Genomic DNA, 57,671 nt, shown 5'->3' with positions numbered 1-57,671 from the left:
TAAAGCCTGTCCCAGCAACCTGTAGCGTATCTTGAATACCACTCAGCTGCAGACAGATATATGGAATCAGCATAAGAACGCCAACGATGGCGATGAGTGAAGATAATAGCTTAGAGTCAAAACGTTCACGAGCATAGTCTGCTAGAGTCGTTAACTTATGCTCATTTGCCACTTTCCATAACTTCGGAAGGAAAAAATAAGAGATGAAATACGCAAGAACCGAATAGGGAATTGCGAAGAATGCGAGACTACCAGCTGTGTAAGCGGTGCTCGTTAATCCTAGGAACGTGTAAGCTGTGTAAAGATCAGCCCCTACTAGAAACCAGACGAGTAGGCCACCAAAGCGTCTTCCGCCGACAGACCATTCTTCAACAGAACTACGTGTAGCTTTGTCCCTGCCGGCAAGAAAACCAATCAAAACGACCGTTAAGATAATAAAAATAGTGATAGATAGCGCTGTAAGATTACCCTGCTGCATTTAATCCAAGCTCCCTTCTGATTTCTGAAGATGATAGATTCCTAATGTGCAAAAAGGAGTTAAAACAATCCACAAAAACAACCAAAACTGAAGAAACGGAAGGCCGAAAATGATAGGATCAATCCTGTTTACGAACGGTAGAACGACCAGTTGTGCAATAAATGGAGCGGAAATCAAGACAATCAATAATAATTTCTTCATGCTGCATATGTCCCTTCTGTGGTGTTTTAAGAAATATAATGTTCACAATCATAACAGCTTAAAAAGAGTGGGACAAGGGGAATTTTATAAATTTTTAAAATATTTAATATTATTAGATAATGAAAGGGTTTTCATTCTTTTTGAAAATATATACTGTACGACCTAAGCAAAAGTAGGAGACATGCATATTGTAGAAGTAACCGTATAAAGGGAGGTGGGAAACAATGATAGATTCATGTGTTTGTCACACGTTAAGATGTTTAAAATACGGGCAAGCTGTCGTCCTATTAGTAGGGAGTAGGCAGTTTCCATTTATTTTTCAAGGTATCAATGGAAACTGTGTAGTGGGTATTACGAGTGGTAACCAAATGCTTGCTTTAGATTGTGGATGTATTACAGCGGTTATCTGTAGCAGAACGGCTGTAAATATAAATCGGTTTTTTAATCCTAATGTTATTACAATTCCTGATAGTGGAGCTGCAACACCTTATCCCTCGTTCATTAATGTGTCAGGTTTAAGTGGAACAATTACAAATGTGACGGTAACTCTTCGTAACCTCACGCATTCATATTTAGCAGATCTACAGATATTACTAGTAGGTCCTCAAGGACAGAATGTCATCTTAATGTCTACAGTTGGAGGCTTTAGTCCTGGTGTTGTGAATGCTACGTATACGTTCAGTGATGCTGCAGTAAATTCTATGACAGAAGATGCTATTCCTCCATCAGGCATTTATAAACCAAGTACTTTTCCTCCAGTTACAGCATTACCAGGTGCCCCTGGTCTTCCATATGGAACGACGCTTAGCGTTTTTAATGGAACGAATCCGAATGGTGCATGGCGATTATATGTATATGATCAATTTGCTCAAGACCAAGGAGTTATCAATAGGGGTTGGGAGCTGACTATAACAACACGAGAGTCATTTTAACTGTAAGACCTCCAAGTAAAGGAGGTTTTCTTTTTTTACCAATCATTTTGTTGCATATGCTTTCCGTTCTTTCTACCTGTTCCATCTGGATGAGAATAGCCGTTTTGCCTAATGTGGTCTGCATTCTTAACAAAATAGTGATACTTCCAACCTTTTTCGTTATGAAACTCTACTAAAAAGATATAAGGATTGTATTGCCGTCCGATGTTTTGTGTAATCTGCCACTTTTCATTAGGAAATTGCTTCTCTAAATATAGGGTGAGCTGTTCTTTTTTTACGGAGACATGATAGTCAGTCCAAAAGGGACGTATGATGAAAAATAGTAAAACGAGAGCTGAAATGGTGCTGGCTGTATATAAACCGATTTTTCGTTTTGTTTTGGGAATAAAAATAGCAACAATGTAAAGTGCGCTGATTAAAGTTAAGGTGAACATAATTTCGATGACTGTGATTGGATGTAAATCCATGCTTATATGCCTCCTGTTCGGAAAATGGAGTTTAATACTTAATGTATTCTAACAGAGAGCCAAATTTCTTCTTATTTAGGCACTCATTTCCGTGCGAGCCAGACACCAAGCAAATGAATCCACAAAATAGCTTCCGAATCCAGAAAAAAGCACACTGAATCCAAAAGTTTAGTCGTTCAATCCACGAGTTTTAGGCTCCAATCCACATTTTTAGTCTGGCAAGCTAAATTTGTCCACCTCAAAAGGACACCACGTCAAAAAAAGCCGACCCCTCACAACTCAAGAGTCAGCTTCCACAATCATATCAATCAATCTCAAAACCACAAATATGGCTTTCCAACCATAAACCAAAGCATGATCATCAATAACCCGAGGTAAATCCAAACAGCACGCTGTAATTTCAAAGCTAGTCCGACTTTATCATGCACTTCATCATCAAACTTACGAAGCGTCGGTGAAAAGGCGCGGGCTAAAAAGAACAGCGAGCAGAACAAGATGATTAAAGTCATGAGGATCCACGGTGTATCCCACGTCCATGGTCCAGTAAAAACAAGCAAAAAACCTGATAATACCAAGACGTGACCGGCGTGTTTGGCGAGCCAAACGACAAACCGAAACGTGCCAAGGTGGGCGTGCATCTCATCACCTGTTGCTGTTCGCAGCTTTTTAATCAGTGGGAACAAGATAAAGAACGGCCCAACAGAAATGATCACGCTTAAAATATGGATATACAAGAAAATGCGATACAAAATATCCATCAAGTTATGATTTAGCCTTTAGCAGGACTGAATTCGTGAACCCATACTTGCATATGAGGAAGCCACGGCATACCGGGGTGGTAGGAAAGAATAGCGTTCTTGTACTCTTCAACCGTTGCAAAGCCTTCGTCTTGAGCGTGTTGATCGGTTAGTTCACCAAGAGATTGTCGGTATACATTGTTCACTACGAACGAATACCCTTCTAATTCCATGATTTCCCCAATGTCTGCATAGCGTCCGTTTCGGCGAGTTGCCGTTTTCTTGCCTTCTAGAACTTTAGCAACATCAGCAGGCATCGTCACAAGTCTTTCAATTGAACATGTTTTTGGTGGCAAATTGTTGTTTTCATGATTTGTCATATGTAAAAAACTCCTTTTTCATTTCTTTCTCCAATTCCTAATGTATCACATTTTATTAAGTAGTCTGTCTATTTTATCGGAAGAAAACGGTAAGATGTGTCTTTGCTATGTGGAGTCAGTACCTTTATAATCAAGAGATGACTCTACCTGAGGGAGGCTAATTAAGTTTTGATAGAAAAAGCAAAGCAAATGCTGAATTTGCATTACGGTTATTCTTCATTCCGAAATGGACAAGAGCAAGCGATCCAATCGGTTTTAGCAGGTGACGATACCCTTTGTGTTATGCCTACAGGTGGCGGGAAATCGATCTGTTATCAAATACCTGCCCTTGTTTTTGAAGGAACGACAATTGTTATTTCTCCTTTAATTTCTTTAATGAAAGATCAGGTTGATACATTATTGCAGTTAGGTATATCCGCGGCCTTCATCAATAGTTCACTTACAGCGTCAGAGGCGAGAGAACGAATGGATAGGGCAAAAAGCGGTGAGTACAAACTTTTATATATTGCACCAGAACGCCTAGAATCTTATGACTTTATGGATCATTTGAGACAGATTGATATCCCTTTAATTGCCGTAGATGAAGCTCACTGTATCTCGCAATGGGGACACGACTTCAGACCGAGCTATCAACGTATTCAAAGAATGATCGGGAATCTTCCAAATCGTCCGGTGGTACTGGCGTTAACCGCAACTGCTACACCACGTGTTCGTCAGGACATCTGCTGGTCTCTCGATATTGATGAGAACAAGACGGTATTAACAGGATTTGAACGTGAAAATTTATCCTTTTCCGTGATTAAGGGACAAGACCGGCTTTCATATTTAAAAGATTTCCTTAAAAAGAACGAGAAAGAAGCGGGAATCATATACGCTGCAACACGTAAGACGGTTGATCAGCTTTATGAAACCCTGCAAAAAAGCGGCATCAACGTTTCTCGCTATCACGCAGGGATGAATGACAACGAGCGCATGCAGCAGCAGGAGCAGTTTCTTCAAGATGAGTCATCGGTTATGGTGGCTACTTCGGCATTTGGAATGGGTATTGATAAATCGAATATCCGTTATGTTATCCATTTTCAGCTGCCTAAAAACATGGAGAGTTATTATCAAGAAGCTGGGCGTGCTGGACGTGATGGACTTCCAAGTGAATGTATCCTGCTGTATTCTTCTCAAGACGTTCAAGTACAGCGTTTTCTGATCGATCAGTCTAGCGAGCAGGATCGTATGGCGCAAGAGCTGGAGAAGCTTCAACTCATGGTGGACTATTGCTACACCGAAAGCTGTTTGCAGCAATCAATTGTCCGTTATTTTAGTGATGAAGAAATTCCACCATGCGGTCGGTGCGGAAACTGTACCGATAATCGCGATAGTATCGATGTGACAAGAGAGGCGCAGATCGTATTATCCTGTATTGTGCGTATGGGGCAAAAGCGGTTCGGGAAGACATTGATCGCACAGGTTTTGACCGGTTCCAAGAATAAAAAGGTTTTAGAGATGAGATTTAATAAGCTACCGACTTACGGCATGTTGAAAGAAAAAAGCACGAAAGAAATAACAGATCTCATTGAATTTTTTATCTCACAAGAAATCATTGCCGTTGAGCATGGGACGTTCCCAACTCTTTATATAAAAGAAAAAGGGAAAGATATTCTGCTTGGAAAAGAACAAATCATGCGTAAAGAAGCAGTCGTAACCAAACAAGTGGCTGCAGATGATCCGCTATTTGAAGAACTTCGAATCGTGCGGAAGACGATAGCAGAACAGGAGAACGTTCCGCCGTTCGTTATTTTTGCAGATACCGCTTTAAAAGATATGTGCGTGAAACTGCCTGAGTCAAGAACTGAATTTTTGAGTGTGACGGGTGTTGGTCAAAATAAACTAGAGAAATATGGTGAGCGTTTTATCTCTGCTATTTCTAATTATTTGGCTGAGCATCCTGAGCGAAGAGAAAGTGCTGATCAAAGTACGGTTTCAAAAGCACCTGCAAAAAAGGCAACGCCTGATTCTCATCTTGAAACATACACTTTCTATAAAGAGAAAATGTCTGTAGATGAAATTGCTGAACACCGCAATCTGGCCGTGAGTACGGTCGAGAGTCATCTCGTTCAATGCATGCAAGAGGGAATGGACGTTCAGATGGAGGATCTTATTCCAGATGATTATGTCTCAAAAATTGAACATGCCATTCAACAAGCCGGCGGAGAAAAGTTAAAGCCAATCAAAGAATTACTTCCTGAAGAAGTAAGTTACTTTATGATTAAAGTTTACTTGCTGCAAAACGAAAATAAGAAACGGGTGACAAGATGAAGAAGAATGTCCGATTAAAAGTAAAACCTTCTTATGTGAAGGGTTTAAAAACAGGCTACCCTCTAATCACTGAGGATGCTGTACAGAATATTAGCAACGTGAAAGAAGAAGGAACGATCATTGAATTGTTTGACGAAAAAAATGTATTTCTAGGTAAGGGATACTACGGCAAGCAAAATAAAGGTCGTGGTTGGGTACTAACGCAGAATTCACAAGAACTCATCGATCAAGAATTTTTTGAGAAGAAACTGAAAAAAGCGATCAACCATCGACAAGAACTTTTTAACAATTATGAAACCACAGCATTCCGCGTTTTTAACGGTGAGGGAGACGGAATCGGTGGGCTGACGATCGACCACTATAACGGCTACTACGTTCTAACTTGGTATAGTGAAGGCATCTACTCATTTAAGGATGAAGTGATCGCTTCGCTTAAAGAACTTGTTAAGGTAAAAGGCATCTATGAGAAGAAGCGTTTTGCAGTAAAAGGAAAATATATCGATGATAACGATTTTGTTGAAGGTGAACAAGCGCCTAGTCCACTGATCGTAAGAGAGAACGGCATCCACTTTGCCGTTTATCTAAATGATGGTGCAATGGTCGGTGTGTTCTTGGATCAGCGTGATGTGCGAAAGACCATCCGTGATCAATATGCGAAAGGGAAAACCGTTCTGAATACGTTCTCTTATACAGGTGCGTTTTCAGTTGCTGCTGCTCTTGGCGGAGCTGCGAAAACGACAAGCGTTGACTTAGCGAATAGAAGCCGAAGCAAGACGCAAGAACAGTTCAGTGTGAACGGTTTGAACTATGAGGACCACGACATCATTGTAGAAGATGTGTTCAACTACTTTAAATATGCCGTTCGAAAAGAGCTGTCATTCGACCTTGTCATTCTAGATCCGCCGAGCTTTGCGCGTTCTAAGAAACATACGTTCAGTGCTGGGAAAGATTATCCAGATTTATTAGCACAAGCGATTCAGATTACAGAAAGAAACGGTGTAATCGTAGCTTCTTCTAATTGCTCAACGTTTGGAATGAAAAAATTTAAAGAGATGATCGCCTCAGCATTTAAACAAACAGGGAGCACGTATAACATTTTGGAAGAATTTAAGCTTCCACAAGATTTTAAAACACACAAAGAGTTCAAAGAGGGTAACTATTTAAAAGTAGTGTTCATTGAAAAATTAAGCTAACCGGCGAAAGGGGATCTTCATGTCGATGAATAACGAACGCCGTATTTTAATCATGACTTCCGTAGCTGCTGAGAAAGAGGCAATCTTAAGAGGGGTTGGCCAAGCGTCATCTGTTGATGTGGTCTTAGCTGGAGTAGGTCCGATCTCAGCGGGTATCCAAACAACAAAAGCTTTATTAACAAAAGACTATGACCTTGTGATCAATATGGGAATTGCAGGAGGTTTTCAGGGTAAAGCAGATGTTGGAACACTTGTTATTGCAGATGAGATGATTTCAGGAGATCTTGGTGCAGAATCTCCTGATGGATTCATCACATTAGACGAACTTGGTTTTGGGGCTTCTACTCGCATAAAAGCAGATAGCGAACTGGTCATGCATTGTTTAACGTCATTAAAGCTCGCAGGAGTACCTGTTCAGCTTGGTCACGTTCTAACACTGTCTACTGTGACGGGAACTTCTGAAACTACGAAGAGTCTTCAGGATCGAGAGCCTGATGCTGTAGCAGAAGCGATGGAAGGCTATGGGGTAGCGCTAGCGGCACAAGAATTTGGAAAGCCGGTACTTGAGATACGTTCGATATCAAATCCGATCGGTCCGCGAGATCGTTCTGCTTGGCGTATGAAGGAAGCGTTCGATACACTAGAGAGAGCTAGTAAAGTTATCGCGGAGGTTTTGTTATGAGTAAAATGAGTATTGCTTTTTCACCATGTCCCAATGACACGTTTGTTTTTCATGCATTGGTACATGGTCTTGTTTCTGGTGCCCCAGAATTTGATGTTACATATGCAGATATTGATATTACAAACGGATTAGCTGCTGAGTCAGATGAACTTGATATCTTAAAGATCTCATACGCAGCGCTTCCTTATGTCTTGGACAAATATGCTCTACTTCCATGCGGAGGGGCGCTCGGTCGTGGATGTGGTCCGTTAGTTTTGGTGAAGGAGCCAGGTGATGTTACGCCTAACATGCTGTCTGGAGCAAGGGTGGCTGTTCCGAGTGAACGCTCTACCGCTTACATGCTGTTTCGTTTATGGGCGGCTCAAAATGTACCAGGCGGAGTAGGCGAGATCATCGTTATGCCGTTTAATGAAATCATGCCCGCTGTAAAAGACGGCAAGATTGATGCAGGTCTTGTTATCCATGAAGCTCGCTTTACGTATCAAGATTACGGGTTAAATCTGTTGGCTGATATGGGGAGCTGGTGGGAAGAAGATACGGGACTACCCATTCCACTCGGAGCAATCATCGCACGCCGTTCACTAGATTTAGAGTCTATTTCTGAGTGGATTCGTAAATCGGTAGAGTATGCATGGCGTAATCCTGAGGCATCTAGAGATTATGTGATGCAGCACGCGAGCGAGCTCTCAGAGGACGTTGCAAAATCCCATATCGATCTGTATGTGAATGATTTTACCGCTGATCTTGGAGACAAGGGCTTTGAGGCGATTACAACGCTATTGAACCGTGCTGGAGAAGAAGGCATCGTGCCGAAGAAGGATTATACGAATCTATTGAAGATTTAAGAATGGACAAATTAATTCTTAGATTGGATAGATTATTAGGGACATTGGACAGATTATCATGTGAATCGGACAGATTAACGTGAACATTGGACAGATTAACTCCTAGATTGGACAAATTACCTAATAAAACCTGCATAATGTAGAATTAACCACTCTCCACATCGGCGCATACCTTATAACGAGAAGAAAAACTGTTATAAGGAGGCGCAATATGTCTAATACAAATGTATTAACACTCATTGGGGCTTTATTAGCTGGTTATTTTCTACTTGCACTTCCACTAGGCGGCACGTTTTTAGCCGCATTCGGTCCAGCTGTTAAAATTATCGCGATTTTAACGGTTCTTGTTTTTGGAGCCGTATTGATTTATAAAGGGCTCAAGGAAATATTAAGAAAATAGATATGAAGAAACCCGCTGTAACTTAAGCGGGTTTCCTTGTTTTTATTCAGGAAGCAATGCACGAAGCTCCTCAGTCATCTGATTCAGAAGTTCAGGACGTCCATGGAATTGAGCAGGTGTGTTTTGAAAAAGTTTAATGAACCATTTTTCATCATTTTTCACTGCAACCACCGTATGATGCGTATTTAGTTCTTGAGATAGTTCAGTTTTTCCTACCGGCACCATGCCAGCAATAGCGCGAACAATAACAGCATCATCATTTAAGAAGGAAATGTTCTTCACTTTTGCATAATAAGGAGGTGTTGGGAAGCTGCTGAAAATAGGTTCGAGATGAGCATGAATTTCTTCAGGACCAAATGCCTGACTTCCATCATACCCAACCATCTCACCGTCCTTGGTAAAATGATCAGCCATAGCACGTGAATTCCGCTCGTTCCACGCATGTAAGAAGTTAAAATATAGATCTTCAACAGCTTTTGTATTTTCTGTTTCCATCATTAAACATGTCCTCCATATGTAAGATTGTCTTATGCTCATCATAACAAAACAGCCACCATCCTCAAAATAGTGGCTGCATCAATCAATATTTTTGTTGTTGTGCAGAGGTTAACTTTTCGATCTCCTGATCAACCTTCTTGTGAATTTTGTCGATCTTTGAAAAATTCATCGCAGCAATATAGATCTTTTCTAAATCATCGTGCTTACTTTTTGCATCTGCTAGATATCCGATAGCTTCTTTCATCTTTTTTGAATAACGGCCACTGATCTCTTTTAAATTATCAAAGAATTTTTCATCGGTGCCCTTTTTTATCGTCTTTTCGTACATGTCTATGATGTAGTCACCTTCACGTTCAGGGAAATACTCATGAGGTGCTGTACTGTCAAAGATAGCGAAGCCGAGCTCTCTCACGATCACCATATCCAAACTGTTTGGATCGAACCCACAATGGTAAATTTCAACATCATAACCTGATGCTTCGGCATTTGCGGCCAACTTTTTTAACACAGTTGATTTTCCAGACCCTGGTCTTCCCTTGATAAAATATCTCTTTTCTAGACCTTCAGTTAAGTTTGGCACAAAATCGACTGCACCTTTAGGGGTAGCTGCACCTAAAAAACGGTGATAAACATTAGCGGCTTTATTTACTTTCTTAGAAAAGAATTGATGCATCAGTTCATCCGTAATTTCGTTGGCTTTTTCATAATTCATATTCATAATATAAATTTCTTCCCATTCATCATGGATGAGAAGCGCTTCATGAAAAGTCGCATACGCTTTTTGATAATCTGCAGAAATTGAATCTGTAATCTTTAAAATAGCCTCTTTTTTGTTCGTAAGTTTTTTAGAATCCCACGCCTCACCTAAGTTCACGTATTCCTCAACAGCTCCAGGGGCTTTTGGTTCAATAACGTGTGGAGAAGTGCCATCTACTATTCCGATTCCTAGCTCCCGGATGATCACGCCATCAATCGACCCGTTGTCTGAAGCGCAATGAATGTATTCTATATCGTAGCCTTCGTTGTTCCACTTTTCCCCGACCGCTTTCATGAGCGTGGACTTACCAGTACCAGGTCCGCCTTTTAAGATGAAAAGGCGATCAAGACCATTTAGATTTGATGTAAATAAGTTGTGAAAACCTCTAGCCGTATTGCCGCCAGCGTAATAATTTAGAATTTTTCCAGTCAAGGTTCAAAACACTCCTCTTTTTTTGTAGTTGTGTTTCTACATGCATGTTATGTTATGAAGGTTGTATAGGTGATAGCCTAAAAAAACACATTCATTATTTAAATTGTTAAAATATGATGAAATAAAAAGAAATTTTACGAAAGAAGGAGTATGACTCTAAAAAGAGGAATAAATACACCTTAAATCACATAATATTGATTATTCTGAATATTTAAATAAAATTTAGAATGAGTTAATATGTAGTTAACAAAGAACACTACTTCAATTAAAGGAAGGCGTGATTCCAATGAAATAAGTAAGCGAAGCATATCAAATCACATCCAGTTAGAGATCAGCCAGTGAAAACTGATTTCGAGATGTGTGGGTATGTGGGAACGCGCAAATACACATAACGAAAGAGGATGATTCCAATGACGTATGTGAGCGAAGCATGCTAAGATCGTGTTGCAGATGGAAATAGCCGGTGAAAACTATTTTCGCAGCATGTGGGCGTGTGGGAATTTACCAGAAGTAGAGGAAAAATAAGATCTAATGCAAGGCAATTGATTGAACGAACAATTAATTGAAGTCTAGTTAGGGACAATAACTAGCATTTGTGTATTAGGAAGAAAGGAAAGAACGTTTAAGTGAATAAAGTGAGTTTAAGCTAAAGGCGTTGTTTATGTGATGTATGCATATTCAGCGTCTTTGTTTTGTACATATATAATTTGTGAAATGTAAGGTTTTTTCCTTTTGTAAATTCGTTATCGTTTATACTGTTATCTAAAAGCAATACAAGTACATAGAGGTGAGGCAATTGAAATCTGAAAAACAGTTAATGAGTTTGATTAACGCAGCTCAGGTTCTTTCATCTACTCTGGATGTGGATCAAGTTCTAGATAGGTTGATCGATGAAGTAATAAATGTAATCGATGGAGCACATGCGGTTATTCTTTTTATTTATGACCCGAAAAAAAAGAAACTTATCATCAATAAATGCAAAGGGTTTAATCAAACATACATGAAGCATATTGCACTGAATAAGGATGAAGGAATGACAGGCAAAACATTCATGACTCAAAAAGCTCAGATTTTTAGCCACATTCAAGATACGTCAAAAGGAATGGAAAATATTCAGCCAGAAAATCAGAAAAATTTTCATAAAGCCTTGGGAGATTTGCATCAATATCCGATAAGCACTATTTGTGCGCCATTGCTCTCAAAAGAAGGTTGTCTGGGTGTTCTCACAATAGATAGCTTCTCTGAGAATATATTATTCAATCATGAAGACCTCACAATGTTAGAAACGTTTGCCAGTCAGGCATCGATCGCTATAGAAAATGCAAAGCTATTCACTCATCAAGAACGATCAAAACGTATTCATTCAGAACTAGCAAGAGCATCTGTATCTCAACAAGGATTAGAAACTGTAACATTTACTTTAAGTAATTTGATTCAAAGACACGTTTGTTTATTTAATGAGTTTATGGATTTAATCACTGCATCTTCTTTAGAAGCAGAGCAAATCGGGAAAGTAGCAGTAGAATCGTATGAAGACTTATTTGATCAAATTATACTAGGTCATTCAACACAGGTTAATAAACAAATTGAAGCGCGGTCTGTTCACTTATTTCCCATAATTACAGATAAAGTAGCAATTGGTGCGATGGCTATCTTTGGTGAGCCTCATGATGAACTCGATGTTCTGGATGAACTAGCAATTGATTTAGCTAGTAATCTATTTGCAATTGAATTAATGGGTCAGGAAAGAATGTTGTCTGATCTGTATAAATATGAGGGATACCTCCTAGAACAGCTTCTTAATCATAAATTTGAATCATTTACACCGCCGCAACGAAGCATTGTTGGGATTTCTGATCATAACAGAAACTTATGTGTAAATATAAAAATCTCTAATCAGCTCCTTCCTTTTCAGGAACTTAGCAGCCGAAAGCAATTATTTAACCGCTTATTATTTAGAGAACTACAGAAACTGGAGTATAAGATCCTTGTTCTGGATCGCAACATGGAGTATGACATCCTTGTCATTATCCATAATAAAAAGGAAGAAGAAGAGGTTCTATTGCAGCTCTCGGATTTTTTTTCAACCTTAAGAACGTTGCTTTCTTCCAAAACGTCATTCGTGTTTCATGTGGGATTAGGACGAATGTTCACTAAACTTGGTGATATTGACAGTTCATATAGAGATGCTATCAGATGTGCAGAATATGTACAGAAGCATCGTTCGGAAGAGGTTGCCCTTTCTTATAAAGAGCTAGGGATCTATCAATTATTTTTAAAGCATGATCGAGACGAGCTGGCCGATTATATAACAGACTTGCTAGGTCCGCTCATTAAGTACGATCAAGACCATGCCACTGAATTAGTAGAAACACTACACACGTATTTACAATGTAAGCAAAATATGACAAAGACTGCAGCGGAGAGCTTCGTTCACTTAAATACGATTAAATACAGGCTGCAGAAAATCAAAGAGATTCTGAGGGTGGAAAAGTTACAAGGAAAAGAATTATTTGAGTTGCAACTGGCCATTTATCTACAAGAGTTTGTAAAAATAAAATATTAGCTATTAAGGACAAATAGATTGTGATCTATTTGTCCTTTTTTAACATATTAAAAATTGACTGATTATTCTATACTTTTCAATAACTCATTGGATAGATGCACAAATAAAGGGGGAATTACATGCTGAAAAGAGCGGACAATGTATTTCAGTCAAAACTATTGGAAGGCTATGACCGAACGATGAACCACTCTGGGGTCTCAGGTGAAAGATTTAGTGCCCGCCTGGCAGAGCTCTCTAAAATTGGATTGACAGAACAAAATGGTTCATACCGAATTGGTTTCTCCAAAGAGGAAAGAAAAGCGAAAGAACTGGTTAAGAGCTGGATGATAAACGCAGGTCTTGTGGTTACAGAAGACGGTGCAGGCAATATTTTTGGAAAATTAGAAGGAAAGAATAAAGAGCTTGCTTCTGTGATCTCAGGGTCGCATGTAGATAGTGTCCCGAACGGCGGACATTTTGACGGACCTCTAGGCGTACTTGCCGCTTTAGAAGTAGTTGAAGCTTGGAAGGTAACAGGATTTAAACCTGAACGTCCATATGAAATTGTTGTTTTCTCAGATGAGGAAGGTTCTAGGTTTAACGGAGGGTTAAGGGGAAGCCGTGCAATATGCGGAGAACTCGATATGGATGAAGAAATCCAAAAGGTTGATCAACAGGGGAATTCATTTGAAAAGGTTATTGAGGGTGATGGACTTACGCTTCAAGGGTTTAAGGAATCTAAACGAAATCTAGGTATGATTAAAGCATTTGTTGAAGTACATATTGAACAAGGAAGCACACTTGAAAGAGAGAATGCACCTGTAGGAGTTGTCACAGGAATTGCTGGTCCCTCCTGGTTAAAAATATCTTTTCACGGAAAAGCAGGACATGCTGGCAACACCCCGATGGGTGCAAGAAATGATGCGCTTGTTGCAGCTAGTGAGTTTGTTGGACATGTGAGCCAGATTCCTCAAAGTATAAGCAAAACTTCTGTAGCCACAGTAGGTAAGCTTCAGGTCTATCCCAATGGAATCAATGTCATTCCTGCAAAAGTGGAGCTATATGTGGATATTAGAGACATTAACCAAGTGACTCTGAATCAGTTAACAAAAGAGATAGCAAAGAAAGCATTGGAAATTGGTGGGCTGCATGGGGTTTCTGTTGAATATGAACAAACGTTAAATGTAGCCCCTGTTCCCATAAAAGAAGAAATGCAGCATCGATTGATTGAAGCTGTAAAAGCAAATGGAATCAAACCCGTACTCTTACCGAGCGGTGCAGGGCATGATGCCATGGTTTTAGGCAGGCACGTTCTATCCGGCATGATCTTTGTTAGAAGCCTTAATGGAATCAGTCATAACCCAAAAGAATGGACGAGTTTAGGAGACTGTGTTCAAGCCGTTCATGTGTTAAAGACTTCAATTGAATCGTTGACAGCCGAATAACCAAGTGAAAGGGAGAGATAAAAATGTCAGTTACAACAAAAGCCTTTGATCCTCTAGTTGATGCAGTTTCAGAACAAGTTACCCAATGGCGCCGATACTTACATGAAAATCCAGAGTTATCTTTTCAGGAAGAAAACACATCACAATTTATCTACGAAACATTAGAGTCCTTCGGAGGAATCGAACTTTCCCGCCCGACAAAGACGAGTGTGGTTGGAAGGATTCAAGGAAAACAGCCTGGAAAAGTGATTGCCATTCGTGCAGATATGGACGCATTGCCGATCCAGGAGGAGAACACTACAGAATATATCTCAAAGAACCCGGGAGTCATGCATGCATGTGGGCATGATGGTCATACGGCTATGCTTCTAGGTGCAGCAAAAGTATTATCCGAGCGTAAAGATGAGTTACAAGGCGAGATCAGGTTGTTTTTCCAACACGCGGAAGAACTGTTTCCTGGTGGAGCAGAAGAAATGGTTCAGGCTGGTGTTATGGATGGGGTAGATGCAATTATCGGAGCACATCTATGGGCACCTCTTAAAATCGGGAAGATAGGTGTCGTGTATGGCCCGATGATGGCTTCACCTGACACATTCTATATAACGGTAAAAGGGAAAGGGGGACATGCTGCTCTGCCTCATCAAACGGTCGATTCCATAGCGATTGCTTCACAAATCGTTACGAATTTGCAGCATATCGTCTCCAGAAACACAGATCCTCTTGAACAGTTAGTCGTATCGGTTACAAAGTTTACTGGTGGTACAACACATAACGTTATTCCAGGATCTGTTGAAATTTTAGGTACAGTTCGAAGTTTTGATGCAGAAATCCGTCAATCCGTTCCTAAAACCATAGAACGTATTGTTAAAGGGATAACTGAGGCACATGAAGCCGATTATCATTTCGATTATGAATTCGGTTACCGTCCTGTTATCAATGATCATCAAGTGACACAAGTTATTGAAGATACAATCGTTGAGGTTTATGGAGAAAAAACGCTCGACCGAATGAAACCAAATATGGGCGGTGAAGACTTCTCGGCATTTCAGCAGAAAGCTGGCGGCTGTTTCTTCTATATAGGAGCGGGAAATCCCGAAAAAGAAGCGGTCTATCCGCATCACCATGCACGCTTCGAAATTGATGAAGATGCTTTAGAAAAAGGAGTCAGAGTTTTTGTTCACGCAGCATTCAAGTTATTAAAACAATAGGTTGGGGAGGGATCAGGAATGAACACATTTATAAAATTTTTAGCGTTAATACCGTTTGCCGGATTATTAATAGGCATTTATTTTGCTAACAAGGTTACTCCTTACCTTTTTGGAATGCCTTTCTTGCTAGCCTATTGTGTAATTTGGGTTGTTATTACTACCTTTCTTATGATCATCATCTATATGCTTGATCCAAGAAATAAGGAGAGTGAAGTAGAATGAATGCTGCACTAGTCATTATTTTTGCCGTCATGATCATGTCGATTTATTTAGGAATACGTGCAAAAAAAGGAAAAGATATGGACCTTGAGCAGTGGACAGTCGGAGGTCGAGGTTTCGGTACAATCTTTGTATTCTTACTGATGGCAGGAGAAATCTATACAACGTTTACTTTTCTTGGCGGAAGCGGATGGGCATATGGCAAGGGAGGGCCCACGTTCTATATTATCGGTTATGGCTGTCTAGCATATATTATGTCATACTTCTTGCTTCCAAAGATTTGGCGTTATGCAAAAGATAACAATCTCTTATCACAATCTGATTTTTTTGTCAGTAAATACAAGAGTCCTTACCTAGGCATCTTCGTTTCTTTAGTTGGTGTAGTAGCCATGATTCCATATTTCGTTCTTCAGCTAAAGGGTTTAGGAATTATTGTTTCAGAAGCATCATATGGAACAATCTCGCCTACTATTGCGATTTGGATCGGTCTAACGGTTGTTACTGTGTACGTTATGGTTTCTGGTATACATGGTTCCGCTTGGACAGCCGTGGCAAAGGATATTTTAATACTTGTTGTAGTCTTATTTCTAGGAATCTATCTGCCTATTCATTATTATGGCGGTATCCAGCCGATGTTTGAAGCAGTAGAAGCCGCGAAGCCAGGGTTTCTTGCTCTTCCAGAGACTGGCATGAGTCCATCTTGGTTTGCAACGACTATCCTTCTAACAGCATTAGGTTTCTATATGTGGCCTCATACATTTGGTTCAGTTTATTCTGCACAGAATGAAAAGGTCTTTAGAAAGAATGCGATCTTCATGCCGGTCTATCAATTAGTTCTTTTGTTTGTATTCTTTGTTGGATTTGCAGCCATTCTGCAGGTTCCAGGGTTAGAGGGACCTGATGCTGATCTTGCCTTACTAAGAATTTCAATTGAAACATTTGACCCTTGGGTAGTGGGGGTAATCGGTGCAGCTGGTATTCTTACAGCCCTTGTTCCAGGGTCTATGATCTTAATGGCTGCTGCAACTCTCTTAGCAAGAAATGTTTATCAAGTTTTAAATCCAAAAGTAACGGACCAGCAAGTATCAAAAACAGCTCGTTATCTTGTTCCGGTAGTAGCACTGATTGCTGTCTTTTTTACATTTAAAGGGGGTAACACACTTGTAACGTTATTACTGATGGGGTACAGCCTTGTCACACAGCTGTTTCCAACATTGGTGTTTAGTTTAATGAAGAATAATTTTGTAACGAAGCAAGGGGCATTTGCCGGTATTGCAACAGGGGTAGCAACCGTGGCTTATGTAACCATTACAGGTTCAACTGTAGGTTCGCTTCTTCCATTCCTGCCACAGGCGATTCAAGATTTTAACGTAGGCATCATTGCAATGATCCTTAATATCATCGTTTTAACAGCAGTAAGTCTTTTTACAAAATCTATCGCGGTAGCTAGCAGTAAAACAAAAACAGCATAAAAAATTTATAAGGCTGCAGGTGCAGCCTTATTTTTATTGAAAATAATACGCCTCAAGTCTTAGAGCACATTACTTCTTAATGCCATGGTTATTTTAGGAAGGTTTCGATAAGGTAATAATAGAAACATAATATAGATGAACTTTTTTTATTTAAACGAAACTCAGAAACCGTTACATCCGTATGAATAGTAAAGAGTTTATGTCAGGAGTCGATTACAATGAACGGATTTTTAGCTTTTTTTATCCGCATGTTTGTTGCTATCTCAGCTTCAGTAGGGGTATGGCTGGCAAGTATTATTGGATATGACCAGACCTACCTTTTGTCGTCAGGAATCGCAGTAGCTGGAGGAGCTGCCGCATACACAGCAACAGGACTTCTTCAAAAGCAGAGATTCCTCAGTGAACATCACTTATCAAGAAGAGAGTATAAATACATTAGAAAAAACTTAGATGAAGCAAAGCCTAAGATCTATAGACTACAGAAGGCAATGTTTTCAGTGCGTGATCTGCCGAGTTTGAAACAAAGAGCGGACCTTGTACGAGTAGTTAGAAAAATCCAGAGTTTAACCCAAAAAGAACCAAGACGTTTTTATCAAGCAGAACAGTTCTATTTTTCTCATTTAGACTCAGCCGTAGAGCTCACCGAAAAATATATGTTTTTATCCTCGCAGCCTAGAAAATCAAAAGAATTAACGCAATCATTAGTAGAAACGAAAAGAACACTTGATGAACTGATTGATCAGATCGAAAAGGATTTATACCAAGTATTGTCAAATGATATAGATGACCTACATTATGAGATCGATGTAGCAAAGTACTCGATTAAATCCCAGAACGACTCCCAATCCATAAAAAAGGCAGGCGATATAAATGAAAGAAAATAATGCACCCCTTAACCATTCAGATGAACCGACAAATCTAATGGATGACTTGTTGGCAAACCCTTTTGGCGAACAGCAAGAAACTACTGTGCCTTCGAATGAAAACAAACAGGTACGATTAATAGATGTTCTGCCAGAAGAAAATAAAGAAAAAGCGTATCAGCTGGCTAAACAGATCGATCCGACGAATCACCAGACGATGATCACGTACGGAGCACCGGCACAGGCGAAGCTTCATTCATTTTCGAACACGATGCTTGATCATGTGAAAAAGAAAGATACTGGGCAAATCGGTGAGATCATTGGGGATCTAATGAAAAAACTTCAAGATGTGAATCCTGAAGAATTAAAATCAAACAAACCTACGTTGATCGGCCGTATGTTTGGAAAGATTTCAGGTTCTGTTCAAGAGGTACTTTCGAAGTATCAGAAAACGGGAGCACAGATTGATAGAATCTCTGTAAAGCTAGACGGTAGCAAGAATGTTCTTATGTCTGATATCGTCATGCTCGAAAAGTTGTACGAAAACAATAAAGAGTACTTTCAAGCGTTAAATGTATATATAGCGGCGGGAGAACTAAAGCTAGATGAGCTAAACCAGGTTACGATTCCTGAGATGAGAAGAGTGGCTGAACAAACAAACGATCAAATGAAGTTTCAAGAAGTAAATGATATGGTCCAGTTTGCCGATCGACTCGATAAACGGGTACATGACTTAAAACTAAGTCGTGAGATCACGATTCAAAGTGCACCACAAATTCGACTTATTCAAAACACGAACCAAGCGCTTGTAGAAAAAATTCAATCGTCCATCATGACGGCTATTCCGTTGTGGAAGAACCAAGTCGCAATTGCGCTAACGTTGATTAGACAGCGTAATGCGGTAGAAGCTCAAAAACAAGTTTCCAAAACGACAAATGAACTTTTACTAAAAAATGCTGAGATGCTAAAAACCAATACGATCGAAACCGCAAAAGAAAACGAACGCGGTTTGATTGATATTGAGACGTTAAAGAAAACGCAAGAGAATCTTCTTTCAACGCTAGAGGAAACACTGCGTATTCAAGAAGAAGGACGAGTTAAACGACGTCTTGCAGAAGAAGAGCTGGCAACGATGGAGATTGGGTTAAGACAGAAGCTGCTTGAAATTAAAGGTGAATAATGAATGAAGGAGCTAATCACTTTGTAAATTAGCTCCTTTTTTTTGTTATGCAGAATTATGAAGCCTTCACTTCAACCTCATCTAATGGAGAATGAACGCGGCTGAAGCTGCTTAAAAACATTCCGACTGCCGTACCCACCAAAGCTGGAAGAATCCATTGTAATCCCATAGATGAAAGAGGGAGGATATCTTTCACCACTTGAACAGGACCTAGATCTAACCCGAATGCAACCAAACCGTCCATCATGGCAAATACACCAGTAAAGAGCACTGCACTTCCATACACTTTCTTAGGATTTTTGAAGAAGCGGTTAAAAAACGTAAGTACAACCAATACGATTGTTAATGGATAGGCGGTGACTAAAAACGGCACTGAAACTTTAAGAATCTGGTTCAGTCCAAGGTTTGATAGAGTGAAGCTTATTAGTGTAACGAGTAAGACAACTGTTTTATAGCTGATACTTGGCATTAATTTTGAAAAGTATTGTCCACACGCTGTTGTTAAGCCCACAACTGTAGTAAAGCAAGCTAATGTAAAAATAAAACCAAGTAGAGCTGTTCCGTTTTCTCCTAATAAAAGAGTGGAAGCTTCTGCAAGGATGTCTGTTCCATTTTCAAAAGAACCTGTTGCAGCCATCTTACCGCCGATTAATCCTAAGCTTACATAAACGAGTGTTAGTAATGTTCCTGCAATCAGACCTGCTTTTAGTGTGTAGGTTGTTAATTGCTTTCGATCTTGAACGCCTCTTTGTTGAATCGCTGTAAGAATTACGATACCAAAAGCGAGAGCAGCAAGAGCATCCATTGTGTTGTATCCTTCAATGAAACCCTTCGAAAAGGCCCCGGATTGGTAGGTAGCGGATGGTGATTGAAGTGGAGCATCAAGTTTGAAAAATCCTACTGTACAAAGCACAACCATTGATAAGAGCAAGGTTGGAGTAATCCAGCGCCCCATATATTTCTCCATTTTCGATGGATTCAAGCTGACCGCATAAACGAGCGCGAAAAATGTAACGGTAAATAATAAGAGAATGAGTGCAGCGTTTGATTCAGTGCCCAAGAATGGTTTAAGTCCCATCTCATAAGCAACGTTTGCATTTCTCGGAATAGCCAAGAATGGTCCGATACTTAAATAGATAACGACCATAAAGACGGTGCTGAAAACAGGATGGACACGATTACCGATCGTTTGAACGCCTCCTTTTACGAGGGAAACGGCAAATAATACGGCAAAAGGAAGTCCAACTCCAGTCAGTATGAATCCTGCCATCGCAAGCCAGTACGAAGATCCTGCTTCTGCCCCTAAGAATGGAGGGAAAATGAGATTTCCTGCTCCAAAAAACATTGAAAATAACATAAGTCCAATAAAAACGGTGTCCATCTTTCTCATAAGTAATCTCTCCTTTAATTGTTTTGAAAACATAAAAAAACCCGCCCCTATAGAAGGGACGAGTTATAGCTCGCGTTACCACCCTAATTCCACAGCTTATTAAAAGCTTGCGGCACTCAGTCAACGTACAATCATACGTGTTCCCTTGTAACGGCGGACGGCCCGTCAAAGCTTACATTTCAGCTTTGAATCTCGGAGATGATTTTCGGATAAGCACTGAACATCGGCTTTCACCAAGCGCCGATTCTCTGGGGGACAGTAATCAAATCTTACTCTTTCTCGTCATTGACTTTAATATTATTTGTAAGTTTATCTCCCTAAAAGAGTAAAGTCAACAACAAATTCTGAAAACATTGAAAAATTGAACGAGCAGCAGTTCAATTGTTCCAAAATGAAATAAGAATAACAGCTTATAAAAGCAGCCCCATAACAACGGTGTTATGATAATTTCCTTTAATAAAATTATCGTGCTTTAACAAACCTTCCTTCTCAAAACCCAATTTCTTATATAGTTCAATCGCTTTTGAGTTGTTCTCATTCGTTACAAGACTGATCTTTTTCGTAATGCCATTTAAACGTGCCCACTCCAATAGTTCATTCATTAAGATTTTTCCCAATCCCATGCCTGTGTATTTTTCGGAAACGACAATACCAAGTGTTCCAACATGTTTCGTTCTTTCTTTTTGTGGTGAGTTAATGGTTGCGATCCCAATTATCTTTGAATCTATTTCGGCAATCAGCATGATAGAATTCAATTCTTTGGAAGTTGCGGTGATGTAATCTTTATATTCCTGAAGGTCTAGCTTAAATTCACCGGCCCCAAAGGATAAAAAATCACTTTCGCCGCCAACAACATTATAAAAGTTAATCATGTTTTGAGCATCGTCGGTGGTGACTCTTCGTATATTAACATTCGATTGATTTTTTAAGTAAACGTTACGCATCATTCCATCTTCTTTCTGTTCAAATATATAAGACAAATATAACCTACCAGTCTATTCACCGTACAAGCTTAATATTCATGTTTTTTTGATTAAATTTTTAACAAAAGTAGTAATGCATCTCCTATACCCTCGCATAGAATATGAGGATTTGTTATTTCAATAAAGAATAGGAGAGAAGGAATGAAAACGAAAAAAGTACTGATTGCATTACTGATGTTTGGTTTTATGTTCTTACTTGTTCAACCAGCAAAGGCTGCCGCTTCATCATTTATCGTTATAAATAAATCTACAAACCAGCTAGCATATTTTGAGAATAATAAATTATCAAAGGTGTTTAAAGTGGCTACTGGTAAACTGCCGTCCTATACACCAGAGGGTAAGTTTAAAATTGTAAACAAGATCACAAATCGGCCTTATTATACAGGTAACATACCAGGTGGAGATCCGCGTAATCCATTAGGAAATAGATGGCTAGGCTTAAACGCAAAAGGAACATGGGGAACGACGTATGCCATCCATGGAAACAATAATGCTAGTTCCATAGGAAAATATGTGAGTGCAGGCTGTATCCGTATGTACAACAATGAGGTGCAGTGGTTATACGCAAGAATTTCAGTAAATACACCTGTAGTGATAACAACTTCAGGTAAATCATTCCCTGCTCTAGCTGCAGCGAATGGATATAAAGTAACAAACAATTCAACGGTGCCTGTATTCTCAGTCGTTAATCTAAAGAAGGGTAGCCGTGGAGCTGAAGTCATGGAGCTTCAACGTAGGCTTACAAACCTAGGGTATAGCACAAAAGGAATCGATGGTGTATTTGGAGCCAATACTGATGCAGCTGTTCGCAAGTTTCAGAAAGCTAAGAAGCTCACAGTTGATGGTGTAGTAGGTCCAGCGACTAAGAAAGCGTTAGGTATGTTCTAAATAATGTGAGATCAGCCTTGATATACAAAGGCTGATTTTTTTATATTAAAAATTAAATTCCCGTTGACACTCTCCGTGATATCCAATAAAATGAGAACGAGATTGATAATCATTTTCAATTAAGTTCGATATTATAAATATAATTCAAATTACTGTTATAGAAGGAGGGCGAATAAAGTGTCTAGACTGTATGCTGAGCATTTGCAAATCTCATATGGTGAACGAGACATCGTTAAAGATCTTAACATTTCCATTCCAGACGGTAAGATCACGACAATCATTGGACCGAACGGTTGTGGGAAGTCAACGGTTTTGAAAACGTTGTCGCGTATTCTGAGTCCTAAATCCGGAGTGGTTTATTTAGATGGTAAAGCCGTCAGCAAAGAATCTACGAAAAAGATTGCCCAAAAGATGGCGATTCTTCCTCAGTCACCAGATTCACCAGAAGGACTTACGGTTGGTGAGCTTGTTTCTTACGGAAGATTTCCTTATCAAAAAGGCTTCGGAAAGCTCACAAAAAAAGATTATGAAGTGATAGATTGGGCATTAGACGTCACAGGCGTCCTCGAGTTCAAGGATCGATCCGTAGATGCGCTTTCAGGTGGGCAACGCCAGCGTGTATGGATCGCAATGGCATTAGCCCAAGAAACAGATATCATTCTGCTGGATGAACCGACTACATACTTGGATTTGTCTCACCAGTTGGAAGTTCTAGAGTTGTTAAATCATTTAAACCGCTATGAGAAGAGAACGATCGTAATGGTCATTCATGATTTGAACCACGCAGCTCGCTTTGCTCATCATATGGTCGCGATGAAAGACGGTTCTATCTTAAAAGAGGGTATGGCTGAGGAAGTTATGACTCGCACGGTTCTTCGCAATGTATTTAACATTGATGCAGAGATCGGTATCGATCCAAGAACGAGAAAGCCAGTATGTTTAACGTATGATCTGATTAAGAATGTAAAGTTGGTTGAAAACTTGGCGTAAGTATTCGCCTTTCTTTTTTAAAGTTAATTGAGAATGATTTTTATTGTCAAATACAGGGGGATAACAAAAATGAAAAGAACAACAAAACAATTACTCGTTAGTTTTATGACATTGCTTTTAGTGTTTGTACTAGCTGCATGTGGAAATAAATCAGAAGAAGACGCAAGTTCTGGTAAGAAGGAATCGTCGAAAAAAGAAACGAGAATTTATAAAGATGAAAAAGGTAAAGAGATTGAAGTGCCAGCTGAACCGAAACGTGTTGCAATGATGGCAGCTACATACGCTGGTAACTTGCTAGATTTAGGAATTACGCCAGTCGCGGTAAATGAATACCCGAAGCAAAACAAATTTTACGGAAACAAACTAGACAAAGCTGAAGTAGTTACTGCTGATTCTTATGAAAAACTATTAGAATTAGATCCGGATCTTATCATTACGTATTCTGATGACAAAAATATTAAGAAATATGAAGAGATTGCTCCAACTGTTACAATGACATATGACAAATATGATTACATGGAACAGCACGTAGAGATCGGAAAGATGGTTAATAAAGAAAAAGAAGCGAAGGCATGGGTAGAAGAGTGGAAGAAGAAAGCTGCTGATGCTCGTGAAAAAGTAAAATCAGCGATCGGTGAAGACAAGACGTTCATGGTTATGGAGGCATACGGAAAAGACATGTATGTATACGGTAAGAACTGGGGCCGTGGTACAGAAGTGATCTACCAAGCGCTAGAACTTAAAGCTCCTAAGAAGTTAGAAGAAGATGTATTTGGTCCAGGCTGGAAAGCAATTTCTACCGAAGTGATCCCAACATACGCTGGAGATTATATCTTTGTAGGAACTGGAGCAGGAAATCCAGATAACTCATTCATGGAGTCAGATGTGTGGAAAGAGTTGCCGGCTGTGAAAAACGGTAACGCAATCAAGTTTGATTCAGAGTCATTCTATTTCAATGACCCGATCTCGCTAGAAAAAGAACTAGATATGATCGTTGAAGAGTTAACGAAAAAGAAATAACAAGCACTTTATAAAAAGGGACAAACGCTATGTTCAAAACAAAAACCAAGCTTATACAAGAAAATAAAGTGTATTCTAGGCCAGCGGTAGGGACAGCTATTTTACTGTTAGGGTTCGCACTTCTTTTGTTGAGTATCGTTCTTGCGATATCAGTGGGAGCCGCTAAGATTCAGTTTCTGACAGTATGGAACGCTGTGATCAACTATGATCCTACTAGGGAAGCTGACCGTATCATTATGAGTCTACGATTACCGAGAGAGCTTGGTGCAGCAATAGTCGGTGCGGCGTTTGCTGTGAGTGGAGCAATCATGCAAGGGATGACTAGAAACCCGTTAGCAGACCCAGGTCTACTTGGTTTGAATGCGGGAGCAAGCCTCGCTCTAGCTTGTGTGTTCGCTTTTAATACAGAAGCGAACTACCTTACCGTGATGATTCTATCCTTTATTGGTGCAGGAATAGGTGCTGTGTTAGTATTCGGACTCGGCTCCATGAGCAGAGGTGGATTGACTCCAATCCGAATTACGTTAGCAGGTGCAGCTGTTTCTGCACTGCTTTCTTCTTTAGGAGAAGGCATTGCATTATATTTTAAGCTTTCTCAAGATCTTGCGTTTTGGACAGCAGGTGGTGTGTCAGGCACAAACTGGGCTCAACTGAAAATTATCGTACCTGTCGTGTTGGTTGGAATTATTGTAGCTGTTATGTTCTCAAGGCAGTTAACCATTTTAAGCTTTGGTGAAGAAGTAGCGCGAGGCCTTGGTCAACGAACCCTATTTACGAAAATAGTCCTCATGATTGTGGTGTTGATCTTAGCAGGCGCTGCAGTTTCACTCGTTGGTGCCATTGCATTTGTAGGTCTTATGGTTCCGCATATCGTGCGCTTCTTAGTTGGAACAGATTATCGATGGATCATTCCATGTTCCGCGATCTTCGGAAGTGTGCTCATGGTATTGGCAGATACGTTTGCCCGAACGGTAAACGCTCCTTATGAAACACCAGTCGGTGCAGTAGTCGCTATGATCGGGGTACCTTTCTTCCTCTACCTTGCAAGAAAGGGAGGAAGAAAATTGTCATGATGAATGCACGCCAGATTAAGAGAATAAGAGTAACGACGATTGCGGCGATTTTATTGCTGATAGCCGTGTTTATTATAAGTGTGGCAACTGGTTTTGCGTCATTAACACCTTCAGAATTATTTCGAACCATAATGGGGCAAGGAACGCCGAGAGAGAATCTCATTCTTTTTGAGTTCCGTTTACCACGCATTATTGTTGCTATTCTTGCGGGGATGGGGCTCGCTGTGTCTGGTGCCATCCTCCAAAGTATAACGAAGAACCCGCTTTCAGATCCTGGTATTTTAGGAATAAATGCTGGTGCTGGTCTGATGGTTGTGGTGTATATTATGTTTTTTACAGTGGAAACCACAAGCTTTTTATACGTATTGCCGTTGTTTGCATTATTCGGCGGAATGCTAACAGCGTTTGTGATCTACATCATGTCTTACATAAAAGGCGAGGGTGTTGAACCGACCCGGCTCGTCTTAGTCGGTGTGGGTTTAGCCGCCGCTTTGTATGGAGCGACATTAACACTTTCTACAAGATTAGATATGGAAGATTATTCGTTCATGGCGAACTGGATGGCAGGTAGGATTTGGGGCGATGATTGGACGTTTGTTTTATCGTTGCTGCCATGGATCTTGCTGCTGATTCCTTATACGATGTTTAAATCCAATGTATTAAATACGTTGAATCTGCACGAGAACGTATCTGTCGGTGTGGGTGTGAATGTAAGCAGAGAACGAATTTCTTTGATCATGATCTCGGTAGCACTTGCTTCGGCTTCTGTAGCAGTCAGTGGTGGAATTGGTTTTGTAGGATTGATGGCTCCTCACATCGCACGTTCACTAGTAGGTCCGAGACACCAAGTCTTCCTTCCCGTTGCAGCTTTAGTCGGGGGCATCTTACTCCTGGCAGCTGACACGATTGGAAGAGTAGTACTAGATCCTAGTGGAATACCAGCAGGGATCATTGTGACCATCATTGGGGCACCGTACTTTATGTATTTATTGGCACGTAAAAATTAAATAATCTGTGAAGGTGGTCCTTTCTTAGTAGGAGCACCTTTTTGCTTAAATGCCTACAACCCTCTATAATGCTAGTTAAATGAGGTGAACGTGATGAGACTAGATCATACCGGCATTGCCGTGAGACGAATAGACGAAGCGATTGAATTTTATACGAATGTACTAGGCGGAAAGCTGACTGAACGTTATACGAGTGAAAAGCCTGGAGTGGAGACGCACATTGCCGTTATTGAGCTTGAAAATCAGGTGATCGAACTTCTGGAACCTACGAGTAAAACATCTCCGATCGAGCGATTCATCCGACAGAAGGGAAAGGGTGTGCATCACCTGGCTTATGAAGTGGATGATCTTCTTCAAACGATTGATGACTTTGAAGCTAGAGGCTATACCTTTTTAAAAGATACGTATCGAACAAATCCTTTCGGCAGAAGGTTAATTTATATGAACCCCGCACATTCACAAGGACAGATTATTGAGCTGTGTGATTATCCGGACAAGAAGAAGGAGAGCTGACTTGTTAAAAGTTGGTTCTTTCATTTTCTTTCCAAAACCATAGATTTTCCTTACAATTAATTGAAAGAATATTCTGTAAAGGGTGAAGGTATGAAGTGGACAGGTAATCTTGCACATTTTCCTTATCCGTTTAAACATTCAACGTATCGTTATTCCAACAACTCCATCCCCATGAAACTGCCTTTCAGCATAGAGGTTACCCCGAGCTACAAAACAGAGATATTATTAAAACGAAAATTATTAAATGATTACCCAGAACGTTGTTATCAATCGTTGCCACATTCTATTACGGGACAGTGGGAGATTGTTGAGCTCGTGATCGATCATTTAGTTTCACAATACCCACAAGATTTTTCAGTAGAGAAAGAGAATACTAATTGGATTTTTACTAATAAAATATTGGACGAAAAGGTAGAGTTTATTTTTGGAGATGAACACTCTCTTTCTTGTGAGCCGTTGTTCTTTATTAGCCATCATGTGCAAGAAGACCTTATTTACATGAGACAGCGTGACGATAATCTGTATTTAGATGCAGGACAGCTTTGTTTTCCTGCCAACTGGTCTCTCGCCTTTAACATAGGGATGGAATTTAAAAACATTCACCATCCTATCCCAGGGTTTAAGGAAGAAGGATTAGATCAACGAATCCTGCAATTTCTTATGAGGTTAGAGACAGGGACTCCTTGGGAACGTCTGAATTGGTCGCTTATGGCAGGAGATAGACTTGATACATCTCTTGAAACCTTTGATCAGTGGGGAAAGCTGCGCAAACAGGTTACGAAGGAGAACGCAGGTAATCTTGTTCACATTCGCGTAGAGGTACAGAAGTTATTCCGGTTGCCACGAACGAATAGCATTCTCTTTTCCATTCATACACACTTGCTGTCTCTTGATCAACTAGCATCAAACAAAGATTGGCTGCAGCAATTTTACAAAATCCTATCTGAACTTCCCGCCCATATTGTTGAATACAAAGGAATCTCCACCTATAAAAAAGCTGTGTTAGATTACTTGGAAAAACAGCTCCAACAGGTGAAGACGTTATGAGCATGGATGCAGTCTTGATTAAAGGAAAAAGAAAATATATTTTTTGTTCAGATAAGCATGGACTCAGAGTATTAAGTAATGTGTTCGAACAGGTGAAAAAAGAGAAATTAGCTTATGAGTGGTATCATTTTTCTACTGAAAAAAGGGAGTTGCTAGAAGAATTTCTAAGTAAGCAAAAGATGGGAACCTTTCTTTATGTAGTGTTACCTTATTCTGAAGTTCATATCGTACAAACAATGGCCACTCGTATCGGTTTTTCGAGTGATGAGGCACAATTTATTGGTTATGGTGAGGAATGGATTAGCATTTTCTGTTGTCGTTGTCATGGGTTGAACAGAGGAGAAGAACAACAAACTGAACTAACTTGCCATCAATGTAAATTAAAGCTTGAAGTGTCAGACCACTATTCTCAAGTACACCATGCATTTTTAGGCTATCCAGCTACAAGTTAGGAGGGAGTCTATTTGTCTATCGAATCTACTCTATTTGTACGAGTTACCTCTATAGAAAAGATAACAAAGCAGGTTAAAAAGTTTACGCTGTCTCCAGAAACGGGAAAGGAACTTCCAAGATTTAGTGGAGGTGCGCATATTTCTACTTACCTAAAAACATCGACAGGACTTATTGTGAGACAATACTCTTTAATAAGTCATCCAGACGATATTACGAAATATGGAATTGCTGTTCGATTAAGTGAGAATTCTAAAGGTGGATCACTCCACTGGCATCAGGATATGAAAGTGGGAGATCGACTACAAATAAGTTACCCAAAAAATCATTTTTCTCTTAGCTTTAAAGCGAGACATCACGTGTTTTACGCGGCGGGCATCGGGATTACCCCATTCCTTTCTATGATGCAGGACCTTTCCGTTCAGAATCAAACCTTTGAGCTTCATTACGCCTCAAAATCTGAGGATAGCTGTGCTTTTTATTCCTACATAAAAAAACACTACCCTAATCAAAGCCACTTTTACTTTTCCGATCTAAAACAACGTTTGCAAACAGCCTCCTTAGAAAATCATCCAATCGGTACGCATGTTTATTTTTGTGGACCTGAAGGGTTTATTGAGCAGTTTAGGGCAGGAGCAGGGGAGCTAGGATATCCTGAAACTACAGTGCATTATGAGCGATTTTTACCAACTCGGATTAAGCAAATGAAGCCTTTTAAGGTTGTGCTTAATAATGGGAGTGAATTAACAGTAGAAGAGAATCAAACACTTCTAGAAGTATTGTTAGCAAATGGTATTGATATTCTGTACTCGTGTAGAGTAGGTAGATGTGGTACGTGTGAAATTCCAGTCGCTGAAGGAAAGGTTGAACATTTAGATGATTTTCTTAGTGCACAACAAAAGAAGGAGCAAAATTGTATTTTAGCCTGTGTTTCACGTGGTCAGTCAGATAAACTATTGTTAAAGATTTAAAATTTGGTCAAAGTGAGGTAGTTATGCACGGGGAAAATGGAAAATATACGGACAGATTTCTTTGGTATCATTGGATAATATTATTTGGATTTATACTATTTTTTGGTGGTATGACAGCATTGATCACCAAGGAAGCAATCGAAATGTTGGAAAATCAACCTGTCTTAGGTTCTATATTATTGCTAGTTTCATTATTTTTGATTGGTATTATCCTATACATGTTATTAGGATCTATAAGGCAGTCCAGAAACGTAACGGATTGGGAGCTTACTGACAAGGGGTATGTAACGACAAAAACAAATCTAGAAACCAACGAGATACAGCGTTCAGAATTTCGTTTCTCAAGTGCTATTAAATGTCTAATCTCGCCATTATCAGAAAGTATATATCAAACCAATTCCCTTGATACGAAAACACGTTACTATAAATATATAACACTGAATATTGTTTATCGAAAAGAAGATGGGAAACTCGATGTATTTCGATTCGCAGATTATAGAGAAGAAGAGCTCTACCCATGGCTTCTAAATTTACAGGAGCACAATGTGCCGCTTGAAATTACCGAGTTTGAGTTAACAGAGGTTCCAGCAATAGATTTTTTAGATGTTGTGGTAAAAGAGGTTGATCGGCGACCCTATATTTTAAAGGATTCTTTAAAAGACCTTGGTTTAAAGGTAGTGACGACTGAGAAGCCAAATCTTTACACATTGGCAATGACTAAAAGACTTATGCAAGAAGATTTATTTGTGAAAAAGAAGCTTGGAAACAAGTTAATATTTTCGGCTCAGTTCTTCATAATGGTACTTTTTCTACTTCTCTTTCACAATCAATATAATAGTGATGAAACATTGACATGGCCAACCAAGGTAACTTTCTATTTCGTATTTACCATCTTCTTAACTCTGTATTTATATGGAGTACCACAATTAAAAAAAGGATTCTATTTTAATTTTGCGGGGCTTTTTATACTTCAGTGGATATTGGGAATGATGTTAGTGAATTATGGTATCTTGAATATACCCGAAAAATTTGAAGTGGGATTATTTGGACATATTATTATGTTCATGTTAGCTTCACCTCTTATCAGTATTCTGGCTTATATGATAAGAGATATTAAACCAGCAACCTACCATGAAAAATACAGAAAAGATCTTGAAAAGCTCAAAGACGATCAATTTACTGCTTCAAGCTAAATCTTATAAAAAGTGATTCACAAGGTGTATAATTTAAAAAGTTAATATAAGGGGAGTCTGACTGGATTATTTCAGCAGACTTTTTTATTTTATAAATGATAGGAGTTTTTATTTGTGAAGCACCGCAGATTGTTAGTCTATCTTGTTGCACTTGCTGCGTTTCTCGGTCCTTTTTCTCAAACGATCTACGTACCTCTTATTCCTGAGGTGACGAAAGAACTTCATACAACACCTTTCTTGGTTAACTTTTCAATCTCGATCTACACGATTTTCCTCGCTTTAATGCAGATGGTTTATGGACCGCTTACGGATTCGATCGGAAGGCGTAAAGTGATGCTATCGGGCATCCTGATTTATTTAGTGGCTACTATCGGATGTTATTTTTCTTCATCTATCGAATTTCTGTTAGTGTTTCGCTCTCTGCAAGCTATAGGCATTGCTGCGGGTTCAGTTGTAGCGGTAACGGTTATTGGTGATCTTTTCGAAGGAAAAGAGCGGATTCAACCTATGGGAACGTTTCAAATGATGGTATCACTAGGACCAGTTTTAGGTCCTGTAGTTGGTGGTTTTTTAAGTGCTTCATTTGATTTTCACATGATTTTTATTGCATTAATCTGTGTTGGATTCGTCATCTTTGCAGGAAATTTTATCTTTTTGCACGAAACAAAACCAAGTACATCAAAAAAACAGAACTTCAAAATTTCAGATTTTCTTACAATTTTGCAAAACCGTATAGGGTACACCGTGATCGGTTTGGGATTCATTCAATATTACGCTCTGTATAACTTTCTAGTATTTCTACCGGCAATAATGAGTGAAAGGTATTCGTTATCCGTTGAACAGAAAGGTCTAGTTTTTCTGCCACTATCACTCGGAATTGTAGTGGGAAGTTTTATTGGAGGCAAAATGAGAAAATACAATGAACGAAAAGTGATTGTATACTCTGCTCTTTTGAACGTAATCTCTCTATTGTTGTTTATCTTAGTCTCAGATGTATCTCTAATCTTATTGATCATTTCAATCTCATTTTTTGGTCTGTTCTTAGGTATGTCATTACCCGTTCAGACAGCTCTCCTTACACAAGAGTTTCAAGCCAATCGCGCCACTGCTATTGGTGCTTATAACTTTTTCAGATATATGGGAATGTCGATCGGCCCCTTGTTAGGTAGTTTTCTGTATCATTTGGGGAGTTATGGCTTGGTTTATGGATTTGTAGACGTAACGTTACTCCTTTTTGTCATTTTGATGAAAAAACATTTAATACAAAATAAAAAAATCTACTAATTAGATTTTAGAAGTAATGAATTAGGGTATATTGAATCCATACCGTTCTTGCTGTAAGCTAAGATTAAACAAAAGTTAGACAGGATGTATGATTCATGTACCTTACTATAAAAGAAACGGCTGAATACTTATCAATGCCTGAAGCGGTAGTAGAAAGCTTAGTTCAGCAGAATAAAATCCGTACAATCTTTGACGGTCAACAGCATCTTATTAACAAAGAACAGTTCAATACACATTTTGAACAGTTAGAAAAGTATAAGAAGATGGTTGAGGAGTATTTGAGCGAACCCATTCCTGAAGATTGGGACGCAAAAGACGAAGATTAAAATATTGATAAAATAGGGTAGATGGGGAGAGTGGAAAAGAGATGCATAGAGATAAGGAGCTGCATTCTTTTTTAATTGAAAAAACTTGGCAGTTGACGGAAGATTGGTACCGATCAATTGATAAATCAAAGGCCACGGGGGTATATGCTTCCACGAATCCCGATACGATAGAAACGCTTAAACAGCAAAATCATGAATTTCATGTTCATTTCTGTGAGGTTTTTGTAACAGAAGAAAGTAAGTTCCTAAAAGATTTTGAAAAGTGGGTGTTAATGATTGCTCAAGATGATGAGCACTTGAACACACCTTTAACTGTCATCATGAAAGAATTCTTCAATGTACAAAAGCAGTATTTGAATTTAGTACAAGAATTCGTTAATCTTCACCAAGGGGAATATCCTCAAACGATCATCGATGCCTGGAATGAAATTATTATTGAAACATTTAATAAAATTGTGACCTGGTTTGTTGAAGAAAACCAGAGATATAGCGAGGAAAAATTAATTGCGCAGCAAGAGATGATCAATGAGCTTAGTTCACCTGTCATCGCACTTAATAATCATATGGGTCTTCTGCCTTTAATCGGTGTGATCGACACACAAAGAGCAAAGTATATTGTAGAAAATACGCTCGAACAGTGTACTGAAAAAGAGATTACACATCTCTTTATCGATCTCTCGGGTGTTTTAATCATTGATACGATGGTCGCTCAGCAAATTTTCTCACTTATCGAAACACTTGGCCTCATAGGAGTAAAGTCAACCTTGTCTGGCATCCGTCCTGAAATTGCAATGACCGCTATTCAATTAGGTCTATCCTTTGAGAAGGTTTCCATAAAGTCGAGCCTCGCTCAAGCGATCGGTTCACAACAATAACGAATAAATGCACGAAGACCAGGAGATCAGAGACCTGGTCTTTTATTTTTGTATACCAGAATTTAGCCATGCCAACTCCTCATAAACTTTAAAATGTAACTCATTTTTTTAAAAGGGTGTTGAGGAATGGATATCTTTCAAGGTTTAACGGGGGAAATAGTTTTACCTGATGATCCGCAATATGACATTGCACGCCAAGAATGGAACAGAGCTATTCAAAAATTTCCTAGTGTTATTGTTTATTGTTCTGAATATGAAGATGTGAGCCGTGCCATTCTTTGGGCCCAAAAGTATGGGAAGGATATAAGAATTCGATCAGGGGGTCATCATTACGAAGGCTATTCGACTGGTAATGGTGTTTTGGTCATAGACATCAGTCGCTTAAATGAAGTCGCTATTAATGAGGAAGATGGAACAGTTAAAGCTCAAGCAGGTATTCAAAACAAAGATCTCTATCAAGCGTTAGGTTCTAGAGGATATCCATTTCCAGGAGGAACTTGTCCAACTGTAGGCGTAAGTGGTTTTGTTCTTGGTGCAGGGTGGGGATTCTCTAGCCGGTTGTTTGGCTTGGGTTGTGACTGCTTGGATGAACTGGAGTTAATCAACAACAAAGGTGAAATTTTAAAAGTGAATGAAACAGAAAACAGTGATCTGTTTTGGGCATGCAAAGGTGCAGGAGGAGGCAACTTTGGAGTGGTTGTTTCCTTGACGTTCAAACTGCCGCCTAAAGTAGAACAAGTGACACTGTTTGAGCTATATAAGCCTGGTGCCGCAACAAAAGAGCTAGGCAAGTTTTTACGAATATGGCAAAAGTGGCTTGTAAATTTAGATGATCGAATGTGTTTGAATGCTAGCATGTATAATGCTGTTTCAGAAGGACTTGCTATCTTTGGCAGGGGATTTTTTTATGGAACGAAGGAAGAAGCGTTAAAACTGTTAAGCGTTTATAAAAAAATAGACGGTTTTCAGATTTCTGCCAAATCTTTAACCTTTTTAGAAGCTGTTACGGAAGTTCAGTCTACTTATCCCCCATATGAAAAGTTTAAATCGACCGGACGCTTCGTATACAAAGAATACGATCGAGAAGAAGTGGAAGCAATCGTGAATCTTGTAAAAAAACGTGCGGAAGGTTCCGTGTTTGCAGCACTTACCGTGTATGCAATGGGCGGCCAGATTCGAAATGTCAGCAAAACAGAGTCTTCTTTTTACTACCGAAAAGCACGCTATATATTAGGCATACAATCCGTATGGGAAGATTCTGCCGTTGCAGAAGACAATAGAAGATGGGTAGAAAAAAGGTTCAAATATTTGGAGACCATTACCAAAGGATCATTTGTGAATTTCCCATATGGTGAACTGAAAAACTATGAGAAAGAGTATTTTGGTAGAAATGTTGAGAGGCTTCAACGAATCAATCAAAAATACGATCCTAAAAGAGTGTTTTCTTTTCCGCAATCCATTCGTTGATATAAACTGTAGGTAGAGTGCTGCATTACAAAAGGAGTTTGTTTCATTGAAAATATTCAAAAGTATACTGTTTCTCGCGGTCCTTGCATCTATCTTTTATCTAATCACATTGGAATGGAAAAAGAGAAATACACCTCTGCCTACAGAGTTGCATCCTATTGTGGCAGAAAACCGTGATATTTTGATACAAAAAGCGTCTGAAAAAGGGATTAATATTGTCATTACGGATGATTTTCGATCTGCAGCAGAACAGGATCGCCTGTATGAACAAGGGCGTTCAAGAGAAGGGACCATTGTTACTCATGTTGAAGGTGGAGAATCTTATCATAACTACGGTCTAGCGATTGATTTTGCTCTTAAGCTGGATGATGATTCTGTCGTCTGGGATCTAGAACGAGATGATAACCAGAATGGACAGTCTGATTGGATGGAAGTTATCGAGATTGCGAAAAAATTAGGATTTAAATCGGGGGCAGACTTTCAAGGAAGTTTTAAGGACTATCCGCACCTTGAGATGGACTTTGGGTTAAGTATTCGGGAGTTGCGGTATGGGGAAAGGCCACCCAAACAATAAGAGTTTAATGAGCTTGTAATTAATTAATTTGTAAGGTTATTTGTCGAAAAGTCTATAAATTATTTTAAAGGACTATAAACATTTTGTAACGGCCTATAAAAATTTTCTGAAGGTCCATAAATGGATTTGAAGGGCCTATAAACTCATACTTAGGTCCTAAAAACATATTGCAACAAGAAAAGAAGGGTCTCCACAGCTGGAAACCCTTCTCTCATTGTAATTTTACAATTTAAACGAACTCTTCAGTGAAACAATTTCGTTAAAAACAATCTTATCATCTGATGTATGCTTAGGATCAACATTGAAGTAGCCATGACGGAAGAATTGGAACTTATCTTGAGGTTTCGCGTCCTTCAAGTTTGCTTCAATATATCCTTGTTTTACGATAAGAGAATCTTTGTTCACGTAATCCAAGAATGTCTTGCCTTCACTATCTTCTTCCTTTTCCATATCTTCATCAGAGATGAGCGGCTCATAAATACGGAACTCAGCAGGAACAGCTTGTGTCGCTTCTACCCAGTGAAGTGTTCCTTTTACTTTACGGCCTGTAAAACCTGAGCCGGATTTCGTTTCCACATCATACGTACAATGTAGTTCAACGACATTGCCGTTTTCATCTTTTATGAAATCCTCGCATTTAATGAAGTAAGCGTGCTTTAAGCGTACTTCGTTGCCAGGGAAGAGACGGAAGTACTTTTTCGGAGGATCTTCCATAAAGTCTTCACGCTCGATATAGATTTCACGCGAGAACGGAATCTGACGTGTTCCCATTTCAGGGTTTTCTGGGTTGATCTCAGCATCCAACATCTCAACCTGTCCTTCAGGGTAGTTTGTGATTACCACTTTTAATGGATCAACAATTCCCATTGTACGAGGTGCTTTTATCTTAAGATCTTCACGGATAAAGTGCTCAAGCATAGCTGTGTCCGTTACACCAGAACCTTTAGAAACACCGGCAGCTTTTACAAACTCAACGATTGATTCAGGCGTGTACCCTTTACGGCGTAGTCCAGAGATTGTCGGCATGCGTGGATCGTCCCATCCGTCCACATAGCCTTCGTCTACAAGCTGCTTAAGCTTACGTTTACTCATTACCGTATTTGTTAACCCTAAGCGGCCGAATTCGATTTGCTGTGGCTGGCTTTCCATCTCACACTCTTCCACAACCCAGTTGTAAAGAGGGCGTTGGTCTTCAAATTCTGTTGTACAAAGCGAATGTGTAACGCCTTCGATCGCATCTTCAATTGGATGAGCGAATGCATACATCGGATAGATGCACCAAGTATCACCGGTATTGTGATGAGTAGCGTGAGAGACACGATAGATGACAGGATCACGTAAGTTAATATTAGGTGAACTCATGTCGATCTTCGCACGAAGTACTTTTTGACCGTTCCCGAACTCGCCTTTACGCATGCGATCGAAAAGGTCTAAGTTCTCTTCTACAGAACGGTTGCGATAAGGGCTTTCTTTACCAGGCTCTGTCAACGTTCCGCGGTATTCACGAATCTCATCTGCCGTAAGGTCATCCACATACGCTTTTCCTTTTTTAATTAAAAGCACAGCACGCGCATACATTTCTTCAAAGTAATCGGAAGCAAAGCGAAGGTTCTCCCATTCAAACCCAAGCCACTCGACGTCGTTCTTAATCGCATCAACGTATTCTTGGTCTTCCTTTAATGGGTTCGTATCATCAAAACGCAGATTTGTTTCTCCGCCAAACTCATCCGCAAGTCCGAAGTTGATTACGATTGATTTTGCATGTCCAATATGAAGATATCCATTAGGTTCTGGAGGGAAACGAGTAACGATTTTCTTGTGTTTTCCGGATTCCAGATCGTTTTGGATGATTGTTTTAATAAAATTAGAAGAACTATTCTCCATCCCGTATCAAGCCTTTCCTTATATGTAAACTAAGATATACTTTACATTATAACAAAAATAAATTTCAACTAAACGTATTCTTTTAGGGATATGGAGATTATTTAACAAAGAAATGGTGGGATCAACATGAATGTCATTGACTTGCATTGCGATGCATTATTGAAACTATGGGAAACAAACGGCAGGCTCTCTTATGCAGATGCGCCACAGCTTGCTACAAATAAGAAACGACTACAAAAGGGAAAAGTGAACGTTCAGTTCTTTGCGATTTTTATTGAGCCCTTTATTCCGAGCGATCAAAAATTCCAATCTGCTCTTCAGCAAGTGGACTATTTCTATAAAGAGGTTCTTGGTAAAAATCCAGAGATGAAGCATTTGAAGAACTGGCACGACTTTCAAACATTGAAGGACGGAGAAATTGGAGCAGTGCTTACGCTTGAAGGAGTAGATGCGATCGGTGATGATCTTACAAAGTTAAGCATCCTGCATCAACTCGGTGTTCTTTTGATCGGTTTAACATGGAATCACGCGAATCTTGCAGCTGATGGTGCACAAGAACCGCGTGGAGCTGGTCTGACAGTGTTTGGAAAAGAGATCGTTGCTTTCAATAATAAACATAAGATCTTAACCGATGTGTCTCATTTATGTGATCGTGCTTTTTGGGATGTGATGGAGATTGCCGATTATCCGCTTGCTAGTCATTCTAATTCACGTGTACTATGTGACCATCCGCGTAACCTTACGGATGAGATGGCAAAAGAGATGTTTAATAAAGGTGGAGTCGTACATGTTGTGTATAACCCGCCATTTACGAAGAATGAGGGTTCAGCAAGTATCGGTGATTTAATTAAACACATCGACCATTTTTGTGGACTTGGTGGCGTAAAACAAATAGGGCTAGGCTCTGATTTTGACGGCATCTCGCAGCTTATTACGGACTTGGAAGATGCATCTATGACTCAAAACTTAATCAATGAATTGTTAAAACATTATTTCGAAGAAGAAGTCCGAGGATTTGCTTCTCAGAACTTCATGAATTTTATTTCTAAAATATAATTTAAAAAGGAAAGGCTGGCATTCTAGATAGAACAATTATGTTCACCTGGGATGTCAGCTTTTTTCTGTGGAGAAGGATTTTATTGAGAACTGAGAACGAGGGGAAAATGCCGCTAACGATCATAAAATTCTATAAGCGAGCATAAAAGTCCGGGAACGAGCATAAAACCTCATCACCGAGCATAACTCCCCAAATGCCCTCTTCATATGCTCTTCTTTTCTCTCATAAACTCTCATAGCTTATATAGAATAACTAGGCGGAAGGAGTCTGTTTATGTATTACAATCATCCAGGTTTTCAAAATGTAGGCATGAGACAACAAGACGACCATACAACGATGAATCGCCTAATTGTAACGGGTGAAGGTTCTGTTTCAGCTGTTCCGGATCGAGCTATTCTTACAATAGGAGTCATTACAGAGAACCCAAACTTAGGTGTGGCTCAAAAAGAGAACGCTGATAAAACGGCTTCTGTTATTCAAACGTTGATGTCATTAGGTATTCCTCAAAGTGATATTCAAACATCTAGTTTTCGAATCGAACCTCAATATAATTATGAAAATGGTCAGCAACAATTTAGAGGATATCGTGTAGAGCACCAGCTGCAAGTAACGATAAAAGATATTCGGCAAACAGGGCAGACAATCGATCAAGCGGTAGCGAACGGAGCTAACTCTGTAAATTCCATTCAATTCACCGTTTCAAATCCAGATGCCTTTTATAATCAAGCATTGTCACTAGCTATTCAGAATGCTCAGCAAAAAGCTATAGCTATGGCAAGAGCCTTACAAGTTACACTTCGGCCAGTACCGATTACCGTTCAAGAGGTATCTCAATCCTTACCTCCTAGACCCGTTCCGTTTCAAGCAGTTATGTATGCACAAAGTGCTGAAACTCCTATACAGCCAGGGGAGAATAAGATTACAGCCTCTGTAAAGATTCAATACACGTATAGTTAGGGAGGACATGTACAAATTGACAGGTGAATATATGGCGCATTATACTTAACCAAATGGTTAAATATAATGCGGAACATTTAAATGATGTATTTTCAGTTCTATCTGATCCCACTCGGCGTACGATTATTGAGCAGCTTTCAAAAGGAGAAAGGAGTGTGCAAGAGTTAGCCCAGCCTTTTGATATGTCGCTTCCTGCGATCTCAAAGCATTTGAAAGTTTTAGAGAATGCAGGTCTTGTCACACACCGAAAAGAGGGTCGCTTTCGCTATTACGCGATAGAACCGAATTCAATGGATGAGGCATGTGAATGGATCTCTACGCTTAAACAGCTTTGGACAAAATTTGAAGGTATGTTTTGCTGCAGCAAACAAAAGAAGCAGTAAAACGTATGCTTGGAGAGTGAACAATGGAAACGCAGCAAGAAATAATAAAGGTGCAAAAACTTGTGAAACGATATGGAGATTTTACTGCCGTGGATGGAAGTGAGTTCTCTGTACATAATGGTGAGGTGTTTGGTCTACTCGGCCCGAACGGAGCGGGGAAGACGACAACACTTGAGATGTTAGTAGGTCTTCGTAAGCCAGATGAAGGAACAGCGATCGTCGGTGGATTCGATATTACAAAAGAGCTTGATAAAGTAAAAGAAGTAATCGGTGTACAGCTTCAATCTACTACTCTTTTTGAGCTCTTGACCGTAGATGAGATTCTTCACCTTTATGGAAGTTTTTACCGAGAACATATTTCAATTCCTGAATTAATTGATGACATGCTATTAACAGAGAAAAAGAATAGTAGAATTAAAGGTTTGTCTGGTGGTCAAAAGCAGAGACTCGCGATTGCTCTAGCACTCGTGCATGATCCGCAGATTATTTTCTTGGACGAACCCACGACTGGACTCGATCCACAAGCACGCCGGACGTTATGGGACATTATTTTACGTTTGAAGGAACGGGGCAAAACGGTTGTACTGACGACTCATTACATGGATGAAGCACACGTATTATGCGATCGTATCGCAATCTTGGACCAAGGGAAGCTAATTGCTCTAGATACACCTAGTGAACTTGTGAGAAATCTTCAGTCGGATAGCGCGGTTGAATTTAAGTTTAATGATGAAGTAGATATTGCGTTAGCAGAGATCGACGGAGTGAAACAAGTGGGCAGTCAGAAAGATGTACACGTTCTCTATACAGATGATCTACAGAGGACCTTAACGAGTTTAATCGCTATCGCTTCTGAAAAACAGCTGAAGCTTGTAGATCTACAAACAAGAACGGCAACACTTGAAGATGTGTTTATCCACATGACAGGAAGAAGGTTAAGAGAAGGATGAGATCATACTATCTACTAACACTCGCTCAGCTTCGGATCTTCCTTAGAAACAGACAAGTACTGTTCTGGACCCTCGCATTTCCTATTGTTCTGATGGTCATGTTAGGTTCATTCTTAGGAAATGGTAATGGTGTTTCCATTACGGCAGCTGTTGTTGATCAGGATAAGAGTGAACAGTCAAAGAACTTAGTGAAAGAAATGGAAAAAAACGAAGCAGTATCTCTTGAAAAAAGTTCAAACGAAAAAGATGTGTTAAGTCAGCTAAAGCAAGGTGACCTAACGCTCGTTATTACTATTCCAAAAGGCTATGGTGAAAATCTTGCTGCTGGAAATAAAGAAAATCCTTTTAAACTGCCTGTTTATTATAATGAAACGAACATGGCGATGTCCCAAGTCGGACTTCAGCTTGTCGATAATGCAGTTGACACGATCAGTAAAAAAACAGTGAGCTATGAGCCCGTTGTTATAACAGAATCAAAAGGGGTGGAAGCGCTTAACCTTCGTTACATCGACTTCCTCGTACCGGGAATCGTGGCGATGATGATCATGAGCAATAACATGAACGGAGTGGCAGGCCAGATATCATCCTGGCGTGAACGTGGAATCTTACGTCGTATGCAAGGAACAACACTTAAAGCATCTACGTTTATTGCAGCGCAAATTACTGCTCGTTTTATGCTGAACGGTTTGCAAGCGATGATTGTATTAGCTGTCGCTTGGGCTGCGTTCGGCATTGAAGTGAGAGGGTCATGGTTAACCGTGATTGCGTTTGTGACGCTTGGGACTTTAGCGTTTATGGCTATCGGCTTCATTATTGCAGGTATTGCCAAGACTCCTGAGAGTGCAGGACCGATTGCTGGTTTTCTATCGTTTCCGATGCTGTTTTTAGGCGGTGTGTTCTTTCCGATACGAGACATGCCCGAGTTTTTACAGCCGTTTGTGCAAATTTTACCGATCGCTCACTTAAGCCATGCTCTTCGTGAGACGATGAACGTTGGAGCTTCGTTCTTGGATCTCGGCATGGAGGCCATGATTCTAGGCGGTTGGCTGATCGGAGCGTTTATAGTAGCGAGTTTCACATTTAAGTGGGAATAGATCAAGTAGCAGAAAGAGGAGAAAGAATGAATACACAAAATTACAACAATCATGCACGTATGCACCCCATCTATCATTATGTACTTTCTTTGCTTGTCCTTGGAGGTCTTATTGCGAGCATTGTCTATCTGTTTAAAGCAGAAGATAAGTTTCTAGGCGTGATATTAATTGTGATGGAACTCAGTCTGTTAGTGACGTTTGCTTTACTTCGCATGTACCCATTAAAAGCTCAAGATCGAGCGATTCGTGCAGAAGAGAACTTACGCTATTATGTTTTAACAGGAAAGTTGTTGGATGGAAGACTTACTACAGGGCAGATCGTAGCCCTTCGATTCGCACCAGATGAAGAACTTCCACTTTTGGTAGAGCAAGCAGCAACTGAAAACTTGAAACCTAAGGAAATAAAACAAGCGATTACGAACTGGAAAGCGGATCATTATAGAATCTAGCAGTAAAACCTGCAGAAGTTGGATAACTTCTGCAGGTTTTTTTGTTTGTTAAGAGTATAGGTTAGAGTGGAATTTTTTGATTACGAAAGGATGTTAAGAGTTGGTTAAGAAAAGAAAACTAGTCAAAGAGGAAGATCCAATCATTTATAGAGTAACAGGATACCTACCACCTATAGTGCTAATAATTGGATGGATCTTTTTTTTATTTTATAAAAGTGAATCAATACAATATGCATCTGAACAATCTCTCAGTTGGGAACCGTTGGTAACTTCCACGCTTTACTTCTTACAAATAACAGGTATAGTTTTATCTCTATTTTTTATTCTGATGCTATTAATGAAGAGCAGGAGACTGCTTTATATGAGCCCGGTTCCATTCTCCATGTTGATGATTGTTTTGTTAACTTTGCCAAGCCTCCTGCACTCAGCTGTTATGTATCGTTTTATTATGTCTGGAACTAGTGTGTTCATAATGGTTTCACTAACAATTTGCCCTATTCTGCTTATCTTTCTCTACGTGAAACGGTCAGAAGTTATTTGGTTACTGTTTGCAGCAATCATTGGGTTCGTCATTGTGTTTCTGCCTTTTTTGTTAAGCGATGCGCTAGATAACAATATGCCGGGATATAGGCCTTATAAAAATCTTCTAGCTTCTAATTGTTTGTTTTACTTTAGTTTTTTGATTGCATTTTTTGTTCTATATAAATATTTCGATTCTAAAAAAAGAAAATAAAAATCTTCATATGTAGTGAAACTTTTTTCTTTACCCATCTCTCTAATAGGTGAAAGGGGGCAAGCTCTTGATAAATCATAATACAGTAAAAAAAGCGATTAAAGGAAACGAAGAAGCTTTCGAGCAGCTCATTATCCAAGAGAGTGAAAAGCTTTATAAGACAGCTTTTCTCTATGTTCGTAATAAAGAAGATGCTTTAGACGTTCTACAAGAGACAGTTTGTAAAGCTTTTGTCGGTATAAACAGATTAAAGGAACCAAAATATTTTAGTACATGGTTAATGAAAATATTGATTCGAACTGCATATGAAGTGCTACAAAAGAAAAAGAGGACGGTTCTAATAGGTGAAGCTTTTATTCAAGAAATTACTGAAAATAAGAGTATTCAACCTGAACAAGATTTGGATTTAACATATGCAATATCTCAAATGGATCAACACTATCAAACTGTTATCATCTTGTTTTATTTTCATGATTTATCAATAAAGACCATTTCACAAAAAATGCAAAAACCGGAGGGTACGATAAAGACATATTTACATCGGGCAAAGATAGAGTTGCGAAGCTTGCTGGGGGGAGTAGGAACATATGGACATAAAATGGGTTGATAAGAAGGATCAAAATGATCCTTCACGAACAGAGCTTTTAAGTGCTATTCAAAAAGGCGTGAATGAAGGTAAAAGGATTAAGCGAAAAGAGAGAGTAAAAGCTAGACTGAAGGTTTCTGCGTGGATGTCTGGCACAGCAGCTTCTGTTGTTCTTGTATCAGGGTTTGTCTTCTCACCAATAAATACAGTATTAGCTGATGTTCCTTTGATCGGGAAACTATATGAAGAACTAGATATCAGTATCGGTAAAGAACTAGCAGCTAGTAACCTTGTAACAGAGATTAACCAAAAAGCGACGAGTAATGGTGTTGATGTAACAGTAACTAGTGCTTATTACGACGGGAACGTGATAGGGGTAACGATAAAAGCGGAAGGTAAAGACTTATCGGTTGGAGCAATGGATAAAAAGCATAGTCCGGAAACAGGATATACAATTGGAGGAGCTGATAAAGATCAACTTGTTGGGTTGAGGGGGCCCCTTCAGAAGTTGAAAGAAGGAAGTTATGTAGCAGCGTTGGAGTTTGAATTGAAAGAAAAAGAGCTACCAAAGAATTATACGCTTCCTTTACAATTTACGCTTATAGCAAATAAAAAGGGGATTTGGAACTTTTCGATCCCTGTAAAACAATTACCTGTTGAAACAATAAAATTAAATGAAAGTAGTTCTACAAAAAATGGTTTACACAAGATTAACTTAAATAAATTATCGATAGCTAAAGCTTCATCAACTTTGTATTACACTTTTGATACTATCAAAGGCGACTTGAATCAAGATGTACATTTAATAGTTTTTGATGAGCACGGGAAAAGAGTACCTTTAAGAAGTAATGGTGTAGAGAATAGTATCGAACACTCAGAAGGCGTTAAGCAATATAGAGAATTACAGTTAGGAAAAATAGCCGATGATGTAAACTACTTAATGGTATATCCAGAAGTTGTTTCAATGGATAGAGAAAATCGAACTGAACTTTCACCGATAAAAGTACTATTACAATAGCGAGATTAAAAGCATGGAGAATAATTTCCCATGCTTTTAAACTGTCTTCCTCTCAATCAATCGTACCTGGATCTCTTCATGTGAAACTTCCTGACCGTTTACTGCTTGATGAAAAAGTTTCTTTCCGACTTCTACAAAAGGTATCTCAAGTGTTGTAATATGCATAACTTTTGAGATGGGTTGGTTATCAAAACTCATGATCGCGATGTCGTCTGGAACATCAAGGCCGTTTTCCCTGCAACCTGTTAAGATCCCTGCAGCTACCTGATCACTTGTGACAAGTAAAGCGGTCGGACGGTTTTTCATGTCCAATAAATGCTCAGCCACGTTGACACCATCTTCAACATCGAAACGACTTGTAAAAATGTAATTTGGTTCATAACGTAAGGCGTACCTTGTTAAAAAATCTTTATAAGCAGCATCTCGTTGACTGCTGTTCGCCCCTGTTTGCCTTCCAATCGTATAGCCGATTTGGTGATGACCCTTTTCGTACAGATAATCTAGAGCCATGGTAAAAGTTTTATAGTGATCAATATATGTGGAGGAAATCTTATCGTTTCTTGAATCTTCACAAAGGATGATAGACCCATACTTTCTGTAACTTTCAATGACGTCCCACGCACAGATCCTCGAGCAAATGATCAATGAATCAATCTGCTTATCTTCAAGCATCCTTAAAGCTTCCATTTCTTTCGTTTCTTCATAGTTCGTTTGAATAAGAGCAAGTTTGTAGTTGTGATCTAATGCCGCATTCGCGATTCCTTCTATCAATAAACCGAAATAAGGATGGTTAGAGAATGGAACAACTACACCGATCAAGTGTGTCTTTCCTCGGCTCAGATGAACAGCGTTAATGTTACGGTGATAATTAAATTTTTTCATAGCAGCTTTAACAGCTGATACTTTTTCCTCACTTACATATGGATGGTTATTGATCACACGGGAGACTGTCGTAACAGAAACACCAGCCATCTTAGCGATATCTCTTATATTGGTCATGCCTTCACCTTTTCTTTAAGAAGTTTTTCTTGCTCTGAAACGCGTTTCATACCATACCCTTTGCATATACACAAAAGGGAGGTATGTCTTATGGTGATTTTAACCGGCATCGTTAGTCTTATTTTTATGTGCGTCTCTATCCTATACCTATCTTCATTAACCGTTTCACTTCAGGAAAAAAGCGGGATGCCCCAAAAGAAAAAGAATAAGAAGGATCACTTTAGTTATTTATTTGATGTGTATGGTGACTAACTTATGAACTTATTGTAGTAACATCTGTAAACTTGTTCAACTCCATTGCCGAAATCAGTCACAATCAGTTAAACTGTAAAAATATTAACGCTCTACTTTTGGGTAGAATGATGGTAAGTAATAAATTGGAGAGTATGCTTAATGGAAATGGAGAAACAAGAAACCTACGATATAATGGCTGTTTGTCTATTGGCAGGTAAGATTATGCTGCAAAGCGGAGCGGAAACGTACCGTGTGGAGGATACGATGATGCGTATCGCTTCTTCATTTGGTGCTTATCAGTCACATCCTTATGTAACGCCAACAGGCATTCTTTTTTCTGTAGAAGGTAACGAGCCAACAAAAACAAAACTGATTCGGATCGTCGAACGAACAACAGATCTAGAAAAGGTTGCTCAAGTGAATGGTATATCGCGTAGAATCAGTGCTGGTGAATTTACGATTGAAGAAGCATATAAAGAGTTAAAAAAAATTGGTGAATCAGGTTCCCCTTATTCTGTATGGATTCATGTTTTAGCAGCAGCTGTGTCTTCAGGCTGTTTCTTGATCATGTTTCAAGGGGAATGGAGAGACTTTTTCCCTGCATTTATTACAGGTGGATTAGGGTTCTTGTCGCTGATGTATTTTCACCAACTTGTACCGATAAAATTTTTCTCAGAGTTTTCTGCATCCCTTTTAATTGGATTACAAGCTCTTTTCTTTGTTACGACTGGCATAGGCGGTGAGCTGGATAAGATTATTATTGGGTCCGTTATGCCTTTGGTACCGGGGTTGCTGATTACGAATGCTGTTCGTGATTTAATGGCAGGACACCTTATTTCCGGACTGGCAAAAGGCGCCGATGCTTTTTTAACAGCATTTGCAATAGGTGCAGGGATCGCTGTGATCTTTTCATTTTTTTAAGAAGGAGCGTTCACGATGACAATTGTTGAACAAATCATTACAAGTTTTATAGCGTCAGCCGCGTTTGTTATCATTTTTAATGGTCCAAAACGCTCCCTTTTTCACTGTGGTCTAGTAGGAATGATCGGTTGGATATTGTATTTTTTATTAGAAACAAATGGTGTAGATATGGTGTTAGCAACGGTTATCGCATCGTTTACAATCGCTATCGCTTCACAATACTTTGCTAAAAAGTATAAAACACCAGTCATTATATATAGCGTAGCTGGCATCATTCCGTTAGTACCAGGTGGTATTGCATACAATGCGATGAGAAGCTTCGTGGAGAATGATTATAATCTTGCCATTAATTTAGCCGCAAAAGCCTTTATGATCTCAGGATCTATTGCTATAGGTCTTGTTTTCTCTGAAGTAATCAACCAGATCATTCGGAAATCAAAGCTGAAGACGATTGTGAATAAGACACATTAAATAAAATAGGCATTCTTAAACCATCTGGTTCAGGTGGTTTTTTTGTTGCACAATTTTTCATACTTATGTTCTACTATTTTTTTCTGTATTTTTGATATTCAACTAGGAACTGTACACGACAAAAGATACAAATGTCCATACTGGAAAGAATTTTACCTTGTTTTCTTACTACGACTAACTTCATAATAAGGACAACGCCGTAAACAGATATTGGCGTTTTAAGTCACAATTTGTAATCATATATGATTTATCTTATAATTACAAATAGATAAAATTTTCAGTCAAATACAAGGGGGTAAAGTTTTTGAACAGCTTTGAAACGTTTGTAGGAGATGCAGTGGCGATTCTGTGGAGTCAGCCGATGATTTATTTTTGTTTGGGCGTAGGGCTATTATTTTCAATTTTAACGAGATTTTTGCAAGTTCGTCACTTTAAAGAAATGATTAAACTTATGATGGAAGGAAAAAGTTCTAAAGCGGGGGTTTCTTCTTTCCAAGCTTTGGCGATTGCATTATCTGGCCGAGTAGGAACAGGGAACATTGCAGGAACAGCAACTGCGATCGGCTTTGGTGGTCCTGGTGCGGTTTTCTGGATGTGGATGATCGCGTTTATAGGTGCTTCTAGTGCATTTGTAGAATCAGCACTTGCTCAAGTTTATAAAGTGAAACAGGACGGAGAATATCGTGGTGGTCCTGCTTATTATATTGAAAAAGGAATAGGTTGGAAGTGGTACGGAATTATTTTTGCTTTTTCTGCTTTAGCGGCGATGGCATTACTCATGCCAGGCGTGCAATCAAACTCAATTGCAGAAGGACTTGATAATGCTTTTAACATCAAACCGTCAGTTACGGGTATTTTCTTAGTTGTTATATTAGCCGCTATTATTTTTGGTGGTGTTAAAAGGATTGCCAATGTAGCACAGTATGTCGTTCCGTTTATGGCGATTGGCTATGTGCTTGTTTCACTAATAATCGTTGCATTCCATATCCCTCAGATTCCTGAAGTACTCTCGCTGATTTTCAGAAGTGCGTTCTCTTTTGATTCTGCATTTGGAGGCATTGTAGGTTCAGCGATTATGTGGGGTGTTAAGCGTGGAATCTATTCGAATGAAGCGGGTCAAGGTACTGGAGCTCATCCAGCTGCAGCTGCAGAAGTATCGCATCCTGCTAAACAAGGACTTGTACAAGCATTCTCTGTATACATTGACACATGGCTTGTATGTACAGCAACAGCGTTCATGATTCTCTTCACAGGCATGTATAATGTTCAAAATGAAGCAGATAAAACCTTTATCGTTGAAAATATTCCAGGAGTAGAAGCAGGTACTGCCTTTACACAAGAGGCGATTGAATCAGTGCTTCCTGGATTCGGTTCTGGGTTTGTCGCTGTGTCCCTATTTTTCTTTGCTTTTACAACAATTATGGCGTATTACTATATTGCAGAAACGAATATCGCATACCTCATGAGAGGACGAAATAACAAAATTCCAATGTTCTTGCTGAAGATTGTTTTGTTAGGAACAACGTATTACGGAGCAGTGAAAACAGCAGACTTAGCTTGGGCGCTAGGAGATCTAGGTCTCGGAATCATGGTTTGGTTGAACTTGATCGCTATCCTCATATTAGCCAAGCCAGCACTTCGTGTTTTAAAAGATTACGAGGAACAAAAGAAAGCTGGTCTCGATCCTGTCTTTGATTCAAGAAAACTTGGCATTAAAAATGCTGAGTATTGGGAAGGCGGATACCAAGAGGACAAAGGGAATACAGAAGAAAAAGTATCTTGATTATTGAATGTGAACGGGCTGTTTATAGCAGCCTGTTTTTTTATTGTGGTTTAAATAAGAAGCATTTCAGGAATTCTTATTAAAAAGGTGTTTTCGTATACTTTTCTGCTTTTGGAAGTAGGTTGATTTCCGCTACAGGTTGCTCGCTTTCCGCGGGGCGAACGGTAAGCCACTTGCCGCTTTCCGCCTCTAAGTGTCTCACCTGACCGCTCGTCCCGCAGGACAAGGAAGGCTACGGCAGCAAAACATCGCACGAAGAAAATTTGAAGTTTAATTTTCGAGGAGTCTCTCCACCTTGCGCTTCAATCAACCTGCTTAAGAAGGGGAAAAATAAACATGCAAAAGCCACATCCTATAGAAACTAGTTATTTAATGGCTGTTTTCTCTTCGGAAATAGTTATTTTTCAAAAAGCTCCCCTCCCCAGTGCTTAGATGAGCTTTCTAGCAAAATTAGCTGTTTTAGTAGGCACGCAATTTACGCTCGAATTACCGTAGTCAATAAGGATAAATGAAATCTAGCTATTAATAATGTTTGAAAATACAAAACAAGAGTGGAGGCAGACCTTTGATTGAACTACTTAAAAAAGGAAATAAGTCGTCCGGCATTGCCGCATTAGGAAACACAGTACTCGCTATTGCAAAAGGAATTGCTGCCGCAGTTAGTGGAAGTGGTGCTATGTTTGCGACAACCCTGCATTCAGCTGCAGATGCATTAAACCAGGCGTTTGTTTTTTTCGGAAGTGCTCTTTCAGAAAAAGAGCCGACTAAAAGATTTCCGGCAGGATTTGGCCGTGTTGTGAATTTGTTCGTATTGGTAGCCGTTATCGTGGTTTCTATCATGGCATACGAAACGATATTAAAAGGCTGGAAGCTCATACAAGATCCACAGTCTTCAACGAATCTACTATTAAACATTGCAATCATGATTCTAGCGATCTTGGTTGATGGTTTTATCCTCATTAAGGCCATGAAGGAGATCGTACATGAGACGAGAAGTGATGCAAAAGGATTTGGGATCGTAAAGGAATCTTTTAAAAATGTTGGCTTAGCTGCACCACCAACCCGCTTAGTATTTTATGAAGACTTGATCGCAACTTCTGGTGCTTTGTTAGCTCTTATATCGATCGTATTGGCAGACTTAACCGGAGCTTATATATTAGATGGAATTGGGACGTTATTAATTGGTATTCTGCTCGTCGTTGTAGCTTTTAAGTTAGGGATTGAAAACACAAGAGGGCTGATTGGTGTTGCTGCTCCAAAAGTAGTTGAAGATCGAATCGCAAATACGATTCTTTCCGATCAAGATGTCGTGGATATAAAAGAACTAAGGATTCTGCAAGAAGGTAGAAGGTATCATGTAGAAAGCTACATTGAATTAAAAGAAGGATTTACCCTTGCTGATGCTGATGATATTAAGTATCGAGTGAGAGATAAGCTCTTAGAAGATACCGACATTGGCGATGTTACGATGGGTATCTTAGAAACAGACCATGTAAAGACGTGGCCAAAGAAAGCTGAAATAGAAGTGAACGGAAAAGAAGATCAGACAGAGAAGACCCGCTGAGCATGTTGGCGGGCTTTCTTTTATTTAAAAATAGAATAAGAAGTCGAAATAGTTAAATATTTTATTGAAAAAGGATAAAATAATAATAGATGGTTAAGTTTGTTAAACATCGGTGACGTTCGGGGGATAAATTATGTGGAAAGTATTTTCGTATTTAAAAGCGTACCGTGTCGCGATCGGAGTTGCTCTATTTTTAACGTTTACTGAACTGGGAGTTGAGCTTCTGCAGCCTTTGATCATGGCCAAGATTATTGATGACGGTATCTTAAAGAATGACTTAAACGTTGTGAAGTATTGGGGAGCTGTCATGTTTGGGCTTGCTCTAGTCGCATTTGCAGCAGGTATTGCGAATTCATTCTTCTCTGCACATGTTAGTCAGAATTATGGTTTTGATATTAGACGGCGTGTTTTTGAGAAGGTACAATCTTTTTCTTTTGTGAATTTCAATAAGTTCCCTGCCTCGTCGTTAATAACACGAATGACAAATGATGTGACGCAACTTCAGAATACAGTATTTATGAGTTTGCGGATCATGCTAAGAGCACCTCTATTGCTAGCGGGTGGCGTGATCATGTCTTTAATCGTGAACTGGAAACTGGCTTTAGTGCTAGTCGTTTTGTTACCGTTCTTGTTATTTTTCTTAAAATGGGTTCTCCAGACGGCGGGCAGTATGTTTAGGGATGTGCAGGATAAGTTGGATGGTGTGAATCGTGTCATGCGGGAAAATCTCATGGGAATGCGTCTGATTAAAGCGTTCTTACGCAGGGATTTCGAGAGTAATCGCTTTGAACAAGCGAGCGGCGAGTTGAAGGAAAAAACAGTTTCATCTCTTCGCTTAATCGAAGTATCGATACCTGTCTTATTGTTTGTCATGAATATTGGGATTTTGTTCATCCTTTGGTTCGGAAGCAGACAGGTGAGTATGGGATCTATTGAGGTAGGAGAAGTGGTAGCGATCGTAAACTACTCATTCCGTATTTCCTCTGTTCTTACGATCATCTCCTTTATCATTATGGCTTTCTCTCGTGCAAAAGCATCTGCACAGCGAATAGGAGAAGTACTTGATACAGAGGTAGATTTAATTGAATCTGAAGATACTGATCAGTCATTATCAGTTGGACGAGGAGAAGTAGAATTTAGGAATGTCTCCTTTCAATATCCAGAAAGTGATGTTCCGGTTCTCAGAAATCTTTCTTTTTCTGTACAACCAGGCGAGACATTAGCGATTCTTGGTTCAACAGGTTCTGGTAAGACCTCGCTCTTTCAACTCGTACCTAGACTATATGATGTAACAGAAGGTAAAGTACTTGTTGATGGGAAAAATGTAATGAACTATCCGATTGAAACTCTTCGAAAAGGGATAGGTGTGGTTCCTCAGGAAGCGGTTCTTTTTACCGGATCAATCTCAGAGAATATTGGCTGGGGAAAAGCAGGAGCTACTTCTGATGAGATTATATCTGCAGCCGTTGATGCACAGATTCATGAGACTGTAGAAAAATTACCGAATCAGTATGATACCCGAGTGGGTCAGCGCGGGGTCAACCTCTCTGGAGGACAGAAGCAGCGTTTGTCTATTGCAAGAGCACTCGTTCGTAAACCAAGAATACTTATGCTTGATGATAGTACGAGTGCATTGGATTTAAAAACAGAAGCAAAGCTGTTAAAAGCGTTAAGAACGTATTCTTGCACAACGTTTATTATTACGCAAAAAATCAGTACTGCGATGGAAGCAGATCATATCCTGCTTTTGGACGATGGAGCTGTTGAGGCATGGGGTACACATGAAGAACTGTTGAATACCTCGTCGCTTTATGTAAAAATCGTTCAATCACAGTTTGGGGAGGAGGACTTTCAACATGTCAAAGGATTCAAACAGACCTCATCCACATAATCATTTATTCGGAAAAAAAGTAAAACCAAAAAATTGGGCAAGTACGATCAAGCGAATCGGAAGTTATTTTTCTGATCAAAAAATACTTCTTAGTCTAGTATTGCTTATGGTCATCATAAGCTCAGCATTAAGCTTGCTTGGTCCTTTTTTGATTGGTATGGCTATAGATTCGTATATTGTTAAAGAAAATGTAGAGGGACTAAACAAACTTTTATTCGGTCTTATCTTTGTTTTTGTAGGTCAATCTCTTTCTACTTGGCTGCAAAACTATTGGATGATAGGAATCGCACAAGATACCGTGTTAAAAATGAGAAACGATCTGTTTAACCAGTTTCACCGATTATCGATTTCCTTTTTTGATAAACGGCAACATGGTGAACTGATGAGCCGTGTGACAAATGATATAGAAAACGTCAGTTCCACGTTGAACAGTTCGTTTATTCAAGTATTCTCAAGCATCCTCACCCTTATTGGAACAGTGGGTGTCATGATCTATTTAAGTCCGATACTGACGCTGATCTCTTTATCTATCGTTCCGCTCATGTTCTTTGGTCTAAAGTGGATTACGAAAAGAACAGGCGCCCGGTTTAAAGAACAGCAAAGAAACCTGGGAGAGATTAACGGATATATCGAAGAGATCACTTCTGGTCAGCGCATCGTAAAATCGTTTTCGCAGGAAAAAAGAGTGATGGAAGAATTTATGGCTAGGAATGAACGGTTGAGAGAGTCTGGATATTGGGCACAGACCTTCTCGGGCTTTATACCAAAATTGATGAACGTTCTTAACAATGGAAGCTTTGCATTAATAGCAGGAGTCGGCGGCGTACTTGCGTTGAATGGGAAAGTATCAATCGGTGTGATCGTTATATTTGTTGAGTATTCTAGACAATTCACGAGACCACTCAATGATTTAGCCAACCAATTTAATACGTTACTATCTGCCGTTGCTGGGGCAGAGAGAGTATTTGAAATCCTTGATGAATCACAAGAGGAGATGGATGAAACAGGTGCTGTAGAACTTTCTTCAGTAAAAGGAAAAGTAGAGTTTCAAGATGTTTCTTTCTCTTATGAAAAGGATGAGAAGACCGTTAGCGGTTTAAACTTTTCTGTAAATGAAGGAGAGACGGTAGCATTAGTAGGTCCTACTGGTGCAGGAAAAACAACCATCGTCAATCTGCTTTCCAGGTTTTATGAGAGTGATAGTGGTCAGATCTTAATCGATGGACATGATATAAAAAAAGTGAAAAGAAGCTCGCTTCGCAGTCATATGGGGTTTGTTCTTCAAGATTCTTTTTTGTTTGAAGGAACCATCCTTGAGAATATTCGGTATGGACGGTTAAATGCGACGGATGAAGAAGTGATGAATGCTGCAAAACTAGCGAACGCTCATTCTTTCGTTCAGAAGCTGCCTAAAGGTTATAAAACGATACTTAACCAAGAGGGCAGCGGCATCAGTCAGGGACAGAAACAGCTTCTATCTATCGCAAGGGCAATTTTAGCGGACCCTTCACTACTGATTCTAGATGAAGCAACAAGTTCCATTGATACAATTACCGAGATGAAGATACAAGAAGCTCTGCAGCGTCTTATGCAGGGAAGAACGAGCTTTGTAATTGCCCATCGATTAAACACGATACAACAGGCAGACCAAATCTTAGTCCTTCACGATGGTGGTATCCTCGAAAAAGGGACACACAATGAACTGCTCAAAAACAAGAAATTTTATTATTCTCTTTATCACAGTCAATTAAAGCAAGACGCTTGATAGTGTTTGAGATTGGAAGATGAGGCTTTAGTCATAATAAAAGGGTGATCCTTGAAGGGATTGCCCTTTTTTTGTCGTATTGATAGAGCATAAGACACTCGGACTAAGGAGTATAGAATGATTGTTGAGAAGCTGCTTTTACATGTATTAATTGTTCTTGCGCCCGTATTGAGCTATAGCTTTTTGTTCGAACATCGAAAAATAGGGAGATCACCCTATTTTTTAGGCTTGTTATATGGATCGGCCGCATCACTCTGCATGTATTTTGCCTATTATGATTCCTCACTGTACTGGGATCTAAGGTATGTTCCGGTCGTCCTGTCTATTTTTTATGGTGGTCCGATTTCTGGGATCATAACGATTGCTGCTCTTATGCTGACTAGAACGGCTATGGGTGGTGAAACCCTGTTCTTAGCGTATATCGTTGCAGTTGTTTCTTGTGCTGTTCCTTTTCTCATCTATACCTACTTCTGGAAATCCAGCCCGAAAAAGAGGGTTCATCTTTCAATAATAATAGGATCTTGGCCTGCGCTCGTTCAGTTAATCATCCTTTTTATCTACCTTTATTTCAATAAAGATTTTTTAGTGTTTGATCAAAAATTAGTACTATACATAGGTGTGTTTGGCACCATTCAAATTTTAGCAGTTGTTTTCGCAGCGGTCTTAAATGAATCTGTCATTGAAAGAAACTTGATGAAGGATGAGATTCGACGTTCTGAAAAGCAGCATACGCTCGGAGAACTTGCAGCATCTATTGCACATGAAGTTCGTAATCCGCTAACTGTTGTAAAAGGATTTCTTCAGTTGATGGAAGGTGAAGACGAGCGGCACAAGCACTACTATCCACTTATCCTAAGCGAATTAGGAAGAGCTGAAAACATTATCAGCGATTACTTGAATTTTGCCAAACCTGAATTTAAAAAGATCGAAACATTTCCTCTTCCTTTATTAGTCATGGAATTGAGTATTCTATTAAACCCCTATGCGTTAAAGGAAGGTATTTCGCTCACACATACGATTGAATCAGATGCTGTCATCACTACGGACCGCAATCAGTTAAAACAAGCACTTATAAATATTTTGAAAAATGCTGTAGAGGCAACGCCAAAAGAAGGACGTGTGACGATAAAACTTATAGAAGAAGATGACAGTGTAAAGATTATTGTGAGGGATACGGGTAAAGGAATGACAAAAGAACAGCTTACTCGTGTTGGTTCTCTTTTCTTTTCAACGAAAGAGCAGGGTACTGGTTTAGGAACGATGGTATCTACGCGAATCATTGAATCAATGGGGGGAAGAGTGGATTATACGAGTAAGTTAGATAAAGGGACGAAAGTCAGTGTAACGTTGCCACTCACTCACCTTCTTAGTAGAGAACCGGTTTAAAAACCGTAAAAAGGGGGAAAATGCTGAGAAGAGGTGAAGCAGCATGGATGAACTCTTTAAGTTTTTTGGAGGCTTTTTGAATGTCAGCTTATTATTAGTTGTCATTATTGTCATATTAATCGTGCGCCAAGCTAGAAAGAAAAAGCCAAAAAATGAAGAAGAAGACTATCTTAATCACAAAGAAAAGCATTCAAAAGAATGATGTAAGAAAGCCTGTAGAACCTACAGGCTTTTTTGGTAATTTATCGTATTTTATGTTTTATGTTTAAAGTTTATTTTATTTAAACGTTTGAGAAGGTTTTCTATTTTTTTCGTCGAAGTTACATACACACCATATGTGAACAAGCACACATCAATGAACAGAATTTTGAGTGTGCTTTTTTATATCTTTTAAATTTGCCAATCCTAGAACACACATCGTATAATTTTTGTATAATATTTTGTATATAGTTTGTAAAAGTAGAAGGAAGGTATGCATGTATGAAATCTGTAGCTGTAATTGGTGCGGGTCCTGGTGGTCTAACAGCTGGAATGCTATTAGCCAGTAAGGGATATCAAGTGACAGTATACGAAAAACAACCGTTCATCGGTGGGCGTACTTCTGCTTTTCATCAAGATGGTTATACGTTTGATCGGGGTCCAACCTTTTTAAATATGCCTCACATCTTGGAAGAAATGTTTCAGCTTGCGGGAAGACGCCTAGAAGATTATATCGAGTTGAAAAGACTTGACCCGATGTATCAGCTGAAATTTAAAGATGCAACGATTGATTCTACAACAGATCAATCCGTCATGTATAAAAATATTGAAGCGGTCTTTCCTGGAAATGGAGAAGGCTATAAACGTTTTATGAAGAAAGAAAAAGAGAAGTTTGAAGCACTCATGCCCATCTTACAAAATAAGCATGACTCCCTATTGGATTATCTGCAGCTTAAATTTATAAAAGCACTGCCAAAGTTAACGATAACCGATTCTCTGCACGATCAACTCTCTACGTATTTCTCTGATGAAAGACTGCGACTCGCGTTTACGTTTCAGGCCAAATACTTAGGCATGTCCCCTTGGGAATGTCCGGGCGCATTTACGATTCTTTCTTATATGGAACACGCATACGGGGTTTATCACCCTGTAGGTGGTGTGAACAAAATTACTGAAGCAATGGTTAAAGTGATTAAAGAATACGGTGGTGAAGTAGCAACTTCATCAGGTGTAAAAGAGCTCATTATTGAAAAAGGTAGAGTGAAGGGACTTCAACTAGATTCAGGTGAAAAAGTGTTTGCGGATGAAGTAGTAGTTAATGCCGACTTCGCGCACGCTATGGAAAAGTTGATGCCTAAAGGATCTACAAAAAAGTATACGAGCGATAAATTAATGAAAAAGAGCTATTCTTGTTCTGCATTTATGCTTTACGTTGGTGTGGATAAGAAATACGACCTTCCGCATCATACGATCGTTTTTTCTGAAGATTATCGTAAGAATGTTGAAGAGATTACGAAGAAGAAGATTTTGTCTCAAGATCCTTCCATCTATATTCATAATCCTTCTGTAACAGATCCAACTCTTGCTCCTGAAGGAAAATCAGCCCTTTACATCTTAGCTCCTGTTCCTAACAATTTTAGTTTGATCGACTGGGAGCATCATAAGCATGATTTTAAAAAGCTTGTTCTAGAGCAGCTGCAGGAACGTACTGATTTTAAAGACTTGGAACAGCATATTGAAACAGAATATATGTTTACACCGCTTGATTGGGAAAACAAACTCTCAGTGTATAAGGGAGCAACGTTTAACCTCGGCCATCAATTAACTCAGATGATGTACTTTAGGCCACATAATAAACAAAAAGAGATCGAAGGGTTATGGCTCGTTGGCGGTGGAACTCATCCGGGAAGCGGTCTTCCTACAATTATGGAATCTGCCCGAATCACAACAACCATGATGGCAGAGAAACATAGTGCAATGGAGGTTCAATCCGTATGAATGCTGGAATTGTTGGCGGAGGTATTGGTGGCTTAATTACAGCACTCTATTTAAGAAAACAAGGTAAAGAGGTTACGATCTACGAGAAAAGTTCTAGACTTGGCGGCAGGCTAAACTTTTTTGAAAAAGAAGGATACAAAATTGATAGTGGTCCTACAATCGTGCTACTTCCTGAAATGATCTATGAGATTTTAGGTGAAGTGGGAATTCAACGCGAGGAGCTAGAGCTGATCTTATGCAGTCCTATGTATAAGTTGAATTATCCAGATGGATC

At 39.4% G+C, this 57,671-nt stretch carries 58 protein-coding genes and 1 other annotated feature (2 of these 59 cut by a window edge); of the genes, 47 read left to right on the top strand and 11 right to left on the bottom strand.

The window, feature by feature from the left end; all coding sequences use genetic code 11:
- Together I5J82_RS18135 and I5J82_RS18130 are read right to left on the bottom strand one after the other, a co-directional pair.
- Window positions 1-478, bottom strand: partial view of a sodium:solute symporter family protein gene (locus tag I5J82_RS18135; protein ID WP_198769198.1) — the 5' end (the start) only. 1,025 nt of this gene lie to the left of the window's left edge; the window shows 478 of its 1,503 coding nt (coding positions 1-478); the start codon lies at window positions 476-478; its stop codon lies off the left edge, out of view.
- Window positions 479-679 carry a DUF3311 domain-containing protein gene (locus I5J82_RS18130; RefSeq protein ID WP_144704243.1) on the bottom strand — a complete coding sequence of 67 codons (201 nt, stop codon included), beginning with the start codon at window positions 677-679 and terminating at the stop codon, window positions 479-481.
- Between the two features lie 224 nt (window positions 680-903).
- Here I5J82_RS18130 and I5J82_RS18125 point away from each other — a divergent pair, with 224 nt between their 5' ends.
- Window positions 904-1,611: a proprotein convertase P-domain-containing protein gene (locus I5J82_RS18125; protein ID WP_198769197.1), complete on the top strand. Its 708-nt coding sequence runs from the start codon at window positions 904-906 to the stop codon at window positions 1,609-1,611.
- A 35-nt stretch (window positions 1,612-1,646) separates the two neighbouring features.
- Here I5J82_RS18125 and I5J82_RS18120 read toward each other — a convergent pair whose 3' ends face one another.
- The 3 genes from I5J82_RS18120 to I5J82_RS18110 form a co-directional block, all read right to left on the bottom strand.
- On the bottom strand, window positions 1,647-2,078 hold the full coding sequence (locus tag I5J82_RS18120) for a hypothetical protein (protein WP_198769196.1): 432 nt from the start codon (window positions 2,076-2,078) through the stop codon (window positions 1,647-1,649).
- A gap of 314 nt (window positions 2,079-2,392) precedes the next feature.
- Complete coding sequence (locus I5J82_RS18115; RefSeq protein WP_198769285.1) at window positions 2,393-2,830, bottom strand: hypothetical protein; 438 nt, start codon at window positions 2,828-2,830, stop codon at window positions 2,393-2,395.
- A 17-nt stretch (window positions 2,831-2,847) separates the two neighbouring features.
- Window positions 2,848-3,195 carry an ASCH domain-containing protein gene (locus I5J82_RS18110; protein ID WP_198769195.1) on the bottom strand — a complete coding sequence of 116 codons (348 nt, stop codon included), beginning with the start codon at window positions 3,193-3,195 and terminating at the stop codon, window positions 2,848-2,850.
- Window positions 3,196-3,363: 168 nt separating this feature from the next.
- Here I5J82_RS18110 and recQ point away from each other — a divergent pair, with 168 nt between their 5' ends.
- The 5 genes from recQ (at window position 3,364) to I5J82_RS18085 (ending at window position 8,625) form a co-directional block, all read left to right on the top strand.
- The gene (recQ, locus tag I5J82_RS18105) at window positions 3,364-5,505 is read left to right on the top strand and encodes a DNA helicase RecQ (protein WP_198769194.1); all 2,142 of its coding nucleotides are present in this window, start codon (window positions 3,364-3,366) and stop codon (window positions 5,503-5,505) included.
- Entirely contained in the window at window positions 5,502-6,698 is a 1,197-nt protein-coding gene (locus tag I5J82_RS18100; protein ID WP_198769193.1) for a class I SAM-dependent rRNA methyltransferase, read from the top strand. The genes recQ and I5J82_RS18100 overlap by 4 nt, the downstream gene beginning before the upstream one ends.
- Before the next feature lie 19 nt (window positions 6,699-6,717).
- Window positions 6,718-7,380: a futalosine hydrolase gene (locus I5J82_RS18095; RefSeq protein WP_198769192.1), complete on the top strand. Its 663-nt coding sequence runs from the start codon at window positions 6,718-6,720 to the stop codon at window positions 7,378-7,380.
- 5 nt (window positions 7,381-7,385) lie between these two features.
- A complete protein-coding gene (locus tag I5J82_RS18090) occupies window positions 7,386-8,225 on the top strand; it encodes a 1,4-dihydroxy-6-naphtoate synthase (protein WP_198769284.1) in 840 nt (279 codons plus the stop codon).
- A gap of 211 nt (window positions 8,226-8,436) precedes the next feature.
- Entirely contained in the window at window positions 8,437-8,625 is a 189-nt protein-coding gene (locus I5J82_RS18085) for a hypothetical protein (RefSeq protein ID WP_066390930.1), read from the top strand.
- Between the two features lie 42 nt (window positions 8,626-8,667).
- On the opposite strand, the gene I5J82_RS18080 is transcribed toward I5J82_RS18085, so the two are convergent.
- Both I5J82_RS18080 and I5J82_RS18075 read right to left on the bottom strand, forming a co-directional pair.
- The gene (locus tag I5J82_RS18080) at window positions 8,668-9,120 is read right to left on the bottom strand and encodes an SgcJ/EcaC family oxidoreductase (protein ID WP_198769283.1); all 453 of its coding nucleotides are present in this window, start codon (window positions 9,118-9,120) and stop codon (window positions 8,668-8,670) included.
- An 85-nt stretch (window positions 9,121-9,205) separates the two neighbouring features.
- Complete coding sequence (locus I5J82_RS18075) at window positions 9,206-10,312, bottom strand: PRK06851 family protein (RefSeq protein WP_198769191.1); 1,107 nt, start codon at window positions 10,310-10,312, stop codon at window positions 9,206-9,208.
- A gap of 796 nt (window positions 10,313-11,108) precedes the next feature.
- Between I5J82_RS18075 and I5J82_RS18070 the strand changes: the two genes are divergently transcribed.
- The 7 genes from I5J82_RS18070 to I5J82_RS18040 all read left to right on the top strand — a co-directional run bounded on the left by I5J82_RS18070 (window position 11,109) and on the right by I5J82_RS18040 (window position 19,244).
- Window positions 11,109-12,878, top strand: a complete 1,770-nt coding sequence (locus tag I5J82_RS18070; RefSeq protein WP_198769190.1) for a helix-turn-helix domain-containing protein — start codon at window positions 11,109-11,111, stop codon at window positions 12,876-12,878.
- Window positions 12,879-12,997: 119 nt separating this feature from the next.
- A complete protein-coding gene (locus I5J82_RS18065) occupies window positions 12,998-14,302 on the top strand; it encodes a Zn-dependent hydrolase (protein ID WP_198769189.1) in 1,305 nt (434 codons plus the stop codon).
- Window positions 14,303-14,325: 23 nt separating this feature from the next.
- Entirely contained in the window at window positions 14,326-15,510 is a 1,185-nt protein-coding gene (locus tag I5J82_RS18060) for a M20 family metallopeptidase (RefSeq protein WP_198769188.1), read from the top strand.
- An 18-nt stretch (window positions 15,511-15,528) separates the two neighbouring features.
- Window positions 15,529-15,732: a DUF3311 domain-containing protein gene (locus I5J82_RS18055; RefSeq protein ID WP_198769187.1), complete on the top strand. Its 204-nt coding sequence runs from the start codon at window positions 15,529-15,531 to the stop codon at window positions 15,730-15,732.
- On the top strand, window positions 15,729-17,201 hold the full coding sequence (locus I5J82_RS18050) for a sodium:solute symporter family protein (RefSeq protein WP_198769186.1): 1,473 nt from the start codon (window positions 15,729-15,731) through the stop codon (window positions 17,199-17,201). Before I5J82_RS18055 ends, I5J82_RS18050 begins: the two co-directional genes overlap by 4 nt.
- 218 nt (window positions 17,202-17,419) lie before the next feature.
- Window positions 17,420-18,085 carry a 5-bromo-4-chloroindolyl phosphate hydrolysis family protein gene (locus I5J82_RS18045; protein ID WP_198769185.1) on the top strand — a complete coding sequence of 222 codons (666 nt, stop codon included), beginning with the start codon at window positions 17,420-17,422 and terminating at the stop codon, window positions 18,083-18,085.
- Window positions 18,072-19,244 carry a toxic anion resistance protein gene (locus tag I5J82_RS18040; RefSeq protein WP_198769184.1) on the top strand — a complete coding sequence of 391 codons (1,173 nt, stop codon included), beginning with the start codon at window positions 18,072-18,074 and terminating at the stop codon, window positions 19,242-19,244. The genes I5J82_RS18045 and I5J82_RS18040 overlap by 14 nt, the downstream gene beginning before the upstream one ends.
- 55 nt (window positions 19,245-19,299) lie before the next feature.
- On the opposite strand, the gene brnQ is transcribed toward I5J82_RS18040, so the two are convergent.
- Entirely contained in the window at window positions 19,300-20,634 is a 1,335-nt protein-coding gene (brnQ, locus tag I5J82_RS18035) for a branched-chain amino acid transport system II carrier protein (protein ID WP_198769183.1), read from the bottom strand.
- A gap of 51 nt (window positions 20,635-20,685) precedes the next feature.
- Window positions 20,686-20,929: a binding site (T-box leader), on the bottom strand.
- Between the two features lie 115 nt (window positions 20,930-21,044).
- Complete coding sequence (locus tag I5J82_RS18030; RefSeq protein WP_233096679.1) at window positions 21,045-21,614, bottom strand: GNAT family N-acetyltransferase; 570 nt, start codon at window positions 21,612-21,614, stop codon at window positions 21,045-21,047.
- A gap of 144 nt (window positions 21,615-21,758) precedes the next feature.
- Here I5J82_RS18030 and I5J82_RS20565 point away from each other — a divergent pair, with 144 nt between their 5' ends.
- From I5J82_RS20565 to I5J82_RS17955, 15 genes are all read left to right on the top strand, one after another.
- On the top strand, window positions 21,759-22,505 hold the full coding sequence (locus tag I5J82_RS20565) for a L,D-transpeptidase family protein (protein ID WP_198769182.1): 747 nt from the start codon (window positions 21,759-21,761) through the stop codon (window positions 22,503-22,505).
- 177 nt (window positions 22,506-22,682) lie between these two features.
- On the top strand, window positions 22,683-23,495 hold the full coding sequence (locus tag I5J82_RS18020) for an ABC transporter ATP-binding protein (protein WP_198769181.1): 813 nt from the start codon (window positions 22,683-22,685) through the stop codon (window positions 23,493-23,495).
- Between the two features lie 69 nt (window positions 23,496-23,564).
- Window positions 23,565-24,515: an iron-hydroxamate ABC transporter substrate-binding protein gene (locus I5J82_RS18015; protein ID WP_198769180.1), complete on the top strand. Its 951-nt coding sequence runs from the start codon at window positions 23,565-23,567 to the stop codon at window positions 24,513-24,515.
- Between the two features lie 29 nt (window positions 24,516-24,544).
- On the top strand, window positions 24,545-25,588 hold the full coding sequence (locus I5J82_RS18010; protein WP_198769179.1) for a FecCD family ABC transporter permease: 1,044 nt from the start codon (window positions 24,545-24,547) through the stop codon (window positions 25,586-25,588).
- Entirely contained in the window at window positions 25,585-26,595 is a 1,011-nt protein-coding gene (locus I5J82_RS18005) for a FecCD family ABC transporter permease (protein ID WP_198769178.1), read from the top strand. The genes I5J82_RS18010 and I5J82_RS18005 overlap by 4 nt, the downstream gene beginning before the upstream one ends.
- Before the next feature lie 93 nt (window positions 26,596-26,688).
- Window positions 26,689-27,108 carry a VOC family protein gene (locus I5J82_RS18000; RefSeq protein WP_153238175.1) on the top strand — a complete coding sequence of 140 codons (420 nt, stop codon included), beginning with the start codon at window positions 26,689-26,691 and terminating at the stop codon, window positions 27,106-27,108.
- A 90-nt stretch (window positions 27,109-27,198) separates the two neighbouring features.
- On the top strand, window positions 27,199-28,155 hold the full coding sequence (locus I5J82_RS17995) for a heme-dependent oxidative N-demethylase family protein (RefSeq protein WP_198769177.1): 957 nt from the start codon (window positions 27,199-27,201) through the stop codon (window positions 28,153-28,155).
- Window positions 28,152-28,607, top strand: a complete 456-nt coding sequence (locus I5J82_RS17990; protein ID WP_198769176.1) for a dimethylamine monooxygenase subunit DmmA family protein — start codon at window positions 28,152-28,154, stop codon at window positions 28,605-28,607. The genes I5J82_RS17995 and I5J82_RS17990 overlap by 4 nt, the downstream gene beginning before the upstream one ends.
- A 12-nt stretch (window positions 28,608-28,619) precedes the next feature.
- On the top strand, window positions 28,620-29,576 hold the full coding sequence (locus tag I5J82_RS17985) for a PDR/VanB family oxidoreductase (protein WP_198769175.1): 957 nt from the start codon (window positions 28,620-28,622) through the stop codon (window positions 29,574-29,576).
- 23 nt (window positions 29,577-29,599) lie between these two features.
- The gene (locus tag I5J82_RS17980; protein ID WP_198769174.1) at window positions 29,600-30,769 is read left to right on the top strand and encodes a hypothetical protein; all 1,170 of its coding nucleotides are present in this window, start codon (window positions 29,600-29,602) and stop codon (window positions 30,767-30,769) included.
- A gap of 114 nt (window positions 30,770-30,883) precedes the next feature.
- Window positions 30,884-32,053: an MFS transporter gene (locus I5J82_RS17975; protein ID WP_198769173.1), complete on the top strand. Its 1,170-nt coding sequence runs from the start codon at window positions 30,884-30,886 to the stop codon at window positions 32,051-32,053.
- A 95-nt stretch (window positions 32,054-32,148) separates the two neighbouring features.
- The gene (locus tag I5J82_RS17970; RefSeq protein ID WP_198769172.1) at window positions 32,149-32,379 is read left to right on the top strand and encodes an excisionase family DNA-binding protein; all 231 of its coding nucleotides are present in this window, start codon (window positions 32,149-32,151) and stop codon (window positions 32,377-32,379) included.
- A 41-nt stretch (window positions 32,380-32,420) separates the two neighbouring features.
- Entirely contained in the window at window positions 32,421-33,254 is an 834-nt protein-coding gene (locus I5J82_RS17965) for an STAS domain-containing protein (RefSeq protein WP_198769171.1), read from the top strand.
- 126 nt (window positions 33,255-33,380) lie between these two features.
- The gene (locus tag I5J82_RS17960; RefSeq protein ID WP_198769170.1) at window positions 33,381-34,721 is read left to right on the top strand and encodes an FAD-binding oxidoreductase; all 1,341 of its coding nucleotides are present in this window, start codon (window positions 33,381-33,383) and stop codon (window positions 34,719-34,721) included.
- A gap of 46 nt (window positions 34,722-34,767) precedes the next feature.
- The gene (locus I5J82_RS17955; RefSeq protein ID WP_198769169.1) at window positions 34,768-35,295 is read left to right on the top strand and encodes a M15 family metallopeptidase; all 528 of its coding nucleotides are present in this window, start codon (window positions 34,768-34,770) and stop codon (window positions 35,293-35,295) included.
- Between the two features lie 222 nt (window positions 35,296-35,517).
- On the opposite strand, the gene I5J82_RS17950 is transcribed toward I5J82_RS17955, so the two are convergent.
- On the bottom strand, window positions 35,518-37,179 hold the full coding sequence (locus I5J82_RS17950) for a glutamine--tRNA ligase/YqeY domain fusion protein (RefSeq protein WP_198769168.1): 1,662 nt from the start codon (window positions 37,177-37,179) through the stop codon (window positions 35,518-35,520).
- Window positions 37,180-37,305: 126 nt separating this feature from the next.
- Between I5J82_RS17950 and I5J82_RS17945 the strand changes: the two genes are divergently transcribed.
- The 8 genes from I5J82_RS17945 (at window position 37,306) to I5J82_RS17910 (ending at window position 44,406) form a co-directional block, all read left to right on the top strand.
- A complete protein-coding gene (locus I5J82_RS17945) occupies window positions 37,306-38,235 on the top strand; it encodes a dipeptidase (RefSeq protein WP_198769167.1) in 930 nt (309 codons plus the stop codon).
- Window positions 38,236-38,509: 274 nt separating this feature from the next.
- Window positions 38,510-39,193 carry an SIMPL domain-containing protein gene (locus I5J82_RS17940; protein ID WP_198769166.1) on the top strand — a complete coding sequence of 228 codons (684 nt, stop codon included), beginning with the start codon at window positions 38,510-38,512 and terminating at the stop codon, window positions 39,191-39,193.
- Window positions 39,194-39,246: 53 nt separating this feature from the next.
- Entirely contained in the window at window positions 39,247-39,576 is a 330-nt protein-coding gene (locus I5J82_RS17935) for an ArsR/SmtB family transcription factor (protein ID WP_198769165.1), read from the top strand.
- A gap of 23 nt (window positions 39,577-39,599) precedes the next feature.
- On the top strand, window positions 39,600-40,526 hold the full coding sequence (locus tag I5J82_RS17930; RefSeq protein ID WP_198769164.1) for an ABC transporter ATP-binding protein: 927 nt from the start codon (window positions 39,600-39,602) through the stop codon (window positions 40,524-40,526).
- Entirely contained in the window at window positions 40,523-41,620 is a 1,098-nt protein-coding gene (locus I5J82_RS17925) for an ABC transporter permease (protein ID WP_198769163.1), read from the top strand. Before I5J82_RS17930 ends, I5J82_RS17925 begins: the two co-directional genes overlap by 4 nt.
- A gap of 26 nt (window positions 41,621-41,646) precedes the next feature.
- Window positions 41,647-42,069, top strand: coding sequence for a DUF6526 family protein (locus tag I5J82_RS17920; RefSeq protein ID WP_198769162.1), 423 nt, complete (start codon window positions 41,647-41,649; stop codon window positions 42,067-42,069).
- An 800-nt stretch (window positions 42,070-42,869) separates the two neighbouring features.
- On the top strand, window positions 42,870-43,409 hold the full coding sequence (locus tag I5J82_RS17915; RefSeq protein ID WP_198769161.1) for a sigma-70 family RNA polymerase sigma factor: 540 nt from the start codon (window positions 42,870-42,872) through the stop codon (window positions 43,407-43,409).
- Complete coding sequence (locus tag I5J82_RS17910) at window positions 43,390-44,406, top strand: DUF4179 domain-containing protein (protein WP_198769160.1); 1,017 nt, start codon at window positions 43,390-43,392, stop codon at window positions 44,404-44,406. The genes I5J82_RS17915 and I5J82_RS17910 overlap by 20 nt, the downstream gene beginning before the upstream one ends.
- A 36-nt stretch (window positions 44,407-44,442) precedes the next feature.
- On the opposite strand, the gene I5J82_RS17905 is transcribed toward I5J82_RS17910, so the two are convergent.
- Window positions 44,443-45,405, bottom strand: a complete 963-nt coding sequence (locus tag I5J82_RS17905) for a LacI family DNA-binding transcriptional regulator (RefSeq protein WP_198769159.1) — start codon at window positions 45,403-45,405, stop codon at window positions 44,443-44,445.
- A 90-nt stretch (window positions 45,406-45,495) separates the two neighbouring features.
- Here I5J82_RS17905 and I5J82_RS17900 point away from each other — a divergent pair, with 90 nt between their 5' ends.
- The 11 genes from I5J82_RS17900 to I5J82_RS17850 all read left to right on the top strand — a co-directional run.
- Complete coding sequence (locus I5J82_RS17900) at window positions 45,496-45,657, top strand: hypothetical protein (protein WP_198769158.1); 162 nt, start codon at window positions 45,496-45,498, stop codon at window positions 45,655-45,657.
- Between the two features lie 141 nt (window positions 45,658-45,798).
- Window positions 45,799-46,560: a threonine/serine exporter family protein gene (locus I5J82_RS17895; protein WP_198769157.1), complete on the top strand. Its 762-nt coding sequence runs from the start codon at window positions 45,799-45,801 to the stop codon at window positions 46,558-46,560.
- 15 nt (window positions 46,561-46,575) lie between these two features.
- Window positions 46,576-47,031: a threonine/serine exporter family protein gene (locus I5J82_RS17890; protein WP_198769156.1), complete on the top strand. Its 456-nt coding sequence runs from the start codon at window positions 46,576-46,578 to the stop codon at window positions 47,029-47,031.
- Between the two features lie 361 nt (window positions 47,032-47,392).
- Window positions 47,393-48,814: an alanine/glycine:cation symporter family protein gene (locus I5J82_RS17885; protein WP_198769281.1), complete on the top strand. Its 1,422-nt coding sequence runs from the start codon at window positions 47,393-47,395 to the stop codon at window positions 48,812-48,814.
- Between the two features lie 565 nt (window positions 48,815-49,379).
- Window positions 49,380-50,378 carry a cation diffusion facilitator family transporter gene (locus I5J82_RS17880; RefSeq protein WP_198769155.1) on the top strand — a complete coding sequence of 333 codons (999 nt, stop codon included), beginning with the start codon at window positions 49,380-49,382 and terminating at the stop codon, window positions 50,376-50,378.
- Window positions 50,379-50,511: 133 nt separating this feature from the next.
- Window positions 50,512-52,269 carry an ABC transporter ATP-binding protein gene (locus tag I5J82_RS17875; RefSeq protein ID WP_198769154.1) on the top strand — a complete coding sequence of 586 codons (1,758 nt, stop codon included), beginning with the start codon at window positions 50,512-50,514 and terminating at the stop codon, window positions 52,267-52,269.
- Window positions 52,235-54,034 carry an ABC transporter ATP-binding protein gene (locus I5J82_RS17870; protein ID WP_198769153.1) on the top strand — a complete coding sequence of 600 codons (1,800 nt, stop codon included), beginning with the start codon at window positions 52,235-52,237 and terminating at the stop codon, window positions 54,032-54,034. The genes I5J82_RS17875 and I5J82_RS17870 overlap by 35 nt, the downstream gene beginning before the upstream one ends.
- A gap of 117 nt (window positions 54,035-54,151) precedes the next feature.
- Window positions 54,152-55,420 carry an ATP-binding protein gene (locus tag I5J82_RS17865; RefSeq protein ID WP_198769152.1) on the top strand — a complete coding sequence of 423 codons (1,269 nt, stop codon included), beginning with the start codon at window positions 54,152-54,154 and terminating at the stop codon, window positions 55,418-55,420.
- 43 nt (window positions 55,421-55,463) lie between these two features.
- Window positions 55,464-55,622 (top strand): hypothetical protein, encoded by a 159-nt coding sequence (locus tag I5J82_RS17860; protein WP_153238203.1) that lies wholly within the window; start codon window positions 55,464-55,466, stop codon window positions 55,620-55,622.
- 278 nt (window positions 55,623-55,900) lie between these two features.
- Window positions 55,901-57,397 (top strand): phytoene desaturase family protein, encoded by a 1,497-nt coding sequence (locus I5J82_RS17855; RefSeq protein ID WP_198769151.1) that lies wholly within the window; start codon window positions 55,901-55,903, stop codon window positions 57,395-57,397.
- Window positions 57,394-57,671, top strand: partial view of a phytoene desaturase family protein gene (locus I5J82_RS17850; protein ID WP_198769150.1) — the 5' end (the start) only. Its footprint extends 1,162 nt past the window's final position; 278 of the gene's 1,440 nt are visible here — the first part of the coding sequence; its start codon is at window positions 57,394-57,396; its stop codon lies off the right edge, out of view. Before I5J82_RS17855 ends, I5J82_RS17850 begins: the two co-directional genes overlap by 4 nt.

This window comes from Fictibacillus halophilus, assembly GCF_016401385.1.
In the GTDB taxonomy this organism is placed as follows: domain Bacteria; phylum Bacillota; class Bacilli; order Bacillales; family Fictibacillaceae; genus Fictibacillus; species Fictibacillus halophilus.
Note: the sequence above shows the minus strand (reverse complement) of the source record. Positions and strands in the feature narration are given on the sequence as shown.

What these genes read in the sequence shown, in the direction of transcription:
- I5J82_RS17960 (WP_198769170.1), top strand. Translation starts at nt 33,381, where the DNA reads ATGGATATCTTTCAAGGTTTAACGGGGGAAATAGTTTTACCTGATGAT.
- I5J82_RS18080 (WP_198769283.1), bottom strand. Translation starts at nt 9,120, where the DNA reads ATGGAAACAGAAAATACAAAAGCTGTTGAAGATCTATATTTTAACTTC.
- I5J82_RS18005 (WP_198769178.1), top strand. Translation starts at nt 25,585, where the DNA reads ATGATGAATGCACGCCAGATTAAGAGAATAAGAGTAACGACGATTGCG.
- I5J82_RS17890 (WP_198769156.1), top strand. Translation starts at nt 46,576, where the DNA reads ATGACAATTGTTGAACAAATCATTACAAGTTTTATAGCGTCAGCCGCG.
- I5J82_RS20565 (WP_198769182.1), top strand. Translation starts at nt 21,759, where the DNA reads ATGAAAACGAAAAAAGTACTGATTGCATTACTGATGTTTGGTTTTATG.
- I5J82_RS18010 (WP_198769179.1), top strand. Translation starts at nt 24,545, where the DNA reads ATGTTCAAAACAAAAACCAAGCTTATACAAGAAAATAAAGTGTATTCT.
- I5J82_RS18065 (WP_198769189.1), top strand. Translation starts at nt 12,998, where the DNA reads ATGCTGAAAAGAGCGGACAATGTATTTCAGTCAAAACTATTGGAAGGC.
- I5J82_RS17930 (WP_198769164.1), top strand. Translation starts at nt 39,600, where the DNA reads ATGGAAACGCAGCAAGAAATAATAAAGGTGCAAAAACTTGTGAAACGA.
- I5J82_RS18000 (WP_153238175.1), top strand. Translation starts at nt 26,689, where the DNA reads ATGAGACTAGATCATACCGGCATTGCCGTGAGACGAATAGACGAAGCG.
- I5J82_RS17870 (WP_198769153.1), top strand. Translation starts at nt 52,235, where the DNA reads ATGTCAAAGGATTCAAACAGACCTCATCCACATAATCATTTATTCGGA.
- I5J82_RS17860 (WP_153238203.1), top strand. Translation starts at nt 55,464, where the DNA reads ATGGATGAACTCTTTAAGTTTTTTGGAGGCTTTTTGAATGTCAGCTTA.
- I5J82_RS17855 (WP_198769151.1), top strand. Translation starts at nt 55,901, where the DNA reads ATGAAATCTGTAGCTGTAATTGGTGCGGGTCCTGGTGGTCTAACAGCT.
- I5J82_RS17970 (WP_198769172.1), top strand. Translation starts at nt 32,149, where the DNA reads ATGTACCTTACTATAAAAGAAACGGCTGAATACTTATCAATGCCTGAA.
- I5J82_RS18050 (WP_198769186.1), top strand. Translation starts at nt 15,729, where the DNA reads ATGAATGCTGCACTAGTCATTATTTTTGCCGTCATGATCATGTCGATT.
- I5J82_RS17895 (WP_198769157.1), top strand. Translation starts at nt 45,799, where the DNA reads ATGGAAATGGAGAAACAAGAAACCTACGATATAATGGCTGTTTGTCTA.
- brnQ (WP_198769183.1), bottom strand. Translation starts at nt 20,634, where the DNA reads ATGAGAAAGATGGACACCGTTTTTATTGGACTTATGTTATTTTCAATG.
- I5J82_RS18085 (WP_066390930.1), top strand. Translation starts at nt 8,437, where the DNA reads ATGTCTAATACAAATGTATTAACACTCATTGGGGCTTTATTAGCTGGT.
- I5J82_RS18095 (WP_198769192.1), top strand. Translation starts at nt 6,718, where the DNA reads ATGTCGATGAATAACGAACGCCGTATTTTAATCATGACTTCCGTAGCT.
- I5J82_RS17965 (WP_198769171.1), top strand. Translation starts at nt 32,421, where the DNA reads ATGCATAGAGATAAGGAGCTGCATTCTTTTTTAATTGAAAAAACTTGG.
- I5J82_RS17995 (WP_198769177.1), top strand. Translation starts at nt 27,199, where the DNA reads ATGAAGTGGACAGGTAATCTTGCACATTTTCCTTATCCGTTTAAACAT.
- I5J82_RS17910 (WP_198769160.1), top strand. Translation starts at nt 43,390, where the DNA reads ATGGACATAAAATGGGTTGATAAGAAGGATCAAAATGATCCTTCACGA.
- I5J82_RS17920 (WP_198769162.1), top strand. Translation starts at nt 41,647, where the DNA reads ATGAATACACAAAATTACAACAATCATGCACGTATGCACCCCATCTAT.
- I5J82_RS18055 (WP_198769187.1), top strand. Translation starts at nt 15,529, where the DNA reads ATGAACACATTTATAAAATTTTTAGCGTTAATACCGTTTGCCGGATTA.
- I5J82_RS18090 (WP_198769284.1), top strand. Translation starts at nt 7,386, where the DNA reads ATGAGTATTGCTTTTTCACCATGTCCCAATGACACGTTTGTTTTTCAT.
- I5J82_RS18040 (WP_198769184.1), top strand. Translation starts at nt 18,072, where the DNA reads ATGAAAGAAAATAATGCACCCCTTAACCATTCAGATGAACCGACAAAT.
- I5J82_RS17925 (WP_198769163.1), top strand. Translation starts at nt 40,523, where the DNA reads ATGAGATCATACTATCTACTAACACTCGCTCAGCTTCGGATCTTCCTT.
- I5J82_RS17875 (WP_198769154.1), top strand. Translation starts at nt 50,512, where the DNA reads ATGTGGAAAGTATTTTCGTATTTAAAAGCGTACCGTGTCGCGATCGGA.
- I5J82_RS17885 (WP_198769281.1), top strand. Translation starts at nt 47,393, where the DNA reads ATGATTTATTTTTGTTTGGGCGTAGGGCTATTATTTTCAATTTTAACG.
- I5J82_RS18045 (WP_198769185.1), top strand. Translation starts at nt 17,420, where the DNA reads ATGAACGGATTTTTAGCTTTTTTTATCCGCATGTTTGTTGCTATCTCA.
- I5J82_RS17980 (WP_198769174.1), top strand. Translation starts at nt 29,600, where the DNA reads ATGCACGGGGAAAATGGAAAATATACGGACAGATTTCTTTGGTATCAT.
- I5J82_RS17940 (WP_198769166.1), top strand. Translation starts at nt 38,510, where the DNA reads ATGTATTACAATCATCCAGGTTTTCAAAATGTAGGCATGAGACAACAA.
- I5J82_RS17905 (WP_198769159.1), bottom strand. Translation starts at nt 45,405, where the DNA reads ATGACCAATATAAGAGATATCGCTAAGATGGCTGGTGTTTCTGTTACG.
- I5J82_RS17935 (WP_198769165.1), top strand. Translation starts at nt 39,247, where the DNA reads ATGGTTAAATATAATGCGGAACATTTAAATGATGTATTTTCAGTTCTA.
- I5J82_RS18100 (WP_198769193.1), top strand. Translation starts at nt 5,502, where the DNA reads ATGAAGAAGAATGTCCGATTAAAAGTAAAACCTTCTTATGTGAAGGGT.
- I5J82_RS17990 (WP_198769176.1), top strand. Translation starts at nt 28,152, where the DNA reads ATGAGCATGGATGCAGTCTTGATTAAAGGAAAAAGAAAATATATTTTT.
- I5J82_RS17865 (WP_198769152.1), top strand. Translation starts at nt 54,152, where the DNA reads ATGATTGTTGAGAAGCTGCTTTTACATGTATTAATTGTTCTTGCGCCC.
- I5J82_RS18130 (WP_144704243.1), bottom strand. Translation starts at nt 679, where the DNA reads ATGAAGAAATTATTATTGATTGTCTTGATTTCCGCTCCATTTATTGCA.
- I5J82_RS17900 (WP_198769158.1), top strand. Translation starts at nt 45,496, where the DNA reads ATGGTGATTTTAACCGGCATCGTTAGTCTTATTTTTATGTGCGTCTCT.
- I5J82_RS18125 (WP_198769197.1), top strand. Translation starts at nt 904, where the DNA reads ATGATAGATTCATGTGTTTGTCACACGTTAAGATGTTTAAAATACGGG.
- I5J82_RS17950 (WP_198769168.1), bottom strand. Translation starts at nt 37,179, where the DNA reads ATGGAGAATAGTTCTTCTAATTTTATTAAAACAATCATCCAAAACGAT.
- I5J82_RS18120 (WP_198769196.1), bottom strand. Translation starts at nt 2,078, where the DNA reads ATGGATTTACATCCAATCACAGTCATCGAAATTATGTTCACCTTAACT.
- I5J82_RS17945 (WP_198769167.1), top strand. Translation starts at nt 37,306, where the DNA reads ATGAATGTCATTGACTTGCATTGCGATGCATTATTGAAACTATGGGAA.
- I5J82_RS18015 (WP_198769180.1), top strand. Translation starts at nt 23,565, where the DNA reads ATGAAAAGAACAACAAAACAATTACTCGTTAGTTTTATGACATTGCTT.
- I5J82_RS18060 (WP_198769188.1), top strand. Translation starts at nt 14,326, where the DNA reads ATGTCAGTTACAACAAAAGCCTTTGATCCTCTAGTTGATGCAGTTTCA.
- I5J82_RS18110 (WP_198769195.1), bottom strand. Translation starts at nt 3,195, where the DNA reads ATGACAAATCATGAAAACAACAATTTGCCACCAAAAACATGTTCAATT.